53 protein-coding genes and 3 pseudogenes (1 of these 56 only partly in view) are annotated in these 57,318 nt (G+C 52.7%); 33 read left to right on the top strand and 23 right to left on the bottom strand.

Translation table 11 applies throughout. The annotated features are described in order from the left end of the window. Positions 1–64, top strand: the end of a protein-coding gene (locus Q397_RS25015; RefSeq protein ID WP_156950737.1) for a hypothetical protein. 98 nt of this gene lie to the left of the window's left edge; only the last 64 of its 162 coding nucleotides appear in the window; the start codon falls outside the window, past its left edge; its stop codon occupies positions 62–64. Here the strand turns inward: Q397_RS25015 and Q397_RS0114280 are convergent. Then, entirely contained in the window at positions 61–375 is a 315-nt protein-coding gene (locus tag Q397_RS0114280) for a (2Fe-2S) ferredoxin domain-containing protein (protein ID WP_028879992.1), read from the bottom strand. The two genes, Q397_RS25015 and Q397_RS0114280, sit on opposite strands and share 4 nt — an antisense overlap. Positions 376–461: 86 nt before the next feature. Between Q397_RS0114280 and pabB the strand changes: the two genes are divergently transcribed. The 3 genes from pabB to Q397_RS0114265 are packed head-to-tail and all read left to right on the top strand — an operon-like array spanning position 462 to position 3,166. Next, a complete protein-coding gene (gene pabB, locus Q397_RS0114275) occupies positions 462–1,769 on the top strand; it encodes an aminodeoxychorismate synthase component I (RefSeq protein ID WP_028879991.1) in 1,308 nt (435 codons plus the stop codon). Next, positions 1,766–2,332, top strand: a complete 567-nt coding sequence (locus tag Q397_RS0114270) for an anthranilate synthase component II (RefSeq protein WP_028879990.1) — start codon at positions 1,766–1,768, stop codon at positions 2,330–2,332. Before pabB ends, Q397_RS0114270 begins: the two co-directional genes overlap by 4 nt. Continuing rightward, entirely contained in the window at positions 2,333–3,166 is an 834-nt protein-coding gene (locus tag Q397_RS0114265) for an aminotransferase class IV (RefSeq protein ID WP_028879989.1), read from the top strand. It abuts the gene before it with no gap. Here the strand turns inward: Q397_RS0114265 and Q397_RS0114260 are convergent. Together Q397_RS0114260 and Q397_RS24305 are read right to left on the bottom strand one after the other, a co-directional pair. Next, positions 3,163–3,456 carry a hypothetical protein gene (locus tag Q397_RS0114260; RefSeq protein WP_156950736.1) on the bottom strand — a complete coding sequence of 98 codons (294 nt, stop codon included), beginning with the start codon at positions 3,454–3,456 and terminating at the stop codon, positions 3,163–3,165. The two genes, Q397_RS0114265 and Q397_RS0114260, sit on opposite strands and share 4 nt — an antisense overlap. Beyond that, positions 3,453–3,935 carry an EndoU domain-containing protein gene (locus Q397_RS24305; protein WP_028879987.1) on the bottom strand — a complete coding sequence of 161 codons (483 nt, stop codon included), beginning with the start codon at positions 3,933–3,935 and terminating at the stop codon, positions 3,453–3,455. Before Q397_RS24305 ends, Q397_RS0114260 begins: the two co-directional genes overlap by 4 nt. A 68-nt stretch (positions 3,936–4,003) precedes the next feature. On the opposite strand from Q397_RS24305, the gene Q397_RS24755 reads away from it, so the two are divergent. Beyond that, positions 4,004–4,174 carry a YqaE/Pmp3 family membrane protein gene (locus tag Q397_RS24755; RefSeq protein WP_038014070.1) on the top strand — a complete coding sequence of 57 codons (171 nt, stop codon included), beginning with the start codon at positions 4,004–4,006 and terminating at the stop codon, positions 4,172–4,174. 58 nt (positions 4,175–4,232) lie between these two features. Here Q397_RS24755 and folD read toward each other — a convergent pair whose 3' ends face one another. From folD to Q397_RS24300, 4 genes are all read right to left on the bottom strand, one after another. Continuing rightward, the gene (gene folD / locus Q397_RS0114245; RefSeq protein ID WP_028879986.1) at positions 4,233–5,129 is read right to left on the bottom strand and encodes a bifunctional methylenetetrahydrofolate dehydrogenase/methenyltetrahydrofolate cyclohydrolase FolD; all 897 of its coding nucleotides are present in this window, start codon (positions 5,127–5,129) and stop codon (positions 4,233–4,235) included. Beyond that, positions 5,122–5,427 (bottom strand): DUF167 domain-containing protein, encoded by a 306-nt coding sequence (locus tag Q397_RS0114240; protein WP_240475078.1) that lies wholly within the window; start codon positions 5,425–5,427, stop codon positions 5,122–5,124. Before Q397_RS0114240 ends, folD begins: the two co-directional genes overlap by 8 nt. Positions 5,428–5,447: 20 nt before the next feature. Next, entirely contained in the window at positions 5,448–5,747 is a 300-nt protein-coding gene (locus Q397_RS0114235; protein ID WP_038014066.1) for a YggT family protein, read from the bottom strand. Positions 5,748–5,842: 95 nt separating this feature from the next. Then, on the bottom strand, positions 5,843–6,355 hold the full coding sequence (locus tag Q397_RS24300) for a hypothetical protein (protein WP_028879983.1): 513 nt from the start codon (positions 6,353–6,355) through the stop codon (positions 5,843–5,845). Between the two features lie 363 nt (positions 6,356–6,718). Between Q397_RS24300 and Q397_RS0114225 the strand changes: the two genes are divergently transcribed. Next, complete coding sequence (locus Q397_RS0114225) at positions 6,719–7,489, top strand: PhoH family protein (RefSeq protein WP_028879982.1); 771 nt, start codon at positions 6,719–6,721, stop codon at positions 7,487–7,489. 97 nt (positions 7,490–7,586) lie between these two features. On the opposite strand, the pseudogene Q397_RS25425 reads toward Q397_RS0114225, so the two are convergent. Continuing rightward, positions 7,587–7,732: pseudogene (locus Q397_RS25425) on the bottom strand (transposase); the annotation flags it as partial. 187 nt (positions 7,733–7,919) lie between these two features. Here Q397_RS25425 and Q397_RS0114220 point away from each other — a divergent pair. From Q397_RS0114220 to meaB, 4 genes are all read left to right on the top strand, one after another. After that, the gene (locus Q397_RS0114220) at positions 7,920–8,732 is read left to right on the top strand and encodes a substrate-binding periplasmic protein (protein ID WP_051610061.1); all 813 of its coding nucleotides are present in this window, start codon (positions 7,920–7,922) and stop codon (positions 8,730–8,732) included. A gap of 324 nt (positions 8,733–9,056) precedes the next feature. Further along, positions 9,057–11,027 carry a methylmalonyl-CoA mutase family protein gene (locus tag Q397_RS0114215; protein WP_028879980.1) on the top strand — a complete coding sequence of 657 codons (1,971 nt, stop codon included), beginning with the start codon at positions 9,057–9,059 and terminating at the stop codon, positions 11,025–11,027. A 4-nt stretch (positions 11,028–11,031) separates the two neighbouring features. Next, entirely contained in the window at positions 11,032–13,224 is a 2,193-nt protein-coding gene (gene scpA / locus Q397_RS0114210; protein WP_028879979.1) for a methylmalonyl-CoA mutase, read from the top strand. Positions 13,225–13,322: 98 nt separating this feature from the next. Continuing rightward, on the top strand, positions 13,323–14,363 hold the full coding sequence (meaB, locus tag Q397_RS0114205; protein WP_051610060.1) for a methylmalonyl Co-A mutase-associated GTPase MeaB: 1,041 nt from the start codon (positions 13,323–13,325) through the stop codon (positions 14,361–14,363). On the opposite strand, the gene Q397_RS0114200 is transcribed toward meaB, so the two are convergent. Next, entirely contained in the window at positions 14,360–15,649 is a 1,290-nt protein-coding gene (locus Q397_RS0114200) for a DUF3422 family protein (protein WP_028879977.1), read from the bottom strand. The two genes, meaB and Q397_RS0114200, sit on opposite strands and share 4 nt — an antisense overlap. Before the next feature lie 193 nt (positions 15,650–15,842). Here Q397_RS0114200 and Q397_RS22715 point away from each other — a divergent pair, with 193 nt between their 5' ends. From Q397_RS22715 to Q397_RS24295, 5 genes are all read left to right on the top strand, one after another. Continuing rightward, positions 15,843–17,189: an RsmB/NOP family class I SAM-dependent RNA methyltransferase gene (locus Q397_RS22715; RefSeq protein WP_051610057.1), complete on the top strand. Its 1,347-nt coding sequence runs from the start codon at positions 15,843–15,845 to the stop codon at positions 17,187–17,189. A 14-nt stretch (positions 17,190–17,203) separates the two neighbouring features. Further along, a complete protein-coding gene (gene hrpB, locus Q397_RS0114190) occupies positions 17,204–19,714 on the top strand; it encodes an ATP-dependent helicase HrpB (RefSeq protein ID WP_051610055.1) in 2,511 nt (836 codons plus the stop codon). A gap of 215 nt (positions 19,715–19,929) precedes the next feature. Further along, positions 19,930–20,691, top strand: coding sequence for a MotA/TolQ/ExbB proton channel family protein (locus Q397_RS0114185; protein ID WP_028879975.1), 762 nt, complete (start codon positions 19,930–19,932; stop codon positions 20,689–20,691). A gap of 21 nt (positions 20,692–20,712) precedes the next feature. Next, positions 20,713–21,588, top strand: coding sequence for a flagellar motor protein MotB (locus tag Q397_RS22710; protein WP_051610053.1), 876 nt, complete (start codon positions 20,713–20,715; stop codon positions 21,586–21,588). A 116-nt stretch (positions 21,589–21,704) separates the two neighbouring features. Next, positions 21,705–23,174, top strand: a complete 1,470-nt coding sequence (locus Q397_RS24295; protein ID WP_169738003.1) for a pentapeptide repeat-containing protein — start codon at positions 21,705–21,707, stop codon at positions 23,172–23,174. Here Q397_RS24295 and Q397_RS0114170 read toward each other — a convergent pair. Continuing rightward, on the bottom strand, positions 23,151–24,251 hold the full coding sequence (locus Q397_RS0114170; RefSeq protein ID WP_028879974.1) for an iron-containing alcohol dehydrogenase: 1,101 nt from the start codon (positions 24,249–24,251) through the stop codon (positions 23,151–23,153). The two genes, Q397_RS24295 and Q397_RS0114170, sit on opposite strands and share 24 nt — an antisense overlap. 177 nt (positions 24,252–24,428) lie before the next feature. On the opposite strand from Q397_RS0114170, the gene Q397_RS0114165 reads away from it, so the two are divergent. Then, positions 24,429–25,607: a BaiN/RdsA family NAD(P)/FAD-dependent oxidoreductase gene (locus Q397_RS0114165; protein ID WP_028879973.1), complete on the top strand. Its 1,179-nt coding sequence runs from the start codon at positions 24,429–24,431 to the stop codon at positions 25,605–25,607. A 32-nt stretch (positions 25,608–25,639) separates the two neighbouring features. After that, positions 25,640–25,807 carry an SDR family oxidoreductase gene (locus Q397_RS0114160; protein WP_169738002.1) on the top strand — a complete coding sequence of 56 codons (168 nt, stop codon included), beginning with the start codon at positions 25,640–25,642 and terminating at the stop codon, positions 25,805–25,807. A gap of 18 nt (positions 25,808–25,825) precedes the next feature. Here the strand turns inward: Q397_RS0114160 and ald are convergent, their stop codons facing one another. After that, complete coding sequence (gene ald / locus Q397_RS0114155) at positions 25,826–26,941, bottom strand: alanine dehydrogenase (protein WP_028879971.1); 1,116 nt, start codon at positions 26,939–26,941, stop codon at positions 25,826–25,828. 107 nt (positions 26,942–27,048) lie between these two features. Here ald and Q397_RS22700 point away from each other — a divergent pair, with 107 nt between their 5' ends. Together Q397_RS22700 and fdhF are read left to right on the top strand one after the other, a co-directional pair. After that, complete coding sequence (locus tag Q397_RS22700; protein WP_084149071.1) at positions 27,049–28,500, top strand: NADH-ubiquinone oxidoreductase-F iron-sulfur binding region domain-containing protein; 1,452 nt, start codon at positions 27,049–27,051, stop codon at positions 28,498–28,500. Beyond that, a complete protein-coding gene (fdhF, locus tag Q397_RS0114145) occupies positions 28,501–31,206 on the top strand; it encodes a formate dehydrogenase subunit alpha (protein WP_028879970.1) in 2,706 nt (901 codons plus the stop codon). On the opposite strand, the gene Q397_RS22695 is transcribed toward fdhF, so the two are convergent. From Q397_RS22695 to Q397_RS0114130, 3 genes are all read right to left on the bottom strand, one after another. After that, positions 31,184–32,266 carry a glycosyltransferase family 4 protein gene (locus tag Q397_RS22695; protein ID WP_084149070.1) on the bottom strand — a complete coding sequence of 361 codons (1,083 nt, stop codon included), beginning with the start codon at positions 32,264–32,266 and terminating at the stop codon, positions 31,184–31,186. The two genes, fdhF and Q397_RS22695, sit on opposite strands and share 23 nt — an antisense overlap. An 83-nt stretch (positions 32,267–32,349) precedes the next feature. Beyond that, complete coding sequence (locus Q397_RS22690; protein WP_051610067.1) at positions 32,350–32,844, bottom strand: GNAT family N-acetyltransferase; 495 nt, start codon at positions 32,842–32,844, stop codon at positions 32,350–32,352. 155 nt (positions 32,845–32,999) lie between these two features. Then, positions 33,000–33,887 (bottom strand): branched-chain amino acid aminotransferase, encoded by an 888-nt coding sequence (locus Q397_RS0114130; protein WP_028879969.1) that lies wholly within the window; start codon positions 33,885–33,887, stop codon positions 33,000–33,002. A 123-nt stretch (positions 33,888–34,010) separates the two neighbouring features. Between Q397_RS0114130 and Q397_RS22685 the strand changes: the two genes are divergently transcribed. Genes Q397_RS22685 through Q397_RS0114115 form a run of 3 tightly spaced genes read left to right on the top strand, consistent with a single transcriptional unit; the run spans position 34,011 to position 36,547 of the window. Beyond that, positions 34,011–34,505, top strand: coding sequence for a MarR family winged helix-turn-helix transcriptional regulator (locus tag Q397_RS22685; protein ID WP_038014062.1), 495 nt, complete (start codon positions 34,011–34,013; stop codon positions 34,503–34,505). 33 nt (positions 34,506–34,538) lie between these two features. Next, positions 34,539–35,231, top strand: coding sequence for a response regulator (locus Q397_RS0114120; protein WP_028879968.1), 693 nt, complete (start codon positions 34,539–34,541; stop codon positions 35,229–35,231). Further along, the gene (locus Q397_RS0114115; RefSeq protein ID WP_028879967.1) at positions 35,231–36,547 is read left to right on the top strand and encodes a sensor histidine kinase; all 1,317 of its coding nucleotides are present in this window, start codon (positions 35,231–35,233) and stop codon (positions 36,545–36,547) included. Before Q397_RS0114120 ends, Q397_RS0114115 begins: the two co-directional genes overlap by 1 nt. Here the strand turns inward: Q397_RS0114115 and Q397_RS22680 are convergent. The 3 genes from Q397_RS22680 to Q397_RS0114100 form a co-directional block, all read right to left on the bottom strand. Further along, entirely contained in the window at positions 36,544–36,789 is a 246-nt protein-coding gene (locus tag Q397_RS22680) for a DUF1127 domain-containing protein (RefSeq protein WP_169738001.1), read from the bottom strand. The two genes, Q397_RS0114115 and Q397_RS22680, sit on opposite strands and share 4 nt — an antisense overlap. 105 nt (positions 36,790–36,894) lie before the next feature. Beyond that, positions 36,895–37,650, bottom strand: a complete 756-nt coding sequence (locus tag Q397_RS0114105; RefSeq protein ID WP_028879966.1) for a cobalt-precorrin-6A reductase — start codon at positions 37,648–37,650, stop codon at positions 36,895–36,897. Next, positions 37,640–38,713, bottom strand: coding sequence for a cobalt-precorrin-5B (C(1))-methyltransferase (locus tag Q397_RS0114100; protein WP_028879965.1), 1,074 nt, complete (start codon positions 38,711–38,713; stop codon positions 37,640–37,642). Before Q397_RS0114100 ends, Q397_RS0114105 begins: the two co-directional genes overlap by 11 nt. Positions 38,714–38,777: 64 nt before the next feature. Here Q397_RS0114100 and cobA point away from each other — a divergent pair, with 64 nt between their 5' ends. The 5 genes from cobA (at position 38,778) to Q397_RS0114075 (ending at position 44,908) form a co-directional block, all read left to right on the top strand. Continuing rightward, the gene (gene cobA / locus Q397_RS0114095; protein ID WP_038014055.1) at positions 38,778–39,545 is read left to right on the top strand and encodes a uroporphyrinogen-III C-methyltransferase; all 768 of its coding nucleotides are present in this window, start codon (positions 38,778–38,780) and stop codon (positions 39,543–39,545) included. Further along, on the top strand, positions 39,545–40,330 hold the full coding sequence (locus Q397_RS0114090; protein ID WP_028879963.1) for a sulfite exporter TauE/SafE family protein: 786 nt from the start codon (positions 39,545–39,547) through the stop codon (positions 40,328–40,330). The genes cobA and Q397_RS0114090 overlap by 1 nt, the downstream gene beginning before the upstream one ends. Positions 40,331–40,349: 19 nt before the next feature. Continuing rightward, the gene (locus tag Q397_RS0114085) at positions 40,350–40,961 is read left to right on the top strand and encodes an SCO family protein (protein WP_028879962.1); all 612 of its coding nucleotides are present in this window, start codon (positions 40,350–40,352) and stop codon (positions 40,959–40,961) included. Beyond that, complete coding sequence (locus Q397_RS0114080; RefSeq protein ID WP_240475077.1) at positions 40,958–42,298, top strand: cobyrinic acid a,c-diamide synthase CobB; 1,341 nt, start codon at positions 40,958–40,960, stop codon at positions 42,296–42,298. The genes Q397_RS0114085 and Q397_RS0114080 overlap by 4 nt, the downstream gene beginning before the upstream one ends. 114 nt (positions 42,299–42,412) lie before the next feature. Continuing rightward, complete coding sequence (locus tag Q397_RS0114075; RefSeq protein ID WP_051610045.1) at positions 42,413–44,908, top strand: nitrate- and nitrite sensing domain-containing protein; 2,496 nt, start codon at positions 42,413–42,415, stop codon at positions 44,906–44,908. Here Q397_RS0114075 and Q397_RS22675 read toward each other — a convergent pair. From Q397_RS22675 to Q397_RS22665, 4 genes are read right to left on the bottom strand one after another with little or no spacing between them, the layout of a single operon-like run. After that, positions 44,905–46,122 carry a CCA tRNA nucleotidyltransferase gene (locus Q397_RS22675; RefSeq protein WP_051610044.1) on the bottom strand — a complete coding sequence of 406 codons (1,218 nt, stop codon included), beginning with the start codon at positions 46,120–46,122 and terminating at the stop codon, positions 44,905–44,907. The two genes, Q397_RS0114075 and Q397_RS22675, sit on opposite strands and share 4 nt — an antisense overlap. Continuing rightward, positions 46,115–46,390 (bottom strand): hypothetical protein, encoded by a 276-nt coding sequence (locus Q397_RS0114065; protein ID WP_028879959.1) that lies wholly within the window; start codon positions 46,388–46,390, stop codon positions 46,115–46,117. Before Q397_RS0114065 ends, Q397_RS22675 begins: the two co-directional genes overlap by 8 nt. Positions 46,391–46,397: 7 nt before the next feature. Next, positions 46,398–47,039: a CoA pyrophosphatase gene (locus Q397_RS22670; RefSeq protein WP_028879958.1), complete on the bottom strand. Its 642-nt coding sequence runs from the start codon at positions 47,037–47,039 to the stop codon at positions 46,398–46,400. Continuing rightward, positions 46,991–47,536 (bottom strand): DUF1285 domain-containing protein, encoded by a 546-nt coding sequence (locus Q397_RS22665; RefSeq protein WP_084149068.1) that lies wholly within the window; start codon positions 47,534–47,536, stop codon positions 46,991–46,993. The genes Q397_RS22670 and Q397_RS22665 overlap by 49 nt, the downstream gene beginning before the upstream one ends. A 228-nt stretch (positions 47,537–47,764) precedes the next feature. On the opposite strand from Q397_RS22665, the gene Q397_RS22660 reads away from it, so the two are divergent. The 4 genes from Q397_RS22660 to Q397_RS0114035 are packed head-to-tail and all read left to right on the top strand — an operon-like array spanning position 47,765 to position 54,304. Continuing rightward, complete coding sequence (locus tag Q397_RS22660; protein WP_084149075.1) at positions 47,765–48,703, top strand: AAA family ATPase; 939 nt, start codon at positions 47,765–47,767, stop codon at positions 48,701–48,703. A 14-nt stretch (positions 48,704–48,717) separates the two neighbouring features. Then, on the top strand, positions 48,718–49,596 hold the full coding sequence (locus Q397_RS0114045; protein ID WP_028879957.1) for a DUF58 domain-containing protein: 879 nt from the start codon (positions 48,718–48,720) through the stop codon (positions 49,594–49,596). Next, positions 49,596–52,265 carry a DUF4159 domain-containing protein gene (locus tag Q397_RS0114040; RefSeq protein WP_038014051.1) on the top strand — a complete coding sequence of 890 codons (2,670 nt, stop codon included), beginning with the start codon at positions 49,596–49,598 and terminating at the stop codon, positions 52,263–52,265. The genes Q397_RS0114045 and Q397_RS0114040 overlap by 1 nt, the downstream gene beginning before the upstream one ends. After that, positions 52,262–54,304, top strand: a complete 2,043-nt coding sequence (locus tag Q397_RS0114035) for a DUF7408 domain-containing protein (protein ID WP_028879955.1) — start codon at positions 52,262–52,264, stop codon at positions 54,302–54,304. The genes Q397_RS0114040 and Q397_RS0114035 overlap by 4 nt, the downstream gene beginning before the upstream one ends. 2 nt (positions 54,305–54,306) lie before the next feature. Here Q397_RS0114035 and Q397_RS0114030 read toward each other — a convergent pair whose 3' ends face one another. Continuing rightward, positions 54,307–55,215, bottom strand: coding sequence for a LysR family transcriptional regulator (locus tag Q397_RS0114030; protein ID WP_028879954.1), 909 nt, complete (start codon positions 55,213–55,215; stop codon positions 54,307–54,309). A gap of 108 nt (positions 55,216–55,323) precedes the next feature. On the opposite strand from Q397_RS0114030, the gene Q397_RS0114025 reads away from it, so the two are divergent. Beyond that, positions 55,324–56,235 (top strand): glutathione S-transferase family protein, encoded by a 912-nt coding sequence (locus tag Q397_RS0114025; RefSeq protein ID WP_028879953.1) that lies wholly within the window; start codon positions 55,324–55,326, stop codon positions 56,233–56,235. Between the two features lie 92 nt (positions 56,236–56,327). Continuing rightward, positions 56,328–56,447, top strand: a pseudogene (locus Q397_RS25420) (transposase); the annotation flags it as partial. 61 nt (positions 56,448–56,508) lie between these two features. Here the strand turns inward: Q397_RS25420 and Q397_RS22655 are convergent. Further along, positions 56,509–57,318: pseudogene (locus Q397_RS22655) on the bottom strand (IS3 family transposase); the annotation flags it as partial.

The raw sequence follows: 57,318 nt of genomic DNA, 5'->3' as shown, positions 1-57,318 counted from the left end.
AGACGATGATTGGGATAACGTGCTGGATCAGATTTTAGAGTGTGATCTGGTGATCACCGCTTAATCGCGGATCACCAGACGTTCCACGATCTCGCCTTTATCAAGGTGCTTATCCAGAATTTCCATAGCATCTTCCAAAGTCGGCACGCTGTACCAAACACCTTCAGGATAGACCAGCATGGCAGGGCCGACACTACATTGCCCCAAGCAACCGGACTTTGTGACCGCCACTTGATCACGCAAACCGCGTTCGCGCATGGCCTTTTTAAGCTCGGTTCCGATATCCCACGACCCACGGCGCGCACAGGATGGCTTGGTGTCGTCATCGCGTTCGTGGCTACACCAGAATAAATGGCAGCGATAGGTCTTGGGCATTAGCTTATCCTTGCGTCAATTCAGTCCGCTTTCTTCATAGCGCAAGCCACTCGACAAGCCAAGATGCTTTCGTGTAAGTAAGCTTTATGAAAAAGCCGTTTGTCATCACCCTTCCCTATCAGGACCCCGCGTCCCTGTTTGCCGCGCATGCCGACAAGCCGTTTGCGCAGTTTCTCGATTCCTGCGAGAAGGCGCGCTACAGCTATATTTGCCTTGATCCGCAGCAGGTCTTTAGCGATCCGGCAACGATCTTTGAGGACTTACAGTCTAAACTGTCCCAAACGGCCCATCTGGCACATGACGACCTGCCCCCCTTTCAAGGCGGCTTTGTCGGCTACTTCGGCTATGAACTGCTGCATCAATTAGAAAATGTGCCCGCAAAAGAGCGTGATGACGTGAGCCTGCCCGATGTCTGCCTTGGCTTTTACGACACCATCGCCGCCTTTGATCATCAGGATCAAAAAGCTTACATCTTTTCGCTGACCAGTGAAGAAGCCGCGCAGAAACTCGCAGATAAACTCAGCGAAACCGCGCCTGCTGCAAGCTACGCACCCTGTCACTTAAACTGGCAATCGGACTTTAGCGCTGAACGCTATCAGGAAACGGTGCAAAAGGTCATCGACTACATCCGCGCAGGTGACATTTTTCAAGCCAACCTGACCCAGCGCTTTCGCGCGCAACTGCCCGATGAGTTTGCGCCCTACAGCTTTTATCAAAATTTACGCACACGTAACCCCGCACCTTTTTCAGCCTATCTGAATATGGAGGGTTTCACCATCGCCTCCAGCTCACCGGAACGTTTTTTACAGGTACGTGGCAAGGCCGTTGAAACCTGCCCCATCAAAGGCACTCGCCCGCGCAGCAAAGATCGCGCAACCGATCAAGCAAACGCAACGGAGCTTGCCAAGAGCGAAAAAGACATGGCCGAAAATACCATGATCGTGGATTTATTGCGCAATGACATCTCCAAAGTCTGTGCCCCCCACAGCGTCAAGGTGCAGGAACTCTGCGCCGTCCATTCTTTTGCCAGTGTGCACCACCTTATTTCCACCGTAACAGGCACCTTAAAAGACGGAAAGACAGCGGTTGATCTGTTGCGCGCCAGCTTCCCCGGCGGGTCTATCACGGGTGCCCCAAAAGTGCGTGCCATGGAAATTATATCGGAGCTGGAACCCGTGCGCCGTAACGCCTATTGCGGGGCCATCGGCTATCTGGGCTGCAACGGCAATATGGATACAAATATCGTGATCCGCACCGCACTGTTTAAAGACGACACCGTCTGTGTCCAGGTCGGCGGCGGGATCGTTGCCGATAGCCAACCTGCTGCCGAATATCAGGAAACGCTGGACAAAGCCCACGCCTTGCTCAGCGCCTTTGCAAAAGGTGCGTCATGATCCTGCTGATCGATAACTATGACAGCTTTGTCTATAACCTCGCACGCTATCTGGAAGAATTGCATAACGACACCCACGTCGTGCGCAACGATCAGCTGGATATACAAACCATTAAAGACATGGCCCCCAAGGCCATAATCCTGTCCCCCGGCCCCTGTGGCCCGAATGAGGCAGGCATCTGTCTGGAGGTGGTCAGAGAATGTGCGGGCACTATCCCCATCCTTGGGGTCTGTCTTGGTCATCAGGTAATCGCGCAATCTTTTGGCGGGGTCGTGCGGCGATCTCACGTCCCCATGCACGGCAAGGCAAGCCAGATTGACCATACTCAAACAGGCTTGTTTGACAGGCTGCCCAATCCTTTACAGGTCGGGCGCTATCACTCCCTTAGCATTGAAGTCAGCGACGATCTGGTTGTGGATGCCACCAGCCCGGATGGGGAGGTTATGGCGATCCATCATAAAACATTGCCGGTCTGGGGCGTGCAGTTCCATCCTGAATCCGTTTTGACCCATCACGGTCACGACCTGTTGAAAAACTTTTTAAAACTGGCGGGAGTTCTCTAGATGATTGCATGGTTTGACGGCGCACTTCTGCCCCTTGGCGGCGTATCCATCCCCGCAACTGATCGCGGTTTTTTGCTAGGGGACGGTTTTTTTGAAACCATGGCGGCACGTGATGGGCAGGTCATCCGGTTTAACGACCATATGGACCGTCTGGAAGACACAGCCGCCTTTTTAAAAACACCGCTTCGCTATACACGCGCAGAGATTACCGCTGCCATCCATGACGTCCTGATCGCAAACCGCCTAACCAACAAACGCGCGGCCCTGCGCCTAACCGTCACGCGCGGTAGCGGGCCCCGCGGGATCCTGCCGCCGCTAGACATTTGCCCCCACATGCTGATCAGCGCCAGCGAAGCGCCGGACCATTTCCCTGCCGCCAAGGTGAAAACCGTTTCGCTATGTCGCAACGAAAAAAGCCCGACCAGCCGGATCAAAAGCCTGTGTTATATGGATAATATCCTCGCCATGCAGGAAGCCAAGGAAGCGGGCGCGGATGAAGCGTTAATGCTCAACACCACCGGCAAGATTGCGGAAGGTAGCATCAGCAATATCTTTTTCCTCCAAGGGAAAAACCTTCTCACCCCGTCAGTTGAAGATGGTGCGCTGCCCGGTGTGATGCGTAAAACCGTCCTGTCCGTCGCAGCCCAAATGGGCCTATCGGTGCAGGAAACCAGCCTGACGCCCGACATCATCCAGACCTGTGACGAAGCCTTTTTGACCAACAGCCTGTTTCGCCTGCGCACCATCCTTGAGATTGATGGACGCGCGATCCCCTCGCAAACCAAGGGCGATCAACTTTTAAATAAAATTAAAGAAGTCGAGAAAACGGCCTAGTCGCCCACAAAGACGATCCACGCTTCCACGGCTTGGAAAAAGATATTGCGATTGATGCTGCCCGACTGATCGCCATGTAATTCTTCGATAAGGACTTCTTTTTCCTCAAAGCGGATGGAATAGGCATTGCCAACACGCTCGCCTTTTTTGCGCTCCAGAAACTGCAAAAGTTCGATGCCAGCTTCTTTGTCGTCCTGCACATCACTTTCCAGATAGGCTGCCAATAAAGCCAGCTCGCCTTCTGCTTGGGCGCGCGGGGCATTGTCATCATCACGATAAAATTTCATCATCTGTCTTTCTGGTAAATGGGATAGGCCGTGTTGATCGCCCCATCCGGGCACGTTTTCGTACCGCCCTTGGGACAGAGCCAGCCTTCAATCTGAAAGCCCGCCCCGCTTTTGCCGCGCCATTTCCCGCGTTTATCGGGCCTAGCGTCTTTAAAAGCGACCAGAATATAGTCCGTGATCTGCGCGCGCGTCAAACGATCCGGGAAGAAGCTGGAAAAGGATTTCGCCTTCCACTCATTTAATCGACGGTCCTGAATTTCCGCCCGTCCGGTGTAGACACCAGCATTGTTTGGACCGGACAACCGTTTGATCAAACGGGCATGGGCTGGATCTTGACCAAGCGGGCGCGCATGAAAGCCGACAGGTTTGCCCCGTTTATTGATCTCGCCCTCAAACACATGGGTGAGGTTGATCGCAGGATCTGTCTGGCTCCACTGTGCCGCCTGTGCGCCCCCCAGCACGAACAACAAAACAAATGTCACTTGCCAGAACAACAGGGAACCGCTTATCCTTGATCTATTGAAAAAACAAAACACTCAAAAGGTCCCCCATGGATATCCTGCGCATTATCATCGCTTTTTTCCTGCCGCCCGTTGCGGCTTTCCTGACAGTTGGCATCGGCCTTCACTTTTGGCTCAACATCCTGCTGACCCTGTTCGGGGTGCTGCCGGGTTCCATCCACGCGATCTGGCTGGTGGTTCGTAGTAACCGCGGTATTTAAAGACTATAAAAAAAGCGGCTGCCACAGGGCAAGCCGCTTTTTTTTAATCCGTAAAACCTTAATCGACTTTAGGCTCGTCAATCTTGTTTTGACGACAGGCTGCGGTGACTGTGTTTGCCAACAGGCACGCGATGGTCATCGGACCAACCCCGCCCGGCACCGGCGTAATCGCCGCTGCAACTTCAGAGACACCGGCAAAGTCAACGTCACCGACCAGCTTGGTTTTGCCATCTTCTTTTTCAATGCGGTTGATGCCCACATCGATCACCACAGCGCCCGGCTTGACCCAATCGGCCTTGATCATTTCTGGGCGCCCCACAGCAGCGACCAGAATGTCCGCGCGGCGGCATTCTTCTTCAATATCTTTGGTGCGTGAATGAACCGTGGTCACGGTGCAGCTTTCGTTCAACAAAAGCGCACTCATGGGCTTACCTACGATGTTGGATCGACCAACGACAACGGCGCGTTTACCAGATAGCCCCTCTTCAAAATGATCTTTCAGCATCATCAGACAGCCAAGCGGCGTACAGGGTACCATCGCATCAGCAGAACCTGTCGCCAACAGACCTGTGTTGATGACATGGAAGCCATCGACGTCTTTTTCCGGTGCGATTGCGGCAATCACTTTATCTTCGCTGATATGATCCGGCAGGGGCAGCTGAACCAGAATACCGTTCACTTCCGGATTTTCATTCAGGCTTTGCACCAGTGTCAGCAATTCCTGTTCAGAAATATCGGGATCACGGCGATATTCCAGTGACTTCATGCCGCACTCTTCGGTCTGTTTAACCTTGTTGCGCACATAGACCTGACTTGCCGGATCTTCCCCAACCAGAACCACAGCCAAACCAGGCGTCAGGTTGTTGTATGTTTTAAGTTCCTGAACCTGCTTTGCAACGCGGGCACGTACTTTTGCGGAAAACGCTTTTCCGTCAATGATTTTAGCTTCAGACATTGTGTTGCTTCATCCATTCCATTAAGCGTTGTTGCAAAGCGTTCGGATCACCTTTCAACAACAGTGTTTTGTGCCGATTCAATTCCCCGTAGGTAATCTCGATCTCGGACTTTGCCAGCTTCCATTCCTTGCTCAATAGTTTGATCAAGGCGGCGTTGGCTTTTCCCTTCTCCGGCACAGTTGTAACGCTGGCTTTTAAAACGGGTTTGTCTTCTTCGTCAATCATCACCCCGTTTAGCGCAGTTTTCTTGGCTTTCGGGGTCAGGCGAACGGATAGGACAAGCCCATTTTCAACCATAGAAAAAGGGAATCGCCCCATCAAACCAATTTGGCCATAATCTGATAGATTACATTTTGAAGGAAGAAGACCAGCAACAAGAGAATAATCGGCGAGATATCAATCCCGCCCAAACTCGGCATAAAGCTGCGAATGCGCGACAGGATCGGCTCAGTCAACTTAAAGACGATATCCGCGACAATGCGCACAAACTGGTTGCTGTAATTGATGATATTGAAGTGGAACAACCAGCTCATAATCACCGCGGCAATCACGACAAATTCATAGATTTTCAGGATTGCCAAAATAACCTGAAAGACGGGGATCAAAAGTACGTCCATACCGAAGCCTTCGCGTAGAGAATGTTAAACTATTGCCAAGAACCTATACCGCACACGCCCGTCGCGCAAGGTCCATAACCGCTTAACACCCCCTCTTACTTAAATAAATCGCGCGTAACCACGCCGACAAATTTGCTGAAGGTCTCCGATCCCGCATCCACATCCTTTTGCACCCAACCGGACATGTTGCGATAGACCTCATCGCCGACACAGAAGACGATCATAAAGGTCGGCTTATCCTGCGGCACCGAGTCCGGTATTTCGCCTTTGCACAAACGGTTGGCGTTAAAGTTTTTGGGTGGGGAGATCAGCCAGTAAACCCGATAATCCGGTGAATGGGCCTCTTCCATTCGATTGGTTGCTTTAAACGGGCGGGTCTGCATGCCACGTTCCATCGCACGAAGGATATTATCTGTTACTTCTTCAGCGACAAAACCGGGATAAGCGCCGCGCACATCCACAAACAAAGGACCGCGTGAGGTTGCGGTGAAAAAGTAGCTGTTGGTGGATTCCCGCGCTGAAAAATTGACGTTACTGCCATAAGGGGCATCCTGACCACAGGCAGCAACTCCGATTAAAGACGCCAGACCGGCAAGTATTTTTTTCATGAAAGAACCTCGCTTTGCACGCTTGATTTCATACTGTTACACCAGAGTATAGACTATCCGAAAGAATAAGTGACTCTATTTATTATCGTTTTTTGACAAGCTAAAAAACCGCTGGAAATCAGTCGAGTCGCAGGTTAGACTCTTTGTCATATTCGAGACAAGATGGGAGATGCAGCATGCAGCTTCTCAGGTTGCAGGCCTTCGCAAAAAGACAAAGCGCCCCGCCCGATACGGGGTTGGTTTTGTCAACGCCGCCGTCTCGACTTTTCCGTTTCACCACAGAAACTACCAATGATGTGCCACTGCCTCCACCGTCCGTGTGGGGGCTTTTTTATTGGCATGTTTACACTCAAGGAGAGGCCCATGGCTAAACGCGCACGCAAATCTGCAAAAATTGATGCTGATGTTAGAGCCCTGTTTTTCGATGACCATCAACGTGAGGAAGAAATGTCCAAAAAAGCATGGGACCCCATTGCCAGTCACACCACCCCAGAACCCCAGCGCGAACAGAAATACGTCAAAAACGTTCGCCCGCGAAGTGACAATCAAGCCCAGTTGATGCAAGCGATTGACGAACGCCACATGGTCGTTGCCCTTGGCCCCGCAGGCACCGGCAAAACCTACCTTGCCGTTGCCAAAGCCGTTGAAGCCCTTGATGCAGGCAAGATCGAACGCATCGTGCTGTCGCGCCCTGCTGTGGAAGCTGGCGAAAGCATTGGCTATCTGCCCGGTGATATGGAAGAAAAGCTCGCCCCTTACCTGCGCCCTTTATATGATGCACTCACCGACCGTTTAGGCAACCGTCGCCTTAAACAGCTAATGAGCAACGGCACCATCGAACTTGCCCCGGTCGGATACATGCGCGGGCGTACCCTCAACAATGCCTTTGTTGTGATTGATGAAGCCCAAAACTGCACCTACACCCAAATTAAGATGCTCATCACCCGTCTGGGCTGGAACGCCACCATGGTCCTGACGGGCGACCCCGACCAAAGCGACCTACTGCCCGGCATCTCCGGCCTGAAAGACATAGCGGAAAAACTGGATACGCTGGAAGATGTCGCTGTCGTCAGATTGAAAGACCGTGATATCGTGCGCCACCCGCTTGTCGCCAGCATCCTGACGGTCGTTTAAACAGTCTCGCGCAATGATTTAAAAAGAACCGCAATCTTTCGCGGTTCTTTTTTGTGCCGTGACGGCAATTAACCCTCAGATCGAAACCAAATACTTAGCCGACCAGTAAGGCTTTGAACAACATCGTCGGATCAAGAGCGGGCCTACCATTGTCGGCGCAAGACAGATGCGCGACCTTGTCATACATAAAACTGAAATCGATATACATATCAATTAAGGAACGAGACTATCTAAAGCGACCATCTCAAGTTCAATCTGGGGTGATCCACGTTTATTTTGACATGTTCCATTAAATCACAAAGACCTCAACGAGAAGTGCGCATGACTTCAATATTAGAATTTTGGAAACAATCGAAATCATGGTACAATCTCCACATTAGATAAGATGTCTGCGTCAGTAAAAATTTAGATATTGTGTAAAGGCAAATCCATGAAGTGGAGCATCCTTCTCTTCTCAATCTGTTGCATTTGCTTTGGGCGAGATATCTATGCCTGCACGCTCATCATGGGGTATCGCACGACTTCTCGCCCTCCCTATATCGAAGCGGCTCCAAACAATTCAGGAATCTACAACGACCTATATAGCTTGGCGGCAAATAAGATTGGCTGTACGTTGGAAATAGTTCGTTTGCCCAAAAAACGCATTCTTTTGGCAATCCTCAATGGAGAGATCGACTTTTACCCCGGCTTCACTTTTACAAAACCACGAAGCGAGTATGCCTTTTTCTTCAAAAACGGCCTCTATACACAAATGGTAGGCCTCAGCCTTAAAGACATGCCTGAAGTACATTCCCTCGAAGATATCCGCGGCAAAGTCTTTTTGCGCCCCTTGGGTGGGCCTGAAGTCAATGCACAGAAATATGGCTTTATCGTACATAAAGTGCCTGAGCTTACTTATGACACTACCTTTAAAATGTTGCTGGCCGGACATGCTGACTTTTTCATGGATCATTATGTAAACTTGAAGTTTTATCTAAAAGATCACCCGTCCAAAGATACAATGCGTTTTCATATGAACTGTTGCGGGGAAAAAGAACCATTCTTAGTCGGATTTTCTAGAAAATCCCGTCACTATCAAGAAGAACCTAATCCAGACTTTGATAGCTCAATAGCTATTAGTCCAAATAATTTTCCCGTTCGATTAAAAACTGACTCTACGGCTTACCGTTTCCAGCAAATGTTAGCCCATCTTGAGCACTCTGGCATCACAGACAAGCTGTCTCATACCTATTTTGAAAATTAGGTGTCAGAAATGATCGAGTTTAAGGGGCTATATATCACTTATGGTCTTTTTTTTCATACGCCCTGCACACAAAGCAGGTCATCCTACAAAAAATGCGTCAACTCATTGCTTTGCTATCTTCAATATTTATGGCACGCGCTTGACCGAAATAAAATTACAGTAGACGCGCCGCTTGCGTAACTAACTATCATATTATATAACCTGCATCTGAAAAAATGCTGCTTTGCATCTAATCCCCTATAGCCATTGGGGGATCAATGTGGTAAATCGGTATCGTAATGCGCATTTATTTTTTTATAAAGCTGTAATCGCGAAGGGGACAACATGAGCGATGAACGTTTGGCACTGGCTGCCGAGTTTCCGCAGACTTCGTTTGAAGACTGGAAAGACTCTTTAGATAAAATTCTTAAAGGGGCACCGTTTGAGAAGAAAATGGTGGTCAAGACCTACGACGGGATCGACATTCAGCCTCTTTATACAAAAGACGATTGGAACGCGGACAAAAACCCATCCGGTTTCCCCGGCTCTGCCCCGTTTACGCGCGGCAATAGCGCTGGCGGACGCACCCTTGATGGTTGGGATATCCGTCAGGTCCATGCCAATGCCGATAAATCCGCTGCCAACGATCAAATCCTTGATGATCTGGAGCGCGGCGTTACCTCTTTGATCCTGCAATTTGACGAAGCTGCGCGCGCTGGCAAAACAGGGGCAGATGCGCCTGACCTTGCCGGTCGTGGTGGCATCATGATCTATTCCAAAGAAGATTTGGCAGACGTATTGGAAGGTGTTTTGCTCGACCTCGCGGGTGTTTCCCTTGAAGCCGGCGCGCAAAGTTCAGCCGCTGCCCAAATGCTGATCGAGCTGTGGGCGGATAAAAACATCCCGGCAGAAAAAGCCATGGGCGCGTTCAACGCTGATCCGCTAGGTGTCTTTGCTGCAACCGGCAGCCTGCCCCAATCCGTAGAAGACGCCGTAAAAGACATGGCAGCCCTTGCCAAAGACACAGCCGCCACCTACCCGCATGTCACAGCGGTTAAAGTTGACACCAGCGCCTATTACGGGGCCGGTGCCACGGAAACCCAAGACCTTGCCATCGCCATGGCAACGGGTGTCGCTTACCTGCGCGCTATGACAGAGGCGGGCCTAAGTGTTGATGACGCCGCCAAACAAATCGTCTTTAGTTTTGCCAATGGCGCAGACATCTTTACCGGCATCGCCAAACTGCGCGCCGCCCGTTTCCTCTGGGGCCAAATCGTCAAAGCGTCTGGCGGGTCAGAAGAGGCACAGGCCATGCAGATGCATGCCGCCACTGCAGCCCGCGCCCTGTCTAAACGTGATCCGTGGGTAAACATGCTGCGCGTGACCGCGACTTGTTTTGCGGGCGCCATCGGTGGGGCAGATGCAATTACGGTCCTGCCGTTTGACCACCATTGTGGCGTTGCAGACGATTTTGCCCGCCGCATTGCGCGCAATACACAGATCGTCCTGCAAGAAGAAAGCTATCTGAATAAAGTCATCGATCCGGCTGGTGGGTCCTGGTTTATTGAAAACCTGACGGAACAATATGCCGCAAAAGCATGGTCCCTCTTCCAAGAGATCGAAGGCAAAGGCGGTATGGCGGCTGTTATCGCTGATGGCAGTCTTCAGGCGCAAATTGCCGAGACCTGGCAAGCCCGTCTGAAAAACATCGCTACCCGCAAAGACCCGATTACGGGCGTGTCGGAATATCCGAACATTCTGGAAGCGAAGGTCGAACGTAAAGCGCCGGATTATCAGGCTCTGATCGCCAAGATCAACGCCTCTGACAAAACGATGGCCACACTCGGCGTGCAAGGCAGCGGTGCAACAACAACCGCCCTGCCCGCCCACCGTCTGGCGGAAGGATTTGAAAAACTGCGCGATGCGGCTGACGCTTACGCAGATAAAAACGGCCATCTGCCAAAGATTTTCTCCGCCAACATGGGCGCGATTGCCAAACATACGGCGCGCGCGTCTTTTGCGAAAAACTTCTTTGAAGCAGGCGGCGTTCAGGCCACACAAAACAATGGCTTCACCTCTGCAGATGATGCAGTTGCCGCCTTTAAAGAAAGCGGGGCGGAAGTTTGCGTGCTTTGTGGCGCAGATGATCAATATGAAACGATGGCAGCCGATTTTGCCACAGGCTTAAAAGCCGCAGGTGCCAAGAAAGTTTATCTGGCGGGTCGCGGTGACTTTGACGGTGTCGATCAAGCCGTCGGTATGGGCAGCGATGTGCTTGGCACATTGCAAGACCTTCACACAGTTTTGGGAGTGTAAGACCATGAGCACAATTCCGAATTTTGCAAATGTTGCGCTGGACACTTCCGGCCTGAATGACAAAGACGTTGCCGACTGGAAAAGCCGCATTGAAGGCCAGTCCGGCAAAAAACTGGATGACCTGAACTGGCGCACACCAGAAGGTATCGACGTTAAGCCGCTTTATAGCGCCGAAGACCTGAACGACATCGATAGTCTGGAAACCGTGCCCGGTTTTGCGCCGTTTAAACGGGGACCGTACAATTCCATGTACACCACCCGTCCTTGGACAATCCGTCAGTATGCGGGTTTCTCCACAGCGGAAGAATCCAACGCCTTTTATCGTCGGAACTTGGCAGCGGGTCAAAAAGGTCTGTCGGTTGCCTTTGACTTGGCGACACACCGGGGCTACGATTCCGATCACCCGCGCGTAACGGGCGATGTGGGGATGGCCGGGGTTGCCATCGACAGTATTTACGATACCCGCACCCTGTTTGACGGCATCCCGCTGGATGAAATGTCTGTGTCCATGACCATGAACGGCGCGGTTCTGCCCGTCCTTGCGCTCTATGTACTGGCGGCAGAAGAACAGGGCGTGACACCGGATAAACTATCCGGCACGATCCAGAACGACATTCTTAAAGAATTTATGGTGCGTAACACCTACATTTACCCGCCGACACCTTCCATGAAGATCATCTCCGATATCTTCGGCTTTACCTCAACACACATGCCGAAATATAACTCGATCTCCATTTCCGGCTATCACATGCAGGAAGCGGGCGCGACGGCTGATCTCGAACTGGCTTACACATTGGCTGACGGTGTGGAATATATCCGCTCCGGCATCGAAGCAGGTCTGGATGTGGATGCATTTGCCCCGCGTCTGTCCTTCTTCTGGGCGATCGGCACCAACTTCTTTATGGAAGTAGCCAAAATGCGCGCGGCCCGTATGTTGTGGGCGAAACTGGTGAACCAGTTTGACCCCAAAAGCACCAAATCACTAGCCTTGCGTACCCACAGCCAGACGTCCGGTTGGTCCTTGACCGCCCAAGACGTGTTTAACAACGTCACGCGAACCTGTATCGAAGCCATGGCGTCCAGCCAAGGTCACACACAGTCTTTGCACACAAACGCGCTCGATGAAGCCTTGGCCCTGCCGACCGATTTCTCGGCACGCATTGCCCGTAATACGCAAATCTTCCTGCAGCAGGAAACCGGCACCTGTGACGTGATCGATCCATGGGGCGGGTCTTACTATGTTGAAAAACTGACGCAAGATCTGGCAGAAAAAGCATGGGCGCACATTCAGGAAATCGAAGAACAAGGCGGCATGGCAAAAGCCATTGAAGCCGGCATCCCAAAAATGCGTATCGAAGAAGCTGCAGCGCGTACCCAAGCCCGTATCGACAGCGGTCGTCAAACCGTTGTGGGCGTCAACAAATACCAGCTGGAAAATGAAGATGCGATTGACGTTCTCAAGGTGGAAAATACCGCCGTGCGTAAATCCCAAATCGAAAAACTGGAACGTCTACGTGCAGAACGTAACGAAGCGGACTGCCAAGCCAGCCTTGATGCCTTGACAGAATGTGCGAAAACCGAAGACGGCAACCTGCTTGACCTCGCCATCAAAGCCGGTCGCGCCAAAGCCACTGTCGGTGAAATTTCCATGGCATTGGAAAAAGTCTATGGGCGCCATCAAGCTACCATTCGCTCCATCTCCGGTGTCTATAAAAACGAAGTTGGGGAGAAAAACGAGAAAGTGGAAACCGTTACAGCCCTCGTTAAAAAGTTTGAAGACCATGAAGGTCGTCGCCCCCGCATCCTGATCGCCAAAATGGGTCAGGACGGTCACGACCGTGGTCAAAAAGTTATTGCCACCGCCTTTGCTGACCTCGGCTTTGACGTGGATATCGGCCCCTTGTTCCAAACACCGGAAGAAACCGCACGTCAAGCGGTCGAAAACGATGTGGATATCGTTGGGGCCTCTTCCCTTGCAGCGGGTCACTTGACCTTGGTGCCGCAACTGCGCGAAGAGTTGGAGAAACTGGAACGTGACGACATCCTGATCGTCTGCGGCGGCGTTATCCCACCGCAGGATTTTGATGCCCTCTATGAAGGCGGCGCGGAAGCCATCTTCCCCCCGGGGACCGTCATTTCCGAAGCGGCCATCGATCTGATGAAAAAGCTGAACGAAGTTGTCGGTATCGAAGACTAAGACTATATAGACAAAGTGCTTTGCGCTTTAGCGCCAAAGCACGATGGATATGTGCCCCTGTGCAAACAGGGGCCTCTTTCCTTTTTAAGAGGTACGCTATGAACGACATTGTTAATCATTCCGTTAAAAAAGGCCCTGTGCGTCGTCGCAAGCAACTGTCTGTGGACGAGTATGTCAAAGGGGTTCTGGCGGGTGATCGCACAATGATCGGGCGCACCATCTCACTGGTGGAAAGTACCTCGCCGCGCTATCGCAAGATCGCACAAGAAGTCTTATTGAAATTGCTACCCCATTCCGGCAAAGCCCATCGCATCGGCATTACAGGTGTGCCGGGTGTGGGTAAATCCACAACGATTGAAGCTTTGGGCTGCAACCTCTGTGAGGCAGGCCATAAGGTCGCCGTTTTGGCGGTTGACCCGACCAGTTCGGTTTCTGGGGGGTCTATTCTGGGGGATAAAACCCGCATGAATAACCTCGCCATTCAGGAAAATGCCTTCATTCGCCCCAGCCCCAGTTCCGGGACATTGGGCGGGGTTACGAAAATGACCCGCGAAACCATGATCGTCTGTGAAGCGGCAGGCTTTGATGTGGTCTTGGTGGAAACGGTCGGGGTTGGTCAATCAGAAACCGTGGTTGCTGATATGGTAGACTTTTTCCTCGTCCTCATGCTGCCCGGTGCGGGGGATGAACTGCAAGGTATCAAAAAAGGCGTGCTGGAACTTGCCGACATGATCGCCGTCAACAAATCCGATGGCGCAAATGAGAAAAAGGCCAAGTTAGCGGCGCGGGATTATAAAAACGCGCTCCACATCATGAAGCCGCAAAGCCCAAGCTGGAGCCCGCCTGTTATTTGTGTGTCCGGTCTTGCGAACATGAACTTGGATGACATGTGGGCCAAGGTCCAAGATCATCGCGAGAAACTGACGAAAACCGGCGAACTGCAGGAAAAACGCACCGAACAGCAATATCGCTGGATGTGGGCCATGGTCGAAGACCGCCTGATGGAAGCGCTAAAATCCCACCCCGACGTCAAGAGCCAAATCGATAGCATCCATGACGCCATCAACAACGAAACCCTGACCGCCACCGTCGGCGCTCAGCGTATCCTGAACGCCTTTGGCTTAACCGAAACGCTTTAGCCTTCCTGTTTCAGCAAGGCCTTTTTGGCTTTTTTCAATGCCAGCCACAAAGCGAAGGCAACAACGGGGATGGCAAGTCCTGTCACCAGATCAGGATTAACCGGAATCCCCAGTGCCTTGACCCCTTTGGTGCCGTAGCCCAACAAGCCGATCAGATAATAACTGATCGCGACCACGGACAGGCCTTCCACCGTTTCTTGTAAACGCAATTGTAACTCAGCGCGTTTGTTCATGGTTTTCAGCACTTCTTGGTTTTGCTTTTCCAGCTCCACCTCCACACGGGCACGCAGCAAGCTGGCTACGCGGCTCACCCGCTGGGACAGATTGTGTTGACGGCTGGAGGTATGATCGCAGGTCTTCATGGCAGGGGCCATGCGTCGTTCAATGGTTTCCGAAAGGGTCGGCAACCCCTGCAAACGGCCTTCGCGTAATTCCTGCAGGCGTTGCTGAACAATAGCGTAATAAGCCTTCGTTGCGCCAAAACGATAGCTGTTGGTCGCAGAAATTGTCTCAATCTCGGCAGCCAGCAAAGACAGTTCATCCAACAATTGCCCGTCCGTCTGCACTTCATTTTTATCAGACATTTTCTTGGCGATTTTGGCCAAACTCTCATCGACATATTTAATGCGCGGGCTGGCTTCACGCGCTAACGGAAAGCCTAGCAGCGCAAGGATACGGTACGTCTCAATCTCCAACACCCGTTGCACCGTGCGTCCGGCCTGCGTTGATGTCATATCAATGTTGCGCATCAACACCCGCATAAAACGGTCCTGATGGACGCGCATATCCGTCCATAGCAACGCTGATCCGCCAGAAACCTCACAGGCCACGTAGGTATGGCCTTCAAAATAGCGCGACAGTTCAATGGAGGTTCGTTCCGGTGTGTCGGCACTTTCCAATTCCAGATGGACCGCATTCATGACTTCACCCGGCATGGTCTTCAACCAGTCTTTCGGGACAAATTCGATCACCGGATGGACGAACGGTTCCTCACAGCCTTCGTTACGGAAAAAGGTGTAAGTAGAAAATTCCGTATGACGCTCCCACCGCAGACGAAACGGTCCCATGTCAGAGATAAAATGGTTCGTCCCCAATGCCGGATGAGGCACATCAAAATGGCTACAGAGCTTTTTAAGATGACTGACTTCCTCCTCAGCGCCGCCTTCCCCTGTCATCATGGCGATGTGGGAAATCCGTTCCGGCACATCCAGTGCAATATAGGGGCGCGCGCGTATTTCTTTATCCAAAGTATCACGCAAGGGATGTTCCGTGCCAAGAAAAGCCATCTGAAAGTCCATATCCTGTTGATTCGTTGATTCATTTGATTAACTACCCAAATTGGTATTACCACCATAAATAAAGTCCAGACAAGTCCTAATTGTTGAAGTTTTTCATTTCCCCGCCTTGTCTTTTCGGTTTTTAATGGCATTTCGTCTAAAGCATGATATGAAGCCCCTTCGCACCAGAAGGAAAAAAGTTATGAACGACACCCAAGCAAAACCGGCCTACGGCCTCGGTCGTGCCGCACGCCTCAACCTCGTATGGGAAATGTTGAACGAGATGGGTGAGACCGGACGTAACATGGACGCCATCCTGTCCAGCCGTTTTCGCCACATGCAAGATCAGCTGGAACGCCGCGATCGCCGCGACCTTGAAAACCGCACCCGATCGGTCTTGATGAATTACCGTAAACTCCTGTGGTGGCTGAAAAAAATTAAGCTGCAACCGACCATGCGTACCCTCTTGCTCGCCGATATGATCCTGAGTGAGAAAAGCGATATTGCCCAGCTCGAAAAGCTCTGCATCGGTTCTAAAAACCGCATGGATATGTTGCGAAAAGAAGAAATCGCAGGCCTGAAGCGCCTGTTGGGTAAGGACATGATCCACCCGGACATGAGTGAAGGTGTTCAGGCCGATTGCCCCGATTGGGCGGTAAAAGGACTGAAAGAAGTCTTCGGCGATAATTTTGCTGACGAACTTCGCGCCCTCAATGACAAGCCGTCAACCGATTTCCGCGTCAACACATTGCACAGTGACCGCGAAACCGTCAAAGAGAGCCTGAAAAGCCAAGGCTTCCAGACTGTTGAAACCCCCATGTCCCCCATCGGCTTGCGTCAACTGGATGCAGGTGGGCCGTTATTGTCTGAAACCGAAGCCTTCCGCCAAGGCTGGATCGAAATTCAGGACGAAGGCTCCCAACTGGTTGCCCAGATCGTCGGCGCGAAAAAAGGCATGCAGGTTGTCGATTTCTGCGCCGGTGCAGGGGGCAAAACCCTTGCTATGGCAGCCATGATGGAAAATAGCGGGCACTTGGTGGCTTGTGATGTGCATTCCAAGCGCCTGCAACGGGCCAAGGTACGTTTAAAACGGGCCGGTGTCGTCAATGCAGAACGCCGCCAGCTGGAAAGTACTTTTGATAAATGGGTCAAAAAAAGCCGTGGCAAATTTGATCGCGTGCTGATCGATGCGCCGTGCAGCGGATCAGGCACATGGCGTCGCAACCCCGATTCCAAATGGTCAAAGGATGAAACCGATTTGGCGGAACTGGTGAAGCTACAAAGCGAGATTTTGCAAAGTGCTGCCCGCCTGACCAAAACAGGCGGTCGTTTGATCTATGCGACCTGCTCCCTCCTGCCGGAAGAAAATGAACGTCAGATCGAAGCCTTCCTTGCTCAAAACGACAGCTTTGCAGTGGTTAAAGCCGTTGATATCTGGGCGGAACTGGAATTAGGCGACTACCCCAGTGCCAGCCAAGACTATCTGCGTTTGACACCCGCACAAAACAACTGTGACGGCTTCTTCGCTTGTGTGCTTGAGAAACGCTAACCCTTGCTTCGGCCATGACACGCTTACTTGATCTGCCGGACTTTCCCGTTAAGGAAACATTCCCCGCCCTGAAATCCGCTTTGCAAAACAATACTTGCGCGATTTTGGAAGCCCCACCGGGCGCGGGGAAAACAACGCTGGTTCCCTTAACCTTGCTTGGGGAAGACTGGCTATCCGATCAAAAGATCATCATGCTGGAACCCCGCCGCCTTGCCGCAAAAATGGCGGCAGCCCGCATGGCGTCTTTGTTGGGGGAAAAGGTTGGTCAAACCGTTGGCTACCGCATCCGCCAAGAAAAACAAGTCAGTGCCCACACCCGCATTGAAGTGGTCACAGAAGGGATCTTGACCCGCCTGATCCAGAATGACCCTGAACTCAACGGCGTGGGTCTCGTCATCTTTGATGAATTTCATGAACGCAACCTGCAAGGCGACCTCGGCCTAGCCTTCTGTCTAGAAACACAAGAAGCGCTGCGTGAGGATCTGCGGGTGCTTGTGATGTCCGCAACCCTTGACGGCGACGCCCTTCAAACCTTCCTGAAGGCCGCACCACGCATTACCAGTGAAGGGCGCAGTTACCCCGTTGAAACACGTCATTTGCCGCGCCCGGAAAAATTCGACCTCGCGCGCGATACAGCCAGTGCCATCAAACAGGCTTTCCGTGAAGAAGGCGGCAATATCCTCGCCTTCCTCCCCGGTGAAGGTGAGATCAGGAAAACCCAGTCGATTTTACAAGACAGTTTTGGCGGGCGCGACGATGTGCTTCTTGCGCCACTTTACGGCGCTTTGCCGCCCAAGCAACAAGACCTTGCCATCGCCCCGACCAAAGCGGGCGTGCGTAAAATCGTGCTGGCCACCACCATTGCCGAAACCAGCCTCACCATTGAAGGCATCCGCGTTGTGGTTGATTGCGGTCAAAAACGCGTGGCGCGATTTGACCCTGCGCGCGGCCTGTCCAAACTAGAAACCGTGCGTGTCAGCAAAGCCAGTGCGGAACAGCGAAAGGGGCGCGCCGGACGGATGGAAGCAGGCGTGTGCTATCAACTTTGGCCCAAGGCGGAAACTCAGGCCCTGCAAGATCGCGATAGACCGGAAATTCTTGAAGCCGATCTTGCCCCGTTCGTGCTGGAATTGGCGGCTTGGGGCGTGCAAGACATCACAGATTTGCGCTTGCTAGACACCCCGCCGGAACGCAGTTTGGCTGACGCCCGTGCCCTGCTGCAGGAGCTGGACGCGCTTGATAAAGACTTCCGCCTCACGGCCCATGGCCGCCAAATGCAATCGCTGTCTTTGCATCCCCGCCTTGCCCATATGGTCTTGACGGCGCAACAGCACAGCGACGAAGACACTGCCTTGGCCTGCCATATTGCCGCGATCCTGCATGACGGCCCAATCTTAAAAGGCAAAGCCGGCAGCGATTTGCGCGATAGTCTGCGCCTGTTAGCAGATGGCAAGCCCGACCCGCAGACAGCGAAAGGTCCGTTCCATCGCGCACGCGAAACAGCAAAAACGCTAAAGGCACGGCTCAAGCTCTCCAAGGTACAGGCCAGCAACGCGGCTGAGACAGGCGCTCTTCTCGCCCTTGCCTTCCCCGATCGCATTGCCAAATCACGCGGCAAAAACAGCCCGGATTATTTACTTCAAAATGGCATGGGCGCGTGCCTAGAGGACGATAGCCGCCTGTTGGGGGAGGATTATCTTGTTGTTACGCACCTAGATGGCAGCCGCGCCAAAGGGCGTATCTTTAGCGCCGCACCCCTAAGCGAACAGGACATTCGAAGCGCCTATCACCCCCATATTCAGGTTCAAAATGTCGTGGAGTGGGATCAAAAAAGCCAGTCTGCCCGCGCTGAAAAACAAGAACGCTTCGGTGCCATCGTCTTTAAAGCCACGCAACTGAGCGATATCGATCCAGACCTGATTAAACAGGCGCTGTGTCAGGGCGTGCGTAAAAACGGTCTTCACACCCTCAACTGGACAGAAGAAGCCAAGTCCCTGTGCCAACGCATCCGTTTTCTCAGGCACTATTCAGACCATTGGCCTGATTTTAGTGACGAGGCCTTGCTGGAGACTTTGGAAGATTGGTTCTCCCCTTTTATCGGCACAGCAAGTCGTCTTGAACATCTCAAAAAAATTGACCTTCATGCGGCCCTTCTCGCCCGTCTCACTTGGGAAGATCAACAACAGATGGAGAAGCTGGCCCCCACCCATTACCGCGTGCCCAGCGGGTCTAACATCCGTCTTGATTACAGCAGCGTGAAAAAACCGGTGCTTGCTGTCAAATTGCAGGAGATGTTCGGCCACCCTGATACCCCGTCTATTCACAACGGGGACTGTAAACTCTCGATTCATCTGCTCTCACCGGCGGGACGGCCTTTGCAGATTACAGAAAACCTCGCGAGTTTCTGGCAAACCGCCTACGATTCGGTCAAAAAGGAAATGAAGGGGCGCTATCCCAAGCACCCTTGGCCCGATGATCCCCTCACAGCGCAGGCAACCAACAAGACCAAACGTCACTTACAATAATTATTGGCCTACAATCAGCGCAATACACGCAATAACAGAGCTTCTTGGTCATTTTTATTCAGATGCCTGTTGCTCAACTCGTCAAACCTAAGGTAAAACTTGATTAAGGATACGGGGATAGCGACTTAGAGTCTTACAGTCTTAGGAAGTTGGTAAGGATTTACCACTAAGCTGCTATTAATGTACGCGGAACAAACAAGAACGGCATAAGTTTTATGGATCTCGCAACGCTCATCGGTATTGTACTTGGACTGGTCATTATCGTCGCCTCCATTATGATGGGCGGTGACATCGGGTCCTTCATCAATATTCCATCCATCGCAGTTGTGTTCGGGGGAACAGCCGCGGCGACACTCGTTAAATTCCCGCTTAAGGATTGCATTGCCGCCCTGAAAATCGGCGGCAAAATCGCCTTTAAAAATACCGCTGACGACCCGCGCAGCGTTTACGATATCGCTATCGAACTGGCAGGCATCGTGCGCCAAAAAGGCCTGTTAGGTCTGGAAAGCGTACAGATCGAAAATGAACTCATGGCTCGGGGCATCCGCATGTGTGTGGATGGGATGGACGGTACTGTCATTAAGGAAAGTATCACCAAAGAAGTTGATATGGCGATCAAGACCGAGATGGCGGGCGAAAGCTTCTGGCGCGGTATCGGTGACATGGCCCCTGCCTTCGGGATGATCGGGACATTGATCGGTCTTGTACAAATGTTGGCAAACCTGTCTGATCCGGCCGCCATTGGTCCGGCCATGGCGATTGCGATGTTGACGACATTCTACGGCGCCGTGCTGGCTAACCTGATTGCCATTCCCTTGGCCGACAAGCTGGAAATCAAAATCGACAATACCAAAAACACCCGCGCCTTAATTATCGAAAGTGTCATGCAAATCCACGCATCGCAGAACCCGATGGTTCTGCAAGAATTGCTGGGTGTATATCTGCCAGGTGGTAAACCTGCAGAAGACGAAGAATAAGAGTAGGACGCTGTAGCGCACATGGCTGAACAAGAAAAGAAATGCCCCCCGAAGGGCTCCCCAGCATGGATGGCGACTTTCGCCGATCTTATGTCTTTGCTGTTGGTTCTTTTCGTGTTGTTGCTGACCTTTTCGGAAATGAACGTGATCAAATACAAGCAAATGGCTGGGGCCATGCGCAACGCGTTCGGTATTTCCAAACAGGATAAACTCGCCGGTGTGATTGAAATTGATGGGCAGATGGAACGCAAAGTCGCGCGGAACGTCTCGCCGACCAAAACACCTGTGCCGACCGTCTCTATGGATATCCCGGATACCACAGATCAAGAAGTCTTTGAAATCGACCCACAGGAAAGCCCCGAAGAACAGGCGGCAGATGTGGAAAACGAAGTCGCAAAAATTATTGCTGAAGAAGCCGCCGAACAAGGCGTAGAAGTCGAAAAAGACGGAAACGAAGTTAAAATCCGATTCCCAAGCGAAATTGCCTTTGGGTCCGGGTCTGCTAACGTCGGGTCCGCCTTTGCCGATCTTCTCGATAAACTCAGTGAAGTCATTAAGAAAGCCAATGGTGACGTGCTGGTGGCAGGTCATACGGATAACATCCCCTTGGGGGCTGGCGGTCCATACCGGTCCAACTGGGAACTGTCCGCCGCGCGTGCCACATCCGTTGTCCACCATTTCCTGAACCACACGGATATCAAGGCAGATCGCCTTGCTGTGCAGGGGTATGGAGACAGTCGCCCCTTGGTCCCAAATGACACACCTGAAAACCGAGCCAGAAACCGTCGTGTAGAAATAATACTTGTCCTGGGTGCGAAACAGATACATTCTGCACCTGATGTACAAAATCAACTAGAGAGCGTTTTTGGCCCCCGACCAGACATGGGACTGAAATAATCTTCTCAGACAGTTGAACCCGTGCTATTTACGGGTATGATAGATTATAGTTCTGCAGCTGGACGGAAAACGAATAAATTATGCCTGACTTTGACTTCAGTTCATATAAAGTCCTTATGTGCGATCAAGATCCAGAAACGATCGATATCGCCAGAACAACCTATCTGGATGCAGGTATCGGTGACTTTGTCGCCACCCCTTCACCGGAAGAAGCTTTAAAACACATTCCTGTCATGAAACCGGACGTTATACTCGTGGCGTTAAAGCTGGGGAGCGTCAACGGGATCAGCGTTGTGCAAAAAATCCGGTCGATGAAAGACGGCATCTTTTACAAAACACCGGTCCTGCTGTTGCTGGAAAAAGTCTCAACAAACATGCTGCGCGAAGCCTGTCGCGCCGGTATCGAGGGGGCGTTGCGTAAGCCCATTAACGCATCTAAATACCTCCGCTTCACCCGTGCTGTGATCCTGAAACCACGGCGCTTCATTTGCGTACGCCATTATTTCGGTCCAGAACGCCGCATGCGCGATAATCCACATTTTTCAGGGCAAGACCGTCGCACCACCAACGGGCTGACATCAGAAGACCTAACCACGGATACCTTCACCCAAAACATCACACCGGGCAAAAGCGCCCTTGGCAGTGAGCCAGTACTCTCTACCCCAGCCCCTAACCAGAGCAGACGGGCAGAACCCAACGCAAATGCGGAACGTTTCGACTGGGGTAAATCCGAGACAAAAGCCAAAGCCGATGGCGGCGTGATGGATTATAGCAGCGCAGAATTTAACAAGTCGCAAAAAGCTCAGCCTGCACAAACGCAGGAAAGCGGCGCTGCGGCCCCTCATAAGTCCAAAGAGGCTGGCTATGATTTCACGTCCGCAGACAAACCCGCCGCGAAAACGGATTTCGACTACGGCAAAAGCGAAACTCAGCCTGTGAAAACACAGACCGACGTTCCGGCCAGTGAGACCAAAAAAATCACGCCCCCCGAAGACCTGCGCCCACAAGTCGCAGAAACAAAAGCGGCTGCACCCGCCCAGCCTGTTGAGCCAACCGGACCGGACAGCGATGATTTTGAAGAAGTCATGGACCTTGATGAATGTCTCGATCTTCATAAAGTCTGGGTAAATAGCGGCGGCAAGATCGGACAGCAAGCCAACCGTCCCCATTCCGACTTTCGGGGGCAAGACCTTGAAGGGGCCGACTTTACCCGTGCGATCCTGCCCCAGTCCAACTTTGAAGAAGTTGACTGCACAAGCGTTGTCTTGCGCAAAGCGGACCTGACCGGCTCCACTTTCCGTAAAGCCTTATTGATCAGTGCTGACCTGCGGGTTTCTCGCCTGAGCAAAGCAGACCTGCGCAATGCCAAGATGGACCAAGCCAACCTGCTTGGGGCCGATTTAACCGGTGCGAACCTAGAAGGGGCATCCCTCTATAAAGTGAATTTCAGTGGCGCAAACCTGAACCGGACCAACTTGCGCGGCCTCAATCTGACCTCCTGTCAGGGATTGATCTCTGATCAGATTAAACGTGCAATTACAGACCAGACGACCCAATTGCCATTAAGTGCGCGCACGCCGTCGTAATAAAGCCACCATCATTTCTTCCTCGTTCAATCGAACGGGGAGGACCTGATCATCCCACTCATCCAACAAGGACTGGCAGACAGCACTTAGGTCACGCGGGGATAAATCCAGCTTGGGCAATTCAAGGCGTGCGACCCAACGCCGCAGGGTGCCAACCAAAGACGCATAAGCTTCCTCGCGATCTTCAAAAGGACGGGCCGCCAACAGCTCCCCAATAAGGGCATATTTGTCCATTGCTTCCGCATCCGGCAAACGATCGCTCAGCGTCTGGATCAGCGTATCACTCACTTCCGCACAGATCGTTGCAATGGCTTGGGCGTAACTGAGGTGCGTCTTTTGCTCAAAGGCAGCCGCAAGCTGATGGGTCAACCCAAACCCAGCCTGACCGGACCCAATCCCCGCAATTAAGGATGCATAAAACACGTCATCCCGTCCGGCCTGATCCCCTTCCAGTCCACTCACAAATCCGCGGGCAAACGCTTCCAGTCCCGACCAGACCAGCGCATCGGACAACACAGTCGCTTTGGGGGAGACATAGGCCTCCATCAACAGCGCCAGCACACCCAACGCCCGTGCCGCGAAATCATCACGTGCCATCTCATCCAAAAATGCCGGATCGGCAAGGACCATACTCGGCACCAGACTGGTTTTTCGGGTTTCCTCATACGCCGTTTTGCCGCCAAAGATCACACCATTCATCGCAGCCCCTGTTCCGGCCGTGGTCGGCACCGCAATATGGGGTTGGCCCTTCATGGATAGTAACTTGCCCGTATCAATGGCGCGGCTCCCCCCGATGGAGACAACACAGTCAAAATCCCTCAGGTCAATCTCTTCGCGGATCGTCTTCGCAGCTTCTTGGGTTTGCTTGCCCCCCGCTGACACATGGGTAATCGCAAGGCCGGAGACCTGCAAATGATCCATTGCCTCTTTTAACAGGCTTGGATGATTGTCCGTATAGACACCCCCCACCACCAGAACCCGCGTTCCAAAAGGCGAGATGCGCTTTGAAAGCTGCTGAAAGACGCCGCGCCCAAAGATGAGTTCGGGAATACCGTTTGCAACAAATCCTGCGACCATGTTTCATCTATCCACTGTTTATTTTCTTCATCCTATGACAGAAATCCCATAAATACCAAAGCTGAAAATAAAATTCACATTCCTGAATCACCCGATTGCCGCCCAGAAGGGGTGGACAGATACACGATCTTGCGTCAGAAGATAGTTTTTGACCTTTCAACAGGACCATACTGTCAGATGATAAAAACGGATGTGCTGATAATCGGGGCCGGTGCCGCCGGTATGATGTGTGCGATCGAGGCTGGCAAGCGCGGGCGCAAAACACTGGTTTTAGATCACGCAAAAAAACTGGCAGAAAAAATCCGTATCTCCGGCGGGGGACGCTGTAACTTCACAAATATGGATGTGCAGCCGAAAAACTATATCTCGCAAAATCCGCATTTTTGTAAGTCCGCGCTGAAACGCTACACGAATTGGGACTTTATCAGCCTGATCAGTGAATATGGCATTACTTGTCATGAACGCGATCACGGGCAACTTTTTTGCGACGACAGCGCCCAGCAGATCATTGATATGTTGAAAACAGAATGTCAAAAAGCAGGTGTCGACATTCGCCTCAACACCAAAATTGAAGGCGTAAGCAAAACCGAAAACGGCTTTTTGATCCTGACCGACGAAACCGAAGTCGAATGTGAAAAACTGGTCATCGCCACGGGCGGTCTGTCCATCCCCAAGATCGGGGCCAGCAACTTTGGCCTGAGACAAGCTGAACTGTTTGGCCTCAACGTCATTCATCCGCGCCCAGCCCTTGTCCCCTTCACCTTCGATCAAGCCACCCGCGACAAGCTGGACGGCTTTCAAGGCATTGCGCTTGATGCCGTCATCAGTTGCAGCAAGACCACGTTCCGCGAAGCCTTGCTCTTCACCCACAAAGGCATCAGTGGACCGTCGGTGCTGCAAATTTCGTCTTACTGGAACCCAGGGGATGCGGTTGTCATCAACCTGTTACCCGATGTGGATGTGTTTGAGGCCCTCAAGCAGGCCAAACAATCGAACCCGAAACAGGAAGCCAAGACCACCCTTGCCACCCTGCTGCCCAAACGCCTCGCCCACCGCTTTGCGGAAAATGCCGACTGCAACGGCAAGCTGGCTGAACTTTCAGATAAAAAACTTAAGGAATTGGCCGACAGTATCAACAACTGGTCCCTGATCCCCAGCGGCACCGAAGGCTATCGCACCGCCGAAGTCATGTCCGGCGGCGTCGATACCAACGAGCTGTCCTCAAAAACCTTCGAAGCCAATAAAGTCCCCGGCCTCCATTTCATCGGTGAAGTCATCGACGTGACCGGACACCTCGGCGGCTATAACTTCCAATGGGCCTGGGCCTCCGGCTACTGCGCCGGACAGTTTGTTTAAGGCACATACACTCATCCGTCATGCCGCAACACGTGCGGCATGACGAGGAGGAACTACAAGACTGGAAAGACAGCGTCCCTCTAAAGCGCATGACGACATATGAGGAAGTCTCCGCCTTCGTTCAAATGCTCGCAAGTGACGCAGCGGGCTTTATGACGGGGCAGACCATTCCCTTTGATGGGGGCAAAGTCATGCGCTAGAGGGACACTCTTTCTGCATTATCCCAATAGGCTTTTAGGGTCTGTGTAGTCGTAGCCCAAGGCGTCCGCCACCGCCTTATAGGTAACTTTGCCCGCATGAACGTTTAAGCCCGCCAAGAGATGCGCATCGTCCGCGCAGGCTTGTTTCCAGCCCTTATTCGCCAACGCCAAAGCAAAAGGGAGCGTTGCGTGGTTAAGTGCAAAAGTCGATGTTCTTGCGACCGCACCCGGCATGTTGGCAACACAATAATGCACCACATCATCCACGATGTAAGTCGGGTCTGCGTGGGTTGTGGCTTTTGATGTTTCAAAGCATCCGCCTTGGTCGATCGCCACATCCACAATCACCGAGCCTTTTTTCATGGCTGAGAGTTGTTCCCGTTTAATCAGTTTGGGGGCCGCCGCCCCCGGGACCAGCACCGCACCAATGACCAGATCAGCCTCCAGCACCAGCTTTTCAGTGGCATCGACGGTGGCGAACAGGGTCTTCATCGCCGGACCAAACACGTCATCCAGATAGGCGATCCGTTCGAGGGACCGATCAAGCACCGTGACATCCGCACCCAACCCGATCGCCATGCGCGCCGCATTGGTACCCACCACACCGCCGCCAATAACGACGACTTTTGCAGGGGCGACACCCGGCACCCCGCCCAGCAACATGCCACAACCACCGTTGGCTTTTTGCAAGGCCGTTGCGCCAACCTGAATGGACATGCGCCCCGCCACTTCCGACATAGGAGCCAAGAGCGGCAAGCCGCCGCGTTTATCGGTAATGGTTTCATAGGCAATGCAGGTCGCACCAGATTTCACCAGTCCTTCTGTCTGCGCAGCATCGGGCGCAAGGTGCAGGTAAGTAAAGAGAAGCTGACCTTCGCGCAGTTGCGCATATTCACTGGCCTGCGGTTCCTTGACCTTGATAATCATCTCTGCACGACTAAAAATTTCCGCTGCGGTGCCGACGACTTGTCCCCCTGCAGCGATATAGTCGTCATCGCTGCATCCAATTCCGTCCCCCGCCATGGTTTCAACGATCACCTGATGACCATGAGCGCACATTTCCCGAACGGAGCTAGGTGTCAGGCCGACTCGATATTCGTGGTTTTTAATTTCTTTTGGAACGCCGATAAGCATGTTCCCGCCTCCTTTTTTCTGTTTGCTGGTGTCACTTTTAAAAATGATCTGTGGTATAAATGACATATAAGTAATTAATCGTTCAATGAAACAGATATCATCGCGCTATGAAAAAACAGTTCTTCCCCAAAGGCCGTCAGACCGATCAAAAGCTGGCGGATGAGATCACGGCCCTACTCGGCAGCGATGCCCACCAGCGCGACCTGTTAATTGAAAACCTGCATCGCGTGCAGGACCATTATGGGCAACTGCATAAAGACACCATCGCCGCCCTTGCCCAAGTCATGCAGCTGTCTCAAGCCCAAGTCTTTGAGGTCGCAAGCTTTTATGCGCACTTTCATATCGACAATCCGGCCCCCGTCCACAAGTCCTGTTCCGGCATCAGCTGTGCGTTGTTTGGCATTGGCGATGGGCATGGCGTGCCTTGTGTCGGGCAGTGCCATAACGCACCGGTTAATTTCTCCCTGAAAGATGCGATCGAGATACCGGATTATATCGCTTTTGAAGACTACGCCTATATGCCCCTACCCGACCCACACGTGGTGATGGAGAAACTGGAGGCCTCCGGTTTACGTGGGCTTGGCGGCGCAGGCTTTCCCGTTGCGCAAAAATGGCGCTTTATGTTGAACGCCGCGGACAATCGCGTGCTGGTCGTCAACGCTGATGAGGGTGAGCCCGGCACCTTTAAAGATCGCCACTGTCTGGAAACCAACCCGCACAAAGTCTTGGAAGGGATGTTGATCGCCGCCCATACCATCAAAGCCAAGGATATCTATATCTACCTGCGTGATGAATATGCCCACGTGCGCCATATCCTTGAAACTGAAATCCCGAAACTGAACAGTCCGATCCCCATTCACCTGCGCCGCGGGGCGGGTGCCTATATCTGCGGGGAAGAAACCGCCCTGCTGGAAAGTCTGGAAGGCAAGCGCGGCCTGCCCCGCATCAAGCCGCCTTACCCCGCCCAAGAAGGCCTGTTTGGTCGCCCGACCCTGATCAACAACGTTGAGACCCTCTGGCGGGTGCAAGAAATTTTGGCAGACGGACCAGCCGCAGCAAGCAAACGGTTTTATTCTGTTTCCGGTCGCATCAAAAATCCCGGTGTCTTTGAAGCCCCCACAGATATTACCGCCGCCGCGTTAATCAAGATGGCAGGCGGGATGCTGGACGAGCATCAGTTTAAAGCCTACCTGCCGGGCGGGGCATCGGGCGGGATTTTACCCGCTCATAGAGCCGATCTTCCCTTAAGCTTTGGTGTGTTGGAAGAATATGGCTGCTTTATTGGGTCAGCGGCCGTGATTGTGCTGTCCGATCAGGATAATATGAAAGATGTAGTCGCCAACCTGATGGACTTTTTTGACCATGAAAGTTGCGGACAATGCACCCCCTGTCGTGTCGGCTGTCATAAACTGACCCACCTGCTGCAAGAAGATCATCCCGATACAGACCTGATGAGCGAGCTGTCTTACGTGATGCGCGACAGTTCCATTTGCGGGCTGGGTCAAGCCGCGCCCAATCCCTTGTTAAGTGCCCTAACCCATTTTGCGGAGGATTTTTAAATGATTAGCTTCCGCCTCAATGACAAGATCGTGCAGGCCGATGAACATGACACCCTGTTTGACATCGCCAAACGCGAAGGCATGACCCTGCCGCATCTCTGTTCCGGGTATCATCAATACAACAAAGCCGACGGCAACTGCCGCCTGTGCGTGGTGGAGGTGGAAGGGGAGCGCATGCTTGCGGCCTCCTGCATGCGCAAAGCCAGCGCAGATATGGTGGTTCACACCCATTCCGATCGCGTGCTGAAATCGCGCAAAATGGTGATGGAACTGCTGATCACCGATCAACCGGACCGCGCTACCTGCCCCGATCCCAAATCACATTTTTGGAAGATGGCAGACGAGGTCGGCATTGCTGAAAGCCGCTTCCCCGCCACCCATGCAGTTGAGCAAGATTACAGCCACCCTGCCCTTGCAGTGAATTTAAGCGCCTGCATCCATTGCACCAACTGTGTGCGCGCCTGCCAGGATATCCAAAGCAACGATGTGCTGGGCATGGCCTATCGCGGGGCCGACAGTCTGGTGTCTTTCGATCAGAATGATCTGGTCGATGCCAGTACCTGTGTCGCCTGTGGGGAATGTGTGCAAGCCTGCCCGACAGGGGCGTTGCTGCCCCGCAATCCGCAAACAGGCGACGCGGTGCCCAGTGAAGCCGCCGATAAAACCATCGACTCGCTCTGTCCCTTCTGTGGGGTTGGGTGCCAAGTAACCTATCATGTCAAAGACGATCACTTGATCAAGGTGGAAGGTCGCGACGGTCCGGCGAATGAAGAAAAGCTTTGTGTTAAAGGGCGTTTCGGGTTTGATTATATCCACCACACCCATCGCCTGACCAAGCCCTTGATCCGCAAGCCCGATGCGCCAAAAGAACAAATGGACCCGACCACCCCACTGACCCATTTTTATGAGGCCAGCTGGGAAGAAGCGTTGGAGAAAGCCGCGGGCGGATTTAAAGCCTTTGCGCCCGATCAGCTTGCAGGCTTTGGGTCCGCCAAAGGGTCTAACGAGGAAGCCTATCTGTTTCAAAAGCTGGTCCGCACCGGATTTGGCACCAACAATGTGGATCATTGCACGCGGCTCTGTCATGCCTCCAGCGTTGCCGCCTTGATGGAAGGGATCGGGTCTGCTGCTGTCTCCGCACCCTTTATGGATGCCTTAAAATCTGATGTGATCATCGTCATCGGGGCACGGCCCGCCCAAAACCATCCGGTTGCCGCCACCTATATCAAAAAGGCCGTGAAGCAAGGCAGCAAGCTGATTGTCATGGATCCGCGCCGCCAAGCCCTGACCCGCTTTGCCGATCATATGGTGCAGTTTAAATCCGGCAGTGACGTTGCTTTGCTCAACGCCATGATCTACACGATTATTGAAGAAGGGCTGACCAACGCAGATTATATTGCCAAAAACACCCAAGACTTTGACAAGCTAGCCGACAATATCAAATCCTTCGCCCCTGAAGTCATGGCCCCGATCTACGGCATCCCTGCGCCAGAAATCCGCGAGATCGCACGGCTTTATGCCTCGGCGAAGCGTGCCATCATCTTTTGGGGTATGGGGGTTTCCCAGCATGTGCACGGCACCGACAATTCGCGCTGCCTGATCACCCTTGCCCTCATCACCGGACAGATCGGGCGCGAAGGCACGGGCCTGCATCCGTTGCGCGGACAAAATAACGTGCAAGGCGCGTCCGATGCCGGATTGATCCCCATGGTTTATCCCGACTATCAAAGCGTGGAAGACAATGTGGCGCGTTTTGAGGCTGAATGGGGGCAAAAGCTTGATCCCGTGCGCGGCCTGACGGTTGTCGAGATCATGCACGCCATCCAAGCCGGACAGATCAAAGCCATGTATATCATGGGGGAAAACCCCGCCATGTCCGATCCCGATGCGGGCAATGCACGCAAGGCCCTTGCCACACTCGATCATCTTGTGGTGCAGGATATCTTTTTGACCGAAACGGCGATGTACGCCGATGTGATCCTGCCTGCCAGTGCCTTCCCCGAAAAGGATGGCACCTTTACCAACACCAACCGCCAAGTCCAGATGGGCCGCCAAGCCACCCAACCCCCGGGGGAGGCCAAGCAAGACTTGTGGATCATCACCCAGATGGCGCAGCGCCTTGGTCTGGACTGGACCTACAGCCACCCGCGCGAAGTCTTTGGGGAAATGTCGGCCCTCATGCCCTCCTTAAAAGGCATCACATGGCAACGGCTGGAGGCGGAAAACAGCGCAACCTACCCGGAAGATCAAGCCATCTTGTTCCATAGCGGCTTCCCGACGGACAGCCAAAAAGGGCGCATTGTACCGACCGACCTGATCGCACCGGATGAAACACCGGATCAGGACTATCCCTTTGTACTGACCACCGGACGGATGCTGGAACATTGGCACACGGGGGCCATGACGCGGCGATCCAACGTGCTGGATCAAATCGAGTCTATCCCCGTTGCTAGCCTAAACCCGAAGGAAATGAAGATCATGGATGTGGCGGCAGGTGAGTTGATCACGGTCAGCACGCGGCGCGGCACCGTCGATATCTTTGCCCGACCGGACCGCGATGTCCCGCCCGGCATGGTGTTTATCCCATTTTGTTTCAAGGAAGCGGCGGCGAACCTGCTGACCAACCCGAAACTGGATCCTTACGGCAAAATCCCGGAATTTAAGACTTGCGCGGCAAAGGTCGTCAAGACGCCCGTTTCTTCATGAAGCGGGCGGCGCGCTTACGTACTTTCCAGCGCTTATTTTTAAGGGCGGGGTCAATGGGGACGATATTTTGCAAAAATTCATCCACCACCCGATCCCATGAAAAGCTAAGCGCCTGACTACGGCACGCCAGCACGGATTTGCCGTACGCCTGCTTCACCGCCTCCCCCAAATCGGGATGCAAAGCGCCAAAGGCTGTCTCACACGCCCCTGTTTGCCCAAACACATCCAACGGCCCTGAGACCGGATAGGCCGCAACCGGCACCCCGCAGGCCAGACTTTCCGCCATCACCAGACCAAAGGTATCGGTCAGGCTGGGGAAAACAAACACGTCAGCGGCGGAATAACACAACGCCAATTCCCGATCACTGTAGGACAAATGAAACAGCACATCGGGATATTTCGCCATCAATTCTTCGCGCATCGGCCCCGGCCCGACAACGACTTTAGAGCCGGGCAGGTCAAGGTCCAGAAAGGCCGGAATATTCTTTTCCACCGCAACCCGCCCGATATACATGTGGATGGGGCGCGGCAGGTCAAAAAAGTCCTTTTCCTGCGGGCTAAAAGCGTCGGTATCGACCCCATGGGACCATTCAAACACATTGTCGAAATTATATTTTTCCAGCTCCTTCGCCACCGTTGCGGAAGGGGAAAAGACACAGTTGGACGGCTCATGGAAGGTGCGCATCACCCCATACAGTCGATCCAGCGAAATAGGGAGACGTTCATGGACATATTGCGGGAACTTGGTGTGATAGGCCGTGGTGAAGGGCAGATGTTTTTTTAAGCAAATTTTGCGCATCGCCCAACCGATCGGGCCTTCTGTTGCGATATGGATCACATCGGGGCGCAGGCGCTTTAACATGGATCGCATTTTTCGCTGCGGGAACAGGGCCAGCGGAATTTCTGCATAGCCGGGGCATGGCAGTGTCATAAAGTCCCCCGGTGAAATGACGGTGACTTCAAACCCTTTATCCATCAGACGGGTGCGCAACGTGTCCAGCACCCGCACCACCCCATTGATTTGTGGATGCCACGCATCAGTGGCGATTAGAATATGCACAGGCTGGCTCCCTCCCTTGCGTGTGAGAGCTGAGCAAACCATAAAATCCGTGACAGTTTAAAGACGCTGACGTGACGGTTTACTTACCGTGTAATCACCCCGTCATGACCTTCCAGATAACCGGGGATCAATTCCAGACCCAACAGGCGGTTTTGGTCATAGCGACCGGGCATACGCATCATCCATGTGGGTTTGGAACTGAAGCCGACACGTTCATAGTAAGGCGCATCCCCGACCAGCACGATCGCGCCATGGCCTTTTTCTTTGGCGAGCTCAATCACCCGCTTGAGCATGGCCTGCCCCAATCCTTTGCCGTGTAAGTAAGGCTCAACCGCCAACGGGCCGAGCAATAAAGCTTCCCCCGCGTTGCCTGCCAAAATGGACCATAATCGGACGGTCGCAACCAATTTGCCGTCAATAAAAGCGACCAAAGACAGGTCTTTTTCAGGTTGACGGCCAATACGCAATTGATGGGAAGATTTGGTCGTCCAATCTTCACCTAACGCACGAGCAACAATGGCAAAAATTGCCTCGTCCTCAACCAGCTTTTCAGCCTCTGTATATATCGTCCAGTTCATAAACTTACTTATCAACAAGACATTGCGCCCGCAATCGAATTTATTCGCTCCCCCGAAAAGAGTTTCACTTTTTAACAAAAATGACACACCCACAAAAAAAGCCCGCCCCTTACTTTCAGGGACGGGCCGTTCAGTCATTGCTGTAACACTATGGATTAATTCAATGCCTGCCCGCGAACCGTACGGTCGTAATCTTCCACCAACTGGCGGGAGATATCGCCCGGCGTGAAGCTATATTGACCAATTTCCGCAACCGGCGTGACTTCCGCAGCCGTCCCTGTCAGGAAACATTCCACAAAATCGCCAAGCTCGTCCGGCATAATGACGCGTTCAACCACTTTATAGCCGCGATCTTTTGCAAGGCCGATCACTGTCCGGCGGGTAATACCGTCCAAAAAGCAATCCGGCACAGGCGTATGGATCTCACCGTCCTTGGTGACAAAAAAGACGTTTGCACCCGTGGCTTCCGCCACTTGACCGCGCCAATCCAACATCAACGCATCATGATAGCCGTTAGATTCTGCCGCATGTTTGGACAGGGTACAGATCATATACAGGCCCGCCGCTTTCGACTTGCTTGGCGCCGTTTTCGGATCAGGGCGGCGATAAATCGCATTGTCCAGACGGATGCCTTTCATGCGGGCTTCCGGGTCAAAATAAGATGGCCATTCCCACGCCGCGATAGCCAGATGGATCGTGTTGTTTTGCGCCGACACGCCCATCATTTCTGAGCCACGCCACGCCACAGGACGGATATAGCCATCCACAATATTATTTTCGCGCACGACCTGTTCAGTCGCCGCATTGATTTCAGCCAATGTGAACGGGATTTTGAAACCGAGCAATTCGGCAGACTCAATCAAACGCTGGCTATGTTCTTTCAATTTAAAAATATTCCCGCCATACACACGAATACCTTCAAAGACAGAAGAGCCATAATGAAGAGCATGGGAAAGGACATGAACCTTGGACTCACGCCATTGGATCATTTCACCGTCGTGCCAGATCGTACCGTCACGGTCGTCGAACGAAAGATTGGACATATTTTCTCTCTACGCTTGATAATAAAGTTTCTTTTATGAACCTGAATACATAAAGGATGTTGCCAACATTACGTTCTTCGGGCATATATGTCAATATTACTGACATAAAATTCAGCAAAGATCATGCCCGATACCAAAAGACGTGCCAATCCGCTATTCCTACGAGAAGAAGACCTTCGACAAGCCATCGAGTTGCTGTTCTTCGCCTATCGTGATTTCACCGACGATGCCGATGAAATCCTCGACTCGTACAATTTTGGCCGCGCCCACCATCGCGTCATCTACTTTGTCGGACGTGAACCGGGCATGAGCGTCAAAGACCTGCTCAACATCCTATCCATCACCAAGCAAAGCCTGTCGCGCGTGCTGGGACAATTGGTAGAAGAAGGCTTTGTCGAACAGCGCACCGGCCCAAACGATCGCCGCCAGCGTCTGCTTTACCTGACACAAAAAGGCCAAGACCTTGAACATGAGCTGTCAAAAAAGCAAAGCCAGCGCATTGCAGAGGCCTATCGCCTTGCCGGGGCCGATGCGGTCGAGGGCTTTCGTAAGGTCTTGATGGGAATAACCGATGAAAAAGAACGGTTTGCCGCAATCAATGAAGCATCTCAGGAATAGTCAACCGCGTTTTTGGGTGGCATACTGTTAATCATGAGCACCGATGACACACACATTCTGGTCGTTGACGATGATGAGCGTCTGCGCCGGCTATTAAAAAAATTCCTCAGCGAGCGCGGCTTTAGTGTCAGCGTCGCCGAAGATGCCCGTGATGCCCGCAATAAACTGGGCATGATTGAGTTTGACCTGATCGTCCTGGATCTGATGATGCCCGGCGAAAGCGGTCTGGATTTTGCCAAGGATTTTAAACAATCCAACGCAACCCCCATCCTGATGCTCACCGCGATGGCCGAAGGGGAAGACCGCATCACCGGACTGGAATGTGGGGCTGAAGATTATTTGACCAAACCGTTTGAACCACGCGAACTGGTCCTGCGCATCAACAATATTTTAAAACGTGTGGTGCGCGAAACCTCCGTGCAGGAAATCGAACAAGTGCGTCTGGGGGATCTTGTGTTTGATATCAAGCGCCACATTCTCAGCCGCAACGGCGAACAAATTCACCTCACCGCTTCTGAAGCGAGCCTGTTAGTCACTTTATCAGAAAACGCCGGTGAAATTCTCAGCCGCGAAGAAATGGCGGAACTCTCCGGTATTGACGGCAATGACCGGACCATCGACGTACAGGTCACACGCTTGCGCCGTAAAATCGAAAACGACCCTAAACTCCCCCGTTTTCTCCAGACCGTGCGGGGACAAGGCTATGTCCTAAGGCCCGGTCACTAATGGGGCACTATATCAAAAAGTTCCTGCCGCGCAGCTTGCTGGGACGATCCCTGATGATCCTTGTGGTGCCGTTGGTGCTGCTGCAAGTGATCTCCGCCTTTGTCTTTTATGAAGCCCACTGGGATAAAGTCAGTCAATATCTTGCCCGCGGGCTTGCAGGTGATGTGGGTGCCATGGTCGATCTGGTCCGCGACAACCCAAGCCAAGCCGGGGTCGCGCGCAGTATCGAGATTGCCCGTAACCGCTTCAACATGACTTTGGAGCTGAAGAAAGGCGAGATTCTCTCCAATACAAAAGAGATCGTGCAAGGGGATTTACCCGACAGCTTCTTCCTGTCCGCGTTGGATGAACGGGTCGGCCTGCCCTATCATATCGTTGTTTCTGATGACGAAAAAACAATCACTGTCGAAGTCCAATTGGGCGAAGGGGTCTTACGCGCCACCGCCCTTCGTAAACGTTTATTCAGTTCAACCACTTATGTGTTTGTGCTGTGGATGGTCGGCAGTTCCCTGCTGTTGTTCGGGGTTGCGATTATCTTCATGCGAAATCAGGTGCGCCCGATCCGCCGCCTTGCCATTGCCGCTGATGCCTTTGGCAAGCGTCAGGACGTTGAACGGTTTAAACCCGAAGGGGCATTGGAAGTCCGTCAAGCCGCCACCGCCTTTCTAAAAATGAAAGGCCGGATTGAGCGCCAGATTGAACAACGCACCCGTATGCTTGCCGGTGTCTCCCACGACTTGCGCACGCCACTGACCCGCATGAAACTGCAACTCGCCATGATGGGAGAGAACGAAGACACAAAAGACCTGAATGACGATGTTTCAGAGATGGAACATATGTTGGAAGGGTATCTGGCCTTTGCCCGCGGCGAAGGTGGAGAACTCCCCGCAGATACCAACCTGTCAGAACTGATCGGCAATGTGGTCAATGCCATCAAACGCAAAGGCGTCGATATCGACTATCACTATGAAGGGCAGGTTTATCTACAAATCAGGCCCAACGCCTTTAGACGCGCCGTCACCAACCTGATTGAAAATGCAGGTCGCTACGGAAAGCATGTCTCGGTTCGTGTGGGAAAACGCAATGAAATGATTGAAGTCACCGTGGATGATGACGGTCCCGGCATTGCACCGGATAAACGAGAAGACGTCTTTAAGCCGTTTTTCCGGCTCGATCAGTCACGCAACGTCCAGACCGGTGGAGTGGGTCTGGGGTTATCAATTGTTCAGGATGTCGTGCGCGCCCATGGCGGAGATATCCAGTTATCGGACTCTCCACAAAATGGATTGCGCGCGCGACTTCGTTTCCCGATTTAGGCGCGACGTTGGTCGTGGCCGCCTTCAAACTTACCATCAGCAATGATCGCGATGTCATGACGACACAGGCCAAGTTCTGCCAGTTCACGGTCGCTCATGATGCCCATTTCGCGTGAAATACGGCGGCTTTCTGCCCATTTTGCGAATTTGGCAATAATGTAATCTTCAAATTTTGTCAGCAGACCACCTGTCAGTTCAACATGATGGCTACCGTATGATGTGATCGGGTAACGTAAAAGCATTCTAATCTCACTCAGCAAATGGTTATATTTGCCTGAGTATTTAGTGTTTTTTTGCACCGCAGCAATAATATTTTGCGCATTGCAGCATTGTAAAAGCTGCATAGCTTATGCGCCGCGATTTACCAACCAAGCCAACGCATCTTCAAAATTATATGTTTCTTCAAGGGGTTCTGCGGGGGGGCGATTGATCATAATCACGCTGATCCCTTCTTCACGCGCGGCAATCAGCTTTGACGTGGTTTGCTCACCGCCACTATTTTTCGTCACCAGCACCCTGATTTTGTAATCCTGAATAAGCTTACGTTCCTGCTCTACACCGAAAGGTGGTCTGCCGATCACGGTTTGATAGTTCGCCAGCGGCAACGGGTCGCTAGATTCGTTCACAAGGCGTACAAGCAACGGCACATCTGGTAAATCGGCAAACTTATGCAGCTCTTTTATGCCAATGGTCAAAAAGGCAGCTGCCTTCAAATCTTCCAGAATTTCTGCCGCGCGGTCCATATTATCGACTTCCAGCCACCGATCTTTCGGCTGAGCTACCCATGGCGGGCGCTTAAAGACAAGGACAGGTAGCCCCAACGTTTGGGCCGCAACATAGACATGTTGTGAGATTTTATCAGCAAAAGGATGGGTGGCATCAATCAAATAAGACACCCCTTCCTTTTCCAGATAGGTGATCAGGCCATGTGCGCCGCCAAACCCGCCGACGCGCACGTTGCAAGGCAACTCCGGCTGATGTCCTGTCACCCCACTATAAGACACGGTCACCTCAAGACGATCCCCAAATTGGGCAACCACCCGCTTCTCAAGGCTTGCGGCCTCCCCGGTTCCACCGAGGATGAGTAATTTTTTAGCTGGCATGACCGACAATATCTCCTTTGCGGTTAATCAAAACCACTTCCACCTCACAATGACCGGACACGACAGCACGCGCAACTTCTTTTGTGCGCCGCGCAACCAAATCCCCCAGCGCGATATCATTGGCTTGCGCCAGTTCAATCACCTCAAGGGCGGTATTAGCCTGTAACACCCGTTCACACAAGGCCGCATCCCCGCCCACTTCGCCCATCCATTTTGCCATTTGCTCCAGATCAATGCGGGACCGGGAGGAATGCAAATCCATCTCCCCTTGCGCAAGTTTGCAAAACTTTGCAAAACCGCCGCACAAGGTCAGTTTCTCAATCGGGTGTTTACGCAGATATTTCAACACCCCTCCTGCAAAATCACCCATATCAATCAAGGCGCTGTCCTCCAGCGGATATAGCGCGCGCACGGTCTTTTCTGACGTGGATCCGGTGCAGGCGGCAACATGGGGCAGGCCCATTGCCTTTGCCACATCAATCCCTCGGTGGATGGAATGGATCCACGCCGAACAGGAATAGGGCACCACAATCCCCGTCGTCCCCAGAATTGACAATCCCCCGAGAATGCCCAGACGCGGGTTCATAGTCTTTTGCGCCAAAGCTTCCCCATTGGTGACAGACACGCAGACTTCAACATCCGGCGCGGCCTGTACCTTATTTAGATTATCCGTAATCATCTGGCGCGGGACGGGGTTTATGGCAGGTTCCCCCACCGCCAGCGGCAGGCCCGGTTTTGTCACCAGCCCGACCCCCGCACCATTTTTAAAGCGAAGTCCACTGCCGGCAGGTAACAGCGTCACGGTGACGCGAATTTCTGCACCATGGGTAATGTCAGGGTCATCGCCCGCATCCTTAATCACACTCGCCCACGCACTTGCGCCCTCATACCCCTGACGGTTCAGGGCAAAGGCAGGCGTATGGCCTTTGGGGAGATGGATTGTCACAGGATCGACAAAATCACCGTTTATCAAGGCATGATAGGCGGAGGTTGCCGCCGCTGTTGCGCAGGCACCTGTGGTCCATCCTTTTCTCAGGACTTTATTTTCGTTTGATTCTGACATAGATCACAACATAGCGGGTTTAGTTCGTTTGTCATATATGGGTTTTTGGAGTATCACCACAATTATGAATATTTCATTTCCAGAATTTCAGGCAGGTAGCGTCTGGCTGGCAGGAGCTGGACCGGGAGATGCCAAACTCCTGACCCTTTATGCCTATCACGCTTTGCAGCAAGCCAATATCATCATTCATGACGCGCTTGTCAGCCAAGACATCCTTGCCTTGGCTCCCTCCCAATGCCGTCTGGAATCCATGGGTAAACGCGGCGGTATCAAATCTCCGGTGCAGGGGGAAATCACCGCCCGACTCGCAGCACTTGCCAAACAGGGCCACAAGGTTCTGCGCCTCAAAGGGGGCGACCCTTTTGTCTTTGGGCGCGGGGCGGAAGAGGCAATCCCCCTGATAAAACAAAATATCCCCGTTCGCATCATCCCCGGCATCAGCGCTGGCATCGCCGGATCGGCCTATGCGGGCGTGCCCGTCAGTGACGGCAAGCTTAATCAGGTCATCAGCTTCGTCACCGGTCATGATAAATCCGGTCAAGTGCCTGCTGTAAACTGGCAAGCGCTTGCCCAAAGCTCCCCTGTTATCGTCTTTTACATGCCCATGAAGCATCTGGATAAAATCCAGCAAGAACTGTTAAGCGCCGGACGCCATGAAGATGAGCCTGTCTGTATTGTCTCCAACGCGACAACCGATCAGCAAAAAAAATTGATCGGCACACTTGGGGACATTTGTAAAAAATTAGAAAAATCTGATATAAAATCCCCCGCGATTTTGATCGTTGGTCCGACTGTCGACCTGTCGTCCCTCTTGCAAGGCTGTTTTACCTGATGGAACAAGAACTTCTGCTCATGACCATGCTGCAAGCCGGCCTGACCCACTGCACCGTTGTTGTGGAAGAAAATGGTAGCTTGCTGGTCACCCTGTTTATTGCGGGACTGGTCGGCAGCGCCACCCATTGCATGAGCATGTGCGCCCCGTTTGTGCTGTCTCAAGTGACCGCGCGCCTTGAAACCATCAGTCTTGATAAAATGTCAGAATTTCGCCGCCTGACGGGTGCGGCTCTGGTCCCCTATCATCTGGGGCGAATGACCACTTATATCTTTTTGGGCTTTGCGGTTGGTATGCTTGCCCAAGGTGCAATCGAGTTTAGCGGCATGAAATGGATTTCTGCTGGCCTTTTGCTCTTTGCGGCAATTTTCTTTTTAGGCTATGCGCTGAAACGTCTGGGCGTCAGTTTTCCCAACATGCCCTTTTTCGGTCAGGACAAAGCTCAGGAGGGGGTTCTGTCGCGCACGCTCGGTAAAGTGCTGAAACCGTTTTTTGCCCGCCCAACCGGACTGAACGGATATTTTCTGGGCGTCGGCTTAGGCTTTCTGCCTTGCGGACTTTTATATGGTGCCCTTGCCGCAGCAGGGGCCAGCGCGGATTTTGTCGCTGGCGGCTTTGCCATGGCAGCCTTCGCACTTGGGACCATCCCCGCTTTGATGGCTGTTGGCTTTGCCGGACATCTAGCCGGGCAGAAATGGCGCACCGTCGTCACCGACCTTGCGCCTATATTATTGATTTTAAATGCAGGTGTTTTAGGATACCTTGCTTGGACGCTGTTAAAATAGATCACAGGGATGAAAGCAGATGAACTCACGGACACGTATTTTGCTCTATTTCGCCGTAGCCGCCATTTTTCTCATTGTCGGCATTACGGTCCGTCTGCCCCAATTATTGGAAGACCCCGTGTCCCAAACCAGCGGCGAAGTCGCGATTGGGGGGGATTTTGAACTGGTCGACCATAAAGGCAACACCGTCACACAGGAAGACCTGCTGGGCACCTATAGCCTGATATATTTTGGCTACACCTTCTGCCCCGATGTCTGTCCGACCGGCCTGCAAACCGCCGCAACGGCCCTTGACCTGATCCCCATGCGCAAATCCAACAAGGTTGTATCCATTTTCATTACCGTTGATCCGGAACGCGACACCCCTGAAGTCATGGGTGAATACATCAAGCACTTCCACAAGAGCCTGATCGGCCTGACCGGCACGCCGGAACAGATCAAGAAAGTCACCAAGGCTTATAAAATTTATTACAAAAAGGTTGTTGAAGAAGGCAAAGACCCGGACGAATACCTGATGGATCACAGTGCCTTCCAATATCTGATGGGGCCGGATGGCAAATATGTGACCCACTTCCGCCACGGCATTAGCCCGGAAGAAATGGCAGAAAAATTGAAAGAAAAAATACGGTGAATACTCCAGGTCTCATCATTGCCGCGCCAGCGTCAAACAACGGTAAAACATTTGTCACCCTTGGCTGTCTGCATGCGCTGAAACGTCGCGGCGTGCGCGTGGCCTCCGCCAAAGTGGGGCCGGACTATATCGATCCGGCTTTTCATGCCGCTGCGACCGAACGGCTGTGCCCGAACCTTGATGGCTGGGCCATGCGCGATCTGACCCTCGGCACGGTCCTTCACGGATTGGCAGACGAGACAGACCTGATTATTTGCGAAGGCGTCATGGGCCTGTTTGATGGCGCAACCCTCCCCGCTGACAGTACCTCTAAACAAGATGGCTCCCCTGCCGATATCGCGCGGCGCACCGGTTGGCCCATTGTGCTGGTGATTGATGCCAATGCACAGGCGGCCTCGGCTGCCGCCCTCATCCACGGTTTTTCCACCTTTGATGATGATGTCCATGTTAAAGGGGTGATCTTTAACAAAGTCGGCGGTCCCGGTCATATCCAATTGTTAAAAACCGCCTGTGAGAAACATCTGCCTCACATCGACATTCTCGGCTTTATTCCACGTCAGAATGACCTTGCGTTGCCAGAACGTCACTTGGGTCTGGTCCTTGCCGAAGAACATCCCGAACTGGATCAGTTTCTCACCCAATCAGCCGATTTTCTGGAAGATCATATTGATCTGGATAAGTTACAAAAACTCGCGGTGCCTTCTCGTCTGGACGCCACCTTTTCACAAGCGGCCTTTTTCCCACCGCTGGGGCAACGCATTGCCATCGCACGCGATGAAGCCTTTGCCTTTGTCTATCCGGCCCTGATCGAACATTGGCGCGATTGTGGGGCCGAGATCAGTTTCTTTTCACCATTAGCAGACGAAACCCCAGACCAGCTTTGTGATGCCATCTATCTGCCCGGCGGTTATCCGGAACTCCATGGCGCCCATCTTGCCAGCTGTAAAAACTTTTTAGGTGCTCTCAAGGCCTATCACGACATTGGGGTCACCATCTTTGGTGAATGTGGGGGCTATATGACCCTAGGGAAGACCTTGGAAGACAAAGACGGCAACATCCACCAAATGGCGGGCCTTCTCAACCTTGAAACCTCCTTTGCCAAACGTAAATTGCACCTTGGCTACCGCGAGATTGAGGTTCTCCACGACCTGCCCTTCGCCCCGAAAGGCAGTCGTCTTCGCGGCCATGAATTCCACTATGCCACCATCCTCTCCCAAGATGGGACGAGTCCTTTTAGGGCCAATAATGCCTCAGGAATCGAGCTTGGTGAAATGGGCCTGATTGAGGGCCGAACCATTGCCTCTTTCTGCCATCTTATCGACCTTCACTCTACTTAACCGTTAATTTATATCCATTTGGTTGAAAATCTCTTTTACGTTGACAGAAATCTAAGTACACTTACCTGCATAATAAGTAGGTGTATTTAGACTTAAGTCTGAGCGGAGGCGTAAATGGATATCAAAGAAACATTGATCGAGTGGAACCATGCATTCGATCTGGGGCACGACGAACTGGATGGGGACCACCGCACGCTGGTCAATCACATCAACGAGTTGAACGCACAAGTCCGTCGCAACGCTTCTTCGACAGAAATGACGGCGAAACTGGATGCCATTCTGTCCCACTTACGTCAACACTTTGAAACCGAAGAAAGCATCCTTTCTCAGATACAATCAGAAAATACGGTTTCCAAACACCACGATGCGCACGAAGACAGCTTCCAATATCTCCAAGAAATTCGCAACCGCCTGGACCAGGAACCCGACACCATTTCCGGTGCAGAAATTCTGATCTTTCTGCATGAGTGGGTCATCAACCATATCTTTAATCATGACCACAAGATGCTGCCCGACCTTGAACGTGCAGGCCTTGTCAAAAGCGAACACTCCAATATCGGCTTTCTGGAACGTACACTGGATCGTTTTCGTATCAGTACCCGTATTGCCGCCCTTGCCATTATCCCCGTGATTGCCCTCTTTTTTGTTGCAGGCTCTCAGGTCCTTGAAAAATACAACACCGTAGATGAGATGGATAAGATTGAACAACTGTCAGAAATGGCAGGGGTGTTCAGTAACCTTGTTCATGAACTGCAAAAAGAACGTGGTTCTTCTGCTGGTTTTCTCGGGTCAAAAGGGGCAGCCTTTGGCGACAAAGTCGTCGCACAACGTAAGTTAACCGATCAAAAATACACCCCCGTTCCCGCTGCCCTGCAACTGGGCGAACAACTTGGCCTGCAAAAAGAAACCGCCGCCATCCGCAAGCGACTGGACCAATTGGCAGATGTGCGCAAACGCGTTGATGCACAGACCATTAGCGTTGCGGAAGAAGTGGCCTATTATTCTGACCTCAATGCAGATTTGCTCAATTCCATCGCGGTTATGTCCAAGATCTCTAACGAATTGTCCCTGTCCAACCGGATCTCCGCCTTTGTGAATTTCCTGCAAAGTAAAGAACGTGCCGGGATCGAACGGGCCAAGGGGTCCGTTGGGTATGGCAGCGGCAGCTTCCCGCCAGCACTTTTAAAAGACTATATCAGCCTGATCGCCATTCAAGATACCTACATGAATGTCGCGCGATCTTATGCCGATGAGGCAACGGTCGCCTTTATGGATAAAACCATCTCCGGCCCCGCTGTCGACGACGTCAACCGCATGAGAACCATCGCAATTACCAGCCCGACAACCAATGATCTGCAAGGGATCACAGGCCCGCAATGGTTTGATACCATCACACAAAAAATCAACCTGTTGAAAAAGGTTGAAGATCAGATGGGGCAAGACCTTGTCCAATCCGCAACCGCAACACGTAGCGCCGCAAAGACAGCCTTTACGACCATGCTGGCTGTGACCATCCTGATTGCGCTTTTCATCATCGGATTTGCCTGGATCCTTATTCACAGCATCGCCAACCCGCTGAAGAAAATCCGTGGTTCCATTGAGCTGCTGGAACAAGGCCATACAGAAACCATTATCGCCGGGCGCCATAAACAGGACGAATTGGGTGAAATGGCCCGTGCGATCCAGAACTTTAAAGAAGCCCTGATCCGTCAAAATATGGATCAAGCAAAGCAAGGTATCGAACGCAGCGTGCGTGAACGTACAAGCCTGCGCCGTCAGGACATTACTGACCACTTCCGCGAAACTGTCGCCGATGCCCTGAAAAACATGCGCTCGGCTGCCGACCATCTGGAAAGCAACGCCGAAGCCATGTCCGGTGCCACAGAAACATCGCGCACCCAATCCACCATGGTGGCCTCCGCTGCGGCCCAAGCGACTAGCAACGTAGAAACCGTTGCCAGCGCGGCGGAAGAACTCTCCAGTTCCATTCAGGAGATCACCCGCCAAGTCAACCATTCCAGCGTGATCGCACAAAACGCCACCCGTAGCGCGCAAGACGCCCAGCATACGATTGAAGGACTGGCCCGCGGGGCGGAAAAAATTGGCGAAGTCGTCTCCATGATCACCTCGATTGCGGAACAAACCAACCTGCTAGCGTTAAACGCCACCATCGAAGCCGCGCGCGCCGGTGAAGCCGGCAAAGGCTTCGCTGTCGTGGCAAGTGAAGTGAAAAACCTTGCCAACCAAACCGCCAAAGCAACCGAGGAAATCACCACCCAGATCACCTCTATTCAAGATGATACGGGCCGGGCGGTAGAAGCCATCGCCGGCGTTACCCGCACCATTGAAGAGATGAACGAAGTCACCGCCTCCGTAACGGAATCCGTTGATCAACAAGGTGCTGCCACACAAGAAATCAGCACCAACGTCAACGAAGCCGCAACCGGCACCCGCGATGTATCCAACAATATTGAAGGGGTGGCCCAAGCCAACGAAGAAACCGGTCGTCTGTCCGGTGAAGTCTTCAATTCAGCCAAGCAAGTATCTGACAGTGCCAACAAACTACGCACCGAAATTGATACCTTCCTTGAAGAAGTGGCGAAGGCTTAATCTAAAGAAGCGAGATACGTCAGGCAGGCCGCTTTGTCTGCCTGACAGCCTTGCCGACACCACCAGTCTTCAACCGCTTTTAACGCTTCTCCTAATTGCGGACCCGCCGCATATCCTCGTTCCATCAGATCCCGTCCGGCCAATGGGAAGCGGCGCGGCGATTTGTCCCACCCGTCAATCTCGCTCAACACGGTCTGTTCTTTCAACCCTATGCCGCTAAACTGCTTTTCCGCCCAATAGATGAATAATTGATCACGCGCTGCTTGGCCCCCATAGCGATGGAGATAGCAGCGCAAACCTTCAATCGTCACATGGGGCAACAAGGCTTCGTCGGGGGCACGTGCGTTCAGAAGACGTTGTTTCTGCGCATTCGATAAACGCCAACGTTTCACCAACGCCTCGACGCTTGCGCGTCCTTGCGGGATCAACACGGCAAGACGCAGCAGCGCATCCGGCGTTTCTTCAAACGCACACAACATTTCCAGCGCATGCGGGTCTTGCGCCTGCGGTATCAGTGGCTCTAGGATATGATGGCGTTGCATCAATCTGATCCATTTTGCCGGATGGGTCGCCCAAAGCAAACGCAACATTTCCGCCGCAATGCGTTCACCGGATAATTGCGTCACCCCACTTGCTTCCTGCGTACAGGCAAGCAATGTCTCAGGGTCCGGCGTTCCTTTGCCGTAATATGCATTGAAGCGAAAAAAACGCAGCAAGCGCAAATAATCTTCGCGGATCCGTTCACGGGCGGACCCAACAAACCGCACAACACCCTTTGCCAAATCATCGCGTCCGTTAAAGGGATCATACAACGTCCCGTCACGATCCAGACTCATGGCATTAAAAGTGAAATCACGCCGTCTGGCATCTTCCAGCCAATCATCAGTGAAAGCGACGGTTGCGCGTCGCCCGTCACTTGATACATCACTGCGCAAGGTCGTAATTTCAAAGGTTTTATCATTAAGCACCGCCGTCACGGTGCCATGTTCAATTCCTGTGGGGATGACTTTAATCCCCTGACTTTCCAGTAAATCACAGACTGTTTGCGGTTTTTCAGGGGTTGCGATATCGATGTCATGAACGCGACGTCCACACAGGCTATCGCGTACGCATCCCCCGACAAAACGCGGCTCCTGCCCATTTTGAGCCAAAGCCGCCATGACGGCGCGCACCGTTTGATCACAAAACCAACCTTGAGAAGAAAGCTCATTCATCTCTAACAATGTGACCAGGAACGATTTTGCCGTCTTTCAGTTCAGGCGGCTGATACACACCACCGACATCCTGACTTTCAATCTGGTTCATAATGATCAGACCAATCCCCACCAGTACAACGCCGGAAAACAACAAGGACAGCCACGGGCCCTTGGTGAAATCAACGGTACTTTCCTCGCCTTTGGTGCGTTTGTGATACAGCCCCCAAATAAGATATAGGGCCGCTGGAAATGCCAGCGGTAGAATATATTGCAGTAAAAAACGCATTAGTCCCTCATCGTGTTGTCAGGACACTATATAGGTTTCTCAACATACCGGCGGTCGCCCCCCAGATGTAATAATCCTCATACGGCATCGCCCAAAAATGACGTGTCACGCCCTGAAAACGGCGCGCACATTTTTTATGATTATTTTCGTCTAGCAAAAAGTCCAAAGGAACCTCAAACACCTCGGCCACTTCATGCGGGTCAGGTTGTACGGGAAAAGGCACATCCACCAATCCAACGATCGGTGTGACGCGAAACCCCGTGCGGGTGACATAGTCATTCAAGCGCCCGACAACGCGAATGTAATCAGACGTAATACCCACTTCTTCATGGGTTTCGCGCAAAGCTGCATGTGCCGCGGTTTCGTCATCTTCTTCACAATGACCGCCGGGGAAACTGATTTGACCGGGATGGTTGGATAAATGGTCCGTGCGTTTGGTGAACAGAACGTTCAACCCGTCAGAATGATTAACCAGAGGAACCAAAACAGCCGCCGCGCGATTATCCGGTTTAGGGCGAAAACCGTTCAGGTCATGATCGCCACGAATGTCGTTGGAGGACGGCACGTAGGCCGACAGAATGTCAACGACCTGATCAGCGCTTAATCCTCGTCCAGCTGACCCAGTGGAAAAAATTCGTTGTTGCTCCATACCCCGAAGTAGACCTCGTCATCTATTGTTTCTTCAACTGCGCGATTAACCAGCTCATAGAATACAGCGCGATTGATTTTTGCTTCAACGGGAAACATGCCTTCCCCGGGTCGAACCGTAACATAAGGTGCCGGTTCCCCCGTCTTTGGATCATGTTCCACCCGAAGGGGATTGTCCAGCCCAATAGAAACAACTTCATCGATATTTGTCCGAACGGAGAGTTTTTGGTCCTTGCCACATTCCTGCGTAAACAGTTCAACTGCGACAAAGGGGGCATCTTCCACTTCAATGCGGGCCTTTTCAACAGGGGTCTGTAACCAGAACTCCCCATATTCATCCCGTTTTAAGACTGTTGAGAACAAACAGACCAACTCTTTGCGACCAATGGGTCCACCTTCGTGAAACCATGTCCCATCTTTGGCAATGCGGATATCGATATCCCCGCACATAGGTTCAACACTTGACCGATGACTTTCCATCGTGGCAACGTTCATCATACTTTCCTCCCCCGGCTTTAGATTTGTGTACCAGTTTTTTCACTGAATTTAAAAGATAAATGTTTGGTTTGTGCGGTTTAGATCATATCTTTGTCATATGGTTTGGATATCATTCTCTAAATCGGGCTGTACCAATCAAATAGTGTTCCCACAGGATCAAAACAAGGGTGAAAATCAGTGAAGGATAATCCAAAAGCCGTACAGGCACTTGAACAACTCGCAGAGCGTATGGACCAGATCCACACGGAAGTCACTGGCATTATTTTTGGTCAGGATCGCGTGATCGAAGAAACACTGGTCACCATTCTGGCTGGTGGACACGTCCTGCTGATCGGCTTGCCCGGTCTGGGAAAAACCCGCTTGGTGGAAACCTTGGGCACCGTTCTGGGACTGGATGAAAAGCGCGTTCAGTTCACCCCCGACTTGATGCCGAGTGACATCATCGGTGCAGAAATACTGGACGAAGACCCGGGCGGTAAACGCCATTTCCGATTTGTACAAGGTCCGTTGTTCTGCCAGTTGTTGATGGCGGATGAAATCAACCGCGCCAGCCCGCGCACCCAGTCGGCCCTTTTGCAAGCCATGCAGGAAAAACGTGTCTCGGTTGCGGGGCACTACCATGAACTGCCACGCCCGTTCCACGTGCTTGCCACCCAGAACCCCCTGGAACAGGAAGGTACCTATCCGTTGCCTGAAGCCCAGCTCGACCGTTTCTTTATGGAGATCAATGTCGCCTATCCTGACCGGCAGGCCGAGCGTGATATCTTACTTTCCACCACCACAAACAACAGCAAAACACCCAAGCGCATTTGCAGCGCAGCAGAGCTCCTTGCCGCGCAGGAACTGGTGCGAACAGTACCTGTGAGCGAAAGCGTCCTTGAGGCCATCCTCACCCTTGTGCGCGAAGGCAGACCCGAAACCACGACCCTCGACAGTGTCAAACGCCATGTGGTCTGGGGGCCGGGACCACGCGCCAGTCAAGCCCTCATGTCCGGCATTCGCGCACGTGCCGTTATTCATAAACGCCTTAGCCCATCGATTGATGATGTGGTTGCCCTTGCCGCCCCGATCCTGCGGCACCGCATGGCGCTCAATTTTGCCGCCCGTGCCGAAGGGATCTCCCTCAGCCAGATCATTGCCGACCTCATCCAAAAAATTAAACCCTGAACGAATTGAGCCACATGCCCACCACCAAAACCATACACAGTGCCGAAACCGCCGCCGCGACCCTGCCGCCCCTTCTTGTGGAAGCAGAACGGGTCGCTGCCAGCGTGGCTCAAGGGGTACATGGGCGCAATAAAACGGGACAAGGCGATACCTTCTGGCAATTCCGGCCCTATCAACACGGGGAATCCACCCGTCGGATCGACTGGCGACAATCCGCAAAAACCCAACATCATTTTGTGCGCGAACATGAATGGGAGATCGCCCAGACAGTCTGGCTATGGCGCGACCCGTCTGCCTCCATGCACTACAGTAGCGCCCGCAAACTCGCGACCAAAATCCATCGCAGTGAAGTGCTCACGCTCGCGCTCGCCTCCCTTCTCATTCGTGCAGGTGAACAAATCGCCCTGTTAGGGGAAGCCATGCCCCCCAGCAGTAGCCGCGCCACGTTGCACCGCATGGCCCGCCTGTTTGACGCCAACCCGTCAGACGATAGCCTGATCAGCCTGCCGTCCCACGAACATCTGCCGCGTCATGCCGAACTGGTGCTGATCGGTGATTTCCTCTCCCCGTTAAGCGATATGGAAGAAGCCCTGAAACGCTATAGCCGCCGACATGTGCGCGGGCATCTGGTGCAGGTTCTTGACCCGGCAGAAGAAAGCCTGCCCTTTGAAGGACGCGTGCGTTTTGATGGTCTGGAAAAAGAAGGTAGCGTTTATTTTGGCAATGTCGGTGCCGTCCGCGAGGCCTATCGGGATCGTTTGTCCAGCCGCCGCCTTGCTTTAAGCGCCCTTGCCCATAGTCTGGGCTGGAGCTTTCATTGCCATACCACCGACCAAAGCGCCACCAGCGCCCTGCTTGCCTTGTATCAAGCGATTACGCAGGGGAAAAGTTGATGTTTGGCGGGTTAGGTACAATCGGCTTTGCCGCCCCTTGGGCCTTATGGTCCTTGCTGTTCTTGCCCATACTGTGGCAATTCCTGCGCGTCATGCCGCCTAAACCCAGTATTGTGCGCTTTCCTGCCGTACGGTTGTTGCAGGAACTTTCATCCGATCAACAGCTTGCCACCAAAACACCGTGGTGGATTTTACTGTTACGTAGCCTGATTATCGTCTTTTTGATCCTCGCCATGGCGCGCCCTGTCACCGATTATGTACCCGCACAGATCGAAAAAGACAGCCCCTTGGTTCTGATCGTGGACAATGACTGGAGCGTCATGGACCGTTGGGACACCCGAAAAAAAGAACTGTCTACCCTTCTCACCCAAGCCAAAATCGACAACCGCGACGTCCTGCTGCTCAGTGGTACGCAATCCACCCCTGCGCATTTTCGCCCGGCAACAGAGGCGGCGAAAAGTCTGGACCTTCTACGTGCCAACCCTTGGCCCAACGACCATGCGACCTTGCTTAACACCTTAAAAGACACCTTGGGCCAACTTGACGATACTGCCGAGATTATCTGGATCAGCAATGGCCTGAGTGTTCCTGATGAGGATTTTGCCATCCAGCTTCATGGCCTTGGCGACCTGAAGGTGATCACAGAATCTCCTTTGCCTGACCTGTTAGCCCTAAGCGCGGTTAAACGGACCCAAACCGGCTTTGACGTCACCCTTAGCCGCCTCAAAGACAAAGGGGCTATTGAGACAAGCTTGCACATTCTAGATGAAAACGGTCTGGCGCTTTATCAACAGCGCATCACTCTCGATGCAGGAGTAACCGACAAGACCATATCCGTGTCAGTTCCCAATGAATTACGGGCGCGCGCAACCCTACTGCGTCTGGATCGCACCCTCAATCCAGCGGCCCATTATCTGCTGGACGAAAAATGGCGCGACCGCCCTGTCGGCATCCTTCAAGCCCGCACGACCGACAAAAACCTGCTGCATCCCGCCTATTACCTGCGCAAAGGATTGGCCCCCCACGCCCCGATCATTGAGGGGGATCTAGCGACTTTACTATCCCGCAAATTGTCCTTGATGATCCACACAGGCGATGTGGTCCTTGCAGCAAACGCGTCCGGGCAACTTGCCAACTGGATTACCCAAGGCGGTATCTTTATCCGCTTTGCCAATACCACCCTGACCGATACGCCGCGTCCAGCCCTGTTTGACCTTCTGCCGGTACAGCTTATGCTTGGAGAACGCGCCCTTGGCGGAACACTCAGCTGGAAGGCTCCCAGTAAGCTCGCCCCCTTCCCCGAACAAAGTCCCTTTTTCGGGCTAGACCTTCCCAAAGACCTCAGCATCAAAAAGCAGGTGCTGGCCCGTCCTGATGCCAACCTCGCTGAAAAATCATGGGCACAGTTGGAAGATGGCACCCCTTTGGTCAGTGCCCGTAAAATCGGCAACGGCTGGTCCGTCCTGTTTCATGTCACGCCTGTGCCTGACTGGTCAAACCTGCCTCTCTCCGGTACGTTTGAACTGATGCTGACCCGCCTTTTAGCCCTAAGTGAAGGCAATAGTTTTGACCAACGCGTGCGCGACCTGCCGCCCTATCGATTGTTTGATCACAACGCCCAGCTTGTCAGCCCTTATGGTGCAGCACGTCCCTTACCAGCAGAAACACTCACCCCGCCCGATGTCAGCGCCGAGCACCCACCGGGCCTTTATGGTACGGAACAGAACCTCTACGCCTTTAACCTAGGACCGCGCCTTACGAACCTTGCCCCGCTTCGTGAGCTCCCGCATGGGGTAGTGGTGCAATCTTTCAGCCAGAACCAACAGACCTCGCTCGCCCCTTGGGCTTTGCTTGGTGCCTTTATACTGGCCCTTTGTGACTGGGCGCTATCCATCGCCCGATTTAGGATGGTCAAGACCGCAGCCGCTGCCATCGCGTTCCTGCTCCTGAGTTGCGTCCACGCACAGGCTGAACCTGACTGGGACAAAATGATGGCCGCCGCAAACCAGATGCGTCTGGCCTATCTGGAGACCGGCGATGCAAAAATGGACGACACCACACGGCGCGGTCTGGATGGGCTGGCGTCCGTCCTAAGGCGTCGAACCGCCGTGGAACTTGGCCCGACCATGCCTTACGATCCGGAAAAAGACGACCCCTCTCTATTCCCGCTGATTTACTGGGCAACCCAGCCCACACAGCCTGCCCTAAGCACGGAAGCCAGCGCGCGCTTAAACACGTTTTTAAGTAAAGGCGGCTTTCTGTTGATTGATACCATGGGCAGCAAACCTACCCCCAATCTGACCAGATTGACCCAAGGGCTGAACATCCCCAGCCTGCAACAAGTCCCCGCCGACCACGTGCTCACCCGATCCTTTTACTTACTGCAGGACTATCCCGGCAGATATGATCATAAAGACGTCTGGGTGGAGACCAATGCCGATCAAAGCCGCGACCGTGTCTCCTCTGTTTTAATCGGGAATAATGCTTGGGTACAGGCATGGGCGCGCGATGATCAGATGCGCCCGATTTACCCCGTTGTCCCGGGGGATGAAATTCAGCGCGAACAAGCATATCGATTTGGCATTAATCTGGTGATGTATATCCTAAGCGGTAATTACAAAGGCGATCAGGTACATCTGCCCGCCATTTTGCAAAGGTTGGGCCTATGAACACCTTGACCTTTGATCCGGTTCTCCCGCTGCCCATTCTGCTTTTATTAGGCGTGATACTGCTTGCGATCGGGATATGGTCTTACTTGCGTTTTCCCCGCGGGATGTGGTTTCGCGCGGCGGCCTGCCTGCTGGTCTGGATCAGCCTGTTTAATCCACAAATCATCCAAAAGGAAACACAAGACCTCAACGATATTGCCCTTGTGTTGGTTGATCGATCCTCCAGCCAAACCTTGCAGGACCGCACCGATCAAACTGATCAAACCCTTGCTGCCCTAAAAGCCAAACTTGCAGATACCCCCAATCTGGAAGTGCGCTATCTTGACATCACCCCCGATGGAAAAGAAGACAAGCGCGGCACCCGTGCCCTTGGGACATTGCAACAAGCCATCTCCGGCATCGACCCGGACCGTTACGCTGGGGCTATCCTGATTACGGACGGTCAAATCCATGACCTTGACCAGAAAATTGACACCAACGGCCCCTTACATGTGCTGTTGACGGGCCATAAAGACGATCAGGATCGACGCTTAAAGATCGTGGATGCGCCACACTACGGACTGGTCAATCATCCGTTAACCATTCGCGCACACGTGCTGGATAATGGCAAAATTAACCCCGCGGCCCCCTTACGGCTGATCCTACCCGATGGCAGCAAAACGCCTTTTCGCGCCGTTGAAAACGGAGCGTTTGAAGCCCAATACACCCCAAAACATGCCGGCGACACTGTTCTGGTCATTGAGACCGATCCTCTGCCCGGTGAAATTAGCTTGTCCAATAACGTCTATGCCCTCAACGTCAACGGGGTCCATGATCGCCTTCGGGTCTTGCTGGTCTCCGGCCAACCCCATCAGGGACAACGCACATGGCGCAATATTTTACGTTCAGACCCCGCCGTCGATCTGGTGCACTTCACCATCCTGCGCCCGTCCGAAAAGGAAGATTTCACCCCGTTAAACGAACTGTCCCTCATCGCCTTTCCTGTGCGCGAATTGTTTGAAGAAAAACTGGATGATTTCGACCTCATCATCTTTGATCGCTATTACAAACACAATGTCCTCAGCGAAAGCTACTTTGACAATATCAAAGAATACGTCAAAAACGGCGGAGCCTTGCTTGTGTCCGCCGGACCGGATTTTGCCGGACCGCGCAGCCTTGCCCATACCCGTTTAGGCGACCTACTGCCCGCCCGCCCCAGCGGACAGGTCCTTGAAGATACCCCCTATCGTGTCACCCGCAGCCAAACCGGGGCACGCCACCCCATTAGCGCCAATTTATCGGGGGACGAAAATAAATGGGGACGCTGGGTGCGTGTCATCGACACAACCGACATCACCGGAAAAACCATCCTGCAAAGTGATAAAGGCAACCCGCTACTGGTCGTTAATCGCATTGATGACGGGCGCATCGCCATGCTGCTGAGTGACCAGATGTGGATGTGGGCGCGTGGGTTTGATGGCGGTGGTCCCCATGCGGACCTTGTGCGCCACGTGGTCCATTGGCTCATGAAAGAACCGGATCTGGAAGAAGAACGGCTCATCCTGCAAAAAGGCGATCAAGCAAGCCTTGATATCATTCGCCAAAGCCTATCCCCGAACCGCCCCACCGTCACAGTAACCAGACCCGATGGATCAAGCCAAGACATCACGCTGCGGCCCATCGCCAAAGGACGCAGCCAAGCCACCATCGAAGCGGCGACACCCGGTATTTATCGCGCCCAAACCGGGGAGTATAGCGCCGTCACCACAGTCGGCAGCCCCAACCCCAAAGAATTTATCGACCCCCGCGCCAGCGCCCTGCCCTTGCAAGAGATCGTCGCCCAAACCGGTGGAGACATTCGCTGGATTGATGACGGTCTGCCCCGCGTTCGCCGCACAGGGGCTGAGGCCAGCAGCTTTGGCTCCGGCTGGATAGGTCTCAAGCAAAACAACGCAAAAGCTGTCATTGGCAGCCAACATACCGCCTTGTTGCCGGTTTGGCTGATCTTCCTGCTCGCGCTTGGTCTATGGCTGGCGGGCTGGTGGCGGGAAAGCCGTTAAGATTATAGCTTGGTGTCCCACGACGGGCATTGACTAAACCAGTCTTTCAAAAAATCCACAAACAGCCGCACCTTTGCCGACAAATGACGGTTGTGGGGATAAACGGCGTACATATTGACGGGTTCGGGTTCAAACTCCCCCAACAGGACCTCGACCCTTCCTTCGCGCACATCCGGCCCGATGATAAAGGAGGGAGAATAGGCGATACCCGCCCCGGCAATCGTCATATCCCGTGCCAAATCTCCGTTATTGACCTTGATTCCCCCATCAATCTTAACCGACATGGGCTTGCCATCTTCAACAAAAGGCCAATGGCCTGCCCCCCGTGACAAAGTATAGCTCATACATTTATGGTCTTCCAGATCGTGAGGGTGTTGTGGTCGTCCATGCTTTTCCAGATAGGACGGGGCCGCGACCACCAATAAACGGGACACCCCAATTTTTTTCGCGATTAACGAGGAGTCGGGCAGGCGTCCAATGCGGATCGCCATATCGAACCCTTCTTCCACAATATCGACAAAGCGATCATTCAAGGACACTTCCACGCTTAAATCTTCATATTGGGACATAAAGGTCGCCAGTGGCTTCCCCAGATGTTTGATCCCAAAACTGACAGGTGCACTGATCTTAAGATGCCCGCGCGGTTCATCCTGCAAGCGGGTGATCGCAAGTTCGGCTTCTTCAGCTTCACTCATGATACGTTCGCAACGTTCGTAAAACACCTGCCCGACTTCAGTCAGGCTCAATTTTCGGGTGGTGCGATTGAGCAGACGAACCCCCAAGCGGTCTTCCAAAAAAGTGATCTTTTTACTCACGGAAGATTTCGACATCCCCAACGTATCTGCGGCTTTCGAAAAACTGCCCGATTGCACCACTTGTGCAAAAATCATCATGCCCGTTAAATTATTCATTGTTCGCCCTAAGAAACAATTATTTTCATCCCCACCATATTATCATTATACAAAAAACAGTACATCCTTAATCATCACAACTCTGTAAATCAAAGAAGGGAGAGACAAATGGGATTGCTCGTCGACGGGACATGGCAGGATCAATGGTACGACACAAAAAGCACGGGCGGTAAATTCAAACGTCAGGAAAGTCAGTTCCGTAACTGGGTGAAAGCCGATGGCAGCACCGACTTCGCACCAGAAAGCGGGCGCTATCGCCTCTATGTCTCCCTCGCCTGCCCTTGGGCGCATCGCACCTTGATTTTCCGATCCCTAAAAGGGCTGGAAAACGATATCGATGTGGTTGTTGTCGATCCCATTATGCTGGATAAAGGCTGGATTTTACCGGACGGACAACCACTTCACACCCTTTACACAAGCGTTGATCCCGACATCACCACCCGCGTGACGGTGCCGATCCTGTGGGATAAAAAGACTAATACGATCGTCAGTAATGAAAGTGCGGAAATCATCCGTATGCTGAATGCTGAATTTGGCGCGGGCGGCACGGATTATTACCCGGTGGCTTTGCGCGATCAAATCGACGAAATTAATAGCTTCGTCTACGACAAGATCAACAACGGTGTGTACAAAACCGGCTTCGCCACCACGCAAGAAGCTTATGAAGAAGCTTTTGAAAACCTGTTTGACGCCCTTGATCATGTGGAAAAGATTTTAGGTCAAAACCGCTATCTTGTCGGCGAACAAATTACCGAGGCCGACTGGCGTCTCTTCACCACCCTTGTGCGCTTTGATGCGGTCTATGTCGGACATTTTAAATGTAACAAAAAACGCATCGTTGATTACCCGAACCTGTGGGGATTCTTGCGCGAGCTGTATCAAATTGAAGGCGTCGCCGACACCGTGAATATGGATCATATCAAAACCCATTATTACGCCAGCCATAAAACCATCAACCCGACAGGTGTCATCCCTCTGGGGCCGGAGCTTGATTTCATGAGTGCGCACGGTCGAGGGTAATGCCCCCATATTTTAGTAGTCCTCAAAAGTTGGTCCCGTCCCTATAAAGTGGAGAGCACCTTCTGTTAAACTGAGATTTACAGGAGGAATAAATGAGTCTCAAAAAATCTGATGAATTTAAACGTGAAGCTGTCTAGCTTGCTTTAACAAGCGGATTGTCCCGCAAACAGGTTGCTGCTGATCTGGGTATCAGCATGTCCACTTTAAATAGAAGTGGCTCCCATATGTTGGACAGTCTGGCAGCGAATATAAGGTGGGGCGCCTGAGCTGATTTTATGCTGCCATACCGTTCATCGGGGTTAAGCCCGATGAACGGTAGTAAACCCAATTAGGCGGGACGCCGTCAAGGGCAGAATGAGGGCGATATTGGTTATATTTTGCACCCAGTGATCTATTTTCAGACGAGCATCCTTGCCACCTTCAAATCCGTAAAGATAGACCCATTCATATTACAAGCTCCTCCACAGCCGTTCAATAAAGACGTTATCCATCCAACGGCCTTTGCCATCCATAGATATTTTGATGTTGTGATCCTTGAGTTTTCAATCCAGTCAAAGCCCTTAAACTGGCTGCCTTGGTCGGTATTGAAAATTTCTGGCTTGGGATATTTGCTCAAGGCCTTTTCCAATGCCTCTACACAAAAGCTTGCCTCCATAGAATTTGACAATCGCCATGCCAAGACCTTCCGGCTATACCAATCCATAATCGCCACCAGATAGAGAAAGCCCCGCTTAACTGGAATATAGGTGATATCGGCACACCAGACCTGGTTTGGGCGATCTATGACTAGATTTCTCAAAATATAGGGATAAATCTTGTGTTCTGGGTGTGGCTTTGACGTATTGGGCTTTTGATATAGAGCCTCCAGCCCCAACAGTTTCATCAAGCGGCGAACCCGCTTGCGACCCACGTTATAGCCCTGCATTCGCAGCCAACGCATCATCTGGCGAGCCCCATAGCATGGGTCTTCCAAAAACTTCTCGTCAATTATCCGCATGAGCCTGAGATTATAAGAATTCTCCCCCTTGCAGCACTTGTCGCGGGAACTGCGGACAGCGTAATAGGTCGAACGCGGGATTTTCA

This window comes from Terasakiella pusilla DSM 6293, from assembly GCF_000688235.1.
GTDB lineage: Bacteria > Pseudomonadota > Alphaproteobacteria > Rhodospirillales > Terasakiellaceae > Terasakiella > Terasakiella pusilla.
This window is presented reverse-complemented; position numbering and strand designations above follow the sequence as displayed.

Bases quoted from the DNA above. Each gene is read 5' to 3' on its own strand.
- Q397_RS22670 (WP_028879958.1), bottom strand. From the start codon at position 47,039: ATGGAGCAACAACGAATTTTTTCCACTGGGTCAGCTGGACGAGGATTA.
- Q397_RS0114130 (WP_028879969.1), bottom strand. From the start codon at position 33,887: ATGTCCAATCTTTCGTTCGACGACCGTGACGGTACGATCTGGCACGAC.
- Q397_RS0114185 (WP_028879975.1), top strand. From the start codon at position 19,930: ATGGATCTCGCAACGCTCATCGGTATTGTACTTGGACTGGTCATTATC.
- Q397_RS0114025 (WP_028879953.1), top strand. From the start codon at position 55,324: ATGGGATTGCTCGTCGACGGGACATGGCAGGATCAATGGTACGACACA.
- Q397_RS0114115 (WP_028879967.1), top strand. From the start codon at position 35,231: ATGGGGCACTATATCAAAAAGTTCCTGCCGCGCAGCTTGCTGGGACGA.
- Q397_RS0114035 (WP_028879955.1), top strand. From the start codon at position 52,262: ATGAACACCTTGACCTTTGATCCGGTTCTCCCGCTGCCCATTCTGCTT.
- Q397_RS22675 (WP_051610044.1), bottom strand. From the start codon at position 46,122: ATGAATGAGCTTTCTTCTCAAGGTTGGTTTTGTGATCAAACGGTGCGC.
- Q397_RS0114270 (WP_028879990.1), top strand. From the start codon at position 1,766: ATGATCCTGCTGATCGATAACTATGACAGCTTTGTCTATAACCTCGCA.
- Q397_RS0114065 (WP_028879959.1), bottom strand. From the start codon at position 46,390: ATGCGTTTTTTACTGCAATATATTCTACCGCTGGCATTTCCAGCGGCC.
- scpA (WP_028879979.1), top strand. From the start codon at position 11,032: ATGAGCACAATTCCGAATTTTGCAAATGTTGCGCTGGACACTTCCGGC.
- Q397_RS0114265 (WP_028879989.1), top strand. From the start codon at position 2,333: ATGATTGCATGGTTTGACGGCGCACTTCTGCCCCTTGGCGGCGTATCC.
- Q397_RS22660 (WP_084149075.1), top strand. From the start codon at position 47,765: ATGGACCAGATCCACACGGAAGTCACTGGCATTATTTTTGGTCAGGAT.
- Q397_RS24755 (WP_038014070.1), top strand. From the start codon at position 4,004: ATGGATATCCTGCGCATTATCATCGCTTTTTTCCTGCCGCCCGTTGCG.
- folD (WP_028879986.1), bottom strand. From the start codon at position 5,129: ATGTCTGAAGCTAAAATCATTGACGGAAAAGCGTTTTCCGCAAAAGTA.
- ald (WP_028879971.1), bottom strand. From the start codon at position 26,941: ATGCTTATCGGCGTTCCAAAAGAAATTAAAAACCACGAATATCGAGTC.
- Q397_RS22690 (WP_051610067.1), bottom strand. From the start codon at position 32,844: ATGAACTGGACGATATATACAGAGGCTGAAAAGCTGGTTGAGGACGAG.
- Q397_RS0114280 (WP_028879992.1), bottom strand. From the start codon at position 375: ATGCCCAAGACCTATCGCTGCCATTTATTCTGGTGTAGCCACGAACGC.
- fdhF (WP_028879970.1), top strand. From the start codon at position 28,501: ATGATTAGCTTCCGCCTCAATGACAAGATCGTGCAGGCCGATGAACAT.
- Q397_RS22685 (WP_038014062.1), top strand. From the start codon at position 34,011: ATGCCCGATACCAAAAGACGTGCCAATCCGCTATTCCTACGAGAAGAA.
- Q397_RS22700 (WP_084149071.1), top strand. From the start codon at position 27,049: ATGAAAAAACAGTTCTTCCCCAAAGGCCGTCAGACCGATCAAAAGCTG.
- Q397_RS0114105 (WP_028879966.1), bottom strand. From the start codon at position 37,650: ATGCCAGCTAAAAAATTACTCATCCTCGGTGGAACCGGGGAGGCCGCA.
- Q397_RS0114165 (WP_028879973.1), top strand. From the start codon at position 24,429: ATGATAAAAACGGATGTGCTGATAATCGGGGCCGGTGCCGCCGGTATG.
- Q397_RS22680 (WP_169738001.1), bottom strand. From the start codon at position 36,789: ATGCTTTTACGTTACCCGATCACATCATACGGTAGCCATCATGTTGAA.
- Q397_RS22710 (WP_051610053.1), top strand. From the start codon at position 20,713: ATGGCTGAACAAGAAAAGAAATGCCCCCCGAAGGGCTCCCCAGCATGG.
- Q397_RS22715 (WP_051610057.1), top strand. From the start codon at position 15,843: ATGAACGACACCCAAGCAAAACCGGCCTACGGCCTCGGTCGTGCCGCA.
- Q397_RS0114260 (WP_156950736.1), bottom strand. From the start codon at position 3,456: ATGATGAAATTTTATCGTGATGATGACAATGCCCCGCGCGCCCAAGCA.
- Q397_RS0114215 (WP_028879980.1), top strand. From the start codon at position 9,057: ATGAGCGATGAACGTTTGGCACTGGCTGCCGAGTTTCCGCAGACTTCG.
- Q397_RS24295 (WP_169738003.1), top strand. From the start codon at position 21,705: ATGTGCGATCAAGATCCAGAAACGATCGATATCGCCAGAACAACCTAT.
- Q397_RS0114075 (WP_051610045.1), top strand. From the start codon at position 42,413: ATGGATATCAAAGAAACATTGATCGAGTGGAACCATGCATTCGATCTG.
- Q397_RS0114030 (WP_028879954.1), bottom strand. From the start codon at position 55,215: ATGAATAATTTAACGGGCATGATGATTTTTGCACAAGTGGTGCAATCG.
- Q397_RS0114235 (WP_038014066.1), bottom strand. From the start codon at position 5,747: ATGGACGTACTTTTGATCCCCGTCTTTCAGGTTATTTTGGCAATCCTG.
- Q397_RS0114200 (WP_028879977.1), bottom strand. From the start codon at position 15,649: ATGGCTTTTCTTGGCACGGAACATCCCTTGCGTGATACTTTGGATAAA.
- Q397_RS24300 (WP_028879983.1), bottom strand. From the start codon at position 6,355: ATGAAAAAAATACTTGCCGGTCTGGCGTCTTTAATCGGAGTTGCTGCC.
- meaB (WP_051610060.1), top strand. From the start codon at position 13,323: ATGAACGACATTGTTAATCATTCCGTTAAAAAAGGCCCTGTGCGTCGT.
- Q397_RS0114045 (WP_028879957.1), top strand. From the start codon at position 48,718: ATGCCCACCACCAAAACCATACACAGTGCCGAAACCGCCGCCGCGACC.
- Q397_RS0114225 (WP_028879982.1), top strand. From the start codon at position 6,719: ATGGCTAAACGCGCACGCAAATCTGCAAAAATTGATGCTGATGTTAGA.
- Q397_RS0114170 (WP_028879974.1), bottom strand. From the start codon at position 24,251: ATGGTCGCAGGATTTGTTGCAAACGGTATTCCCGAACTCATCTTTGGG.
- Q397_RS22665 (WP_084149068.1), bottom strand. From the start codon at position 47,536: ATGATGAACGTTGCCACGATGGAAAGTCATCGGTCAAGTGTTGAACCT.
- Q397_RS0114120 (WP_028879968.1), top strand. From the start codon at position 34,539: ATGAGCACCGATGACACACACATTCTGGTCGTTGACGATGATGAGCGT.
- Q397_RS0114090 (WP_028879963.1), top strand. From the start codon at position 39,545: ATGGAACAAGAACTTCTGCTCATGACCATGCTGCAAGCCGGCCTGACC.
- Q397_RS0114240 (WP_240475078.1), bottom strand. From the start codon at position 5,427: ATGGTTGAAAATGGGCTTGTCCTATCCGTTCGCCTGACCCCGAAAGCC.
- Q397_RS0114100 (WP_028879965.1), bottom strand. From the start codon at position 38,713: ATGTCAGAATCAAACGAAAATAAAGTCCTGAGAAAAGGATGGACCACA.
- Q397_RS0114220 (WP_051610061.1), top strand. From the start codon at position 7,920: ATGAAGTGGAGCATCCTTCTCTTCTCAATCTGTTGCATTTGCTTTGGG.
- pabB (WP_028879991.1), top strand. From the start codon at position 462: ATGAAAAAGCCGTTTGTCATCACCCTTCCCTATCAGGACCCCGCGTCC.
- Q397_RS0114040 (WP_038014051.1), top strand. From the start codon at position 49,596: ATGTTTGGCGGGTTAGGTACAATCGGCTTTGCCGCCCCTTGGGCCTTA.
- Q397_RS0114085 (WP_028879962.1), top strand. From the start codon at position 40,350: ATGAACTCACGGACACGTATTTTGCTCTATTTCGCCGTAGCCGCCATT.
- hrpB (WP_051610055.1), top strand. From the start codon at position 17,204: ATGACACGCTTACTTGATCTGCCGGACTTTCCCGTTAAGGAAACATTC.
- cobA (WP_038014055.1), top strand. From the start codon at position 38,778: ATGAATATTTCATTTCCAGAATTTCAGGCAGGTAGCGTCTGGCTGGCA.